The sequence below is a fragment of the Bifidobacterium aerophilum genome (assembly GCF_010667685.1).
Lineage (GTDB): Bacteria > Actinomycetota > Actinomycetes > Actinomycetales > Bifidobacteriaceae > Bifidobacterium > Bifidobacterium aerophilum.
The window spans coordinates 63,658-121,328 of record NZ_WHZW01000009.1 but is presented as its reverse complement, the minus strand read 5'-3'; the positions used below and the strand labels follow the sequence as shown (position 1 = coordinate 121,328).

The 57,671-nt window shown below is 63.5% G+C and carries 36 protein-coding genes, 4 tRNA genes and 2 pseudogenes (1 of these 42 running past the window's edge); 32 read left to right on the top strand and 10 right to left on the bottom strand.

Annotated elements, in window-relative coordinates; genetic code table 11:
- On the bottom strand, positions 1–26 hold the start of the coding sequence (gene nagE, locus GFD25_RS05665; protein WP_163230801.1) for an N-acetylglucosamine-specific PTS transporter subunit IIBC. It extends 1,534 nt beyond the left edge of the window; 26 of the gene's 1,560 nt are visible here — the first part of the coding sequence; it begins with the start codon at positions 24–26; its stop codon lies off the left edge, out of view.
- Positions 27–422: 396 nt separating this feature from the next.
- Between nagE and GFD25_RS05660 the strand changes: the two genes are divergently transcribed.
- The 8 genes and pseudogenes from GFD25_RS05660 to GFD25_RS05630 all read left to right on the top strand — a co-directional run bounded on the left by GFD25_RS05660 (position 423) and on the right by GFD25_RS05630 (position 9,346).
- Positions 423–1,736, top strand: coding sequence for a homoserine dehydrogenase (locus GFD25_RS05660; RefSeq protein ID WP_163230799.1), 1,314 nt, complete (start codon positions 423–425; stop codon positions 1,734–1,736).
- 147 nt (positions 1,737–1,883) lie between these two features.
- Positions 1,884–2,882 (top strand): homoserine kinase, encoded by a 999-nt coding sequence (gene thrB / locus GFD25_RS05655; protein WP_163230797.1) that lies wholly within the window; start codon positions 1,884–1,886, stop codon positions 2,880–2,882.
- Between the two features lie 170 nt (positions 2,883–3,052).
- Positions 3,053–3,344, top strand: a pseudogene (locus GFD25_RS12540) (Maf family protein); the annotation flags it as partial.
- A 104-nt stretch (positions 3,345–3,448) separates the two neighbouring features.
- Positions 3,449–4,522: pseudogene (locus tag GFD25_RS05650) on the top strand (Maf family protein); the annotation flags it as partial.
- 136 nt (positions 4,523–4,658) lie between these two features.
- On the top strand, positions 4,659–6,092 hold the full coding sequence (locus GFD25_RS05645) for an AAA family ATPase (RefSeq protein ID WP_163230793.1): 1,434 nt from the start codon (positions 4,659–4,661) through the stop codon (positions 6,090–6,092).
- Positions 6,085–6,873 (top strand): hypothetical protein, encoded by a 789-nt coding sequence (locus tag GFD25_RS05640; RefSeq protein WP_163230791.1) that lies wholly within the window; start codon positions 6,085–6,087, stop codon positions 6,871–6,873. Before GFD25_RS05645 ends, GFD25_RS05640 begins: the two co-directional genes overlap by 8 nt.
- Positions 6,874–6,998: 125 nt before the next feature.
- Entirely contained in the window at positions 6,999–7,928 is a 930-nt protein-coding gene (locus GFD25_RS05635) for an alpha/beta hydrolase (protein ID WP_163230789.1), read from the top strand.
- A 140-nt stretch (positions 7,929–8,068) separates the two neighbouring features.
- A complete protein-coding gene (locus GFD25_RS05630) occupies positions 8,069–9,346 on the top strand; it encodes an MFS transporter (protein ID WP_239512419.1) in 1,278 nt (425 codons plus the stop codon).
- A gap of 39 nt (positions 9,347–9,385) precedes the next feature.
- Here the strand turns inward: GFD25_RS05630 and GFD25_RS05625 are convergent, their stop codons facing one another.
- A complete protein-coding gene (locus GFD25_RS05625; RefSeq protein WP_163230787.1) occupies positions 9,386–10,390 on the bottom strand; it encodes a sugar-binding transcriptional regulator in 1,005 nt (334 codons plus the stop codon).
- A 237-nt stretch (positions 10,391–10,627) separates the two neighbouring features.
- On the opposite strand from GFD25_RS05625, the gene GFD25_RS05620 reads away from it, so the two are divergent.
- The 3 genes from GFD25_RS05620 (at position 10,628) to GFD25_RS05610 (ending at position 15,256) form a co-directional block, all read left to right on the top strand.
- On the top strand, positions 10,628–12,553 hold the full coding sequence (locus GFD25_RS05620) for an alpha/beta hydrolase family protein (RefSeq protein WP_204314787.1): 1,926 nt from the start codon (positions 10,628–10,630) through the stop codon (positions 12,551–12,553).
- A 328-nt stretch (positions 12,554–12,881) separates the two neighbouring features.
- The gene (locus GFD25_RS05615; RefSeq protein ID WP_163230783.1) at positions 12,882–13,787 is read left to right on the top strand and encodes an ABC transporter ATP-binding protein; all 906 of its coding nucleotides are present in this window, start codon (positions 12,882–12,884) and stop codon (positions 13,785–13,787) included.
- The gene (locus GFD25_RS05610; protein WP_163230781.1) at positions 13,784–15,256 is read left to right on the top strand and encodes an FtsX-like permease family protein; all 1,473 of its coding nucleotides are present in this window, start codon (positions 13,784–13,786) and stop codon (positions 15,254–15,256) included. Before GFD25_RS05615 ends, GFD25_RS05610 begins: the two co-directional genes overlap by 4 nt.
- Before the next feature lie 129 nt (positions 15,257–15,385).
- Here GFD25_RS05610 and GFD25_RS05605 read toward each other — a convergent pair whose 3' ends face one another.
- On the bottom strand, positions 15,386–16,327 hold the full coding sequence (locus GFD25_RS05605) for an AEC family transporter (protein ID WP_163230779.1): 942 nt from the start codon (positions 16,325–16,327) through the stop codon (positions 15,386–15,388).
- A 228-nt stretch (positions 16,328–16,555) separates the two neighbouring features.
- On the opposite strand from GFD25_RS05605, the gene GFD25_RS05600 reads away from it, so the two are divergent.
- The 7 genes from GFD25_RS05600 (at position 16,556) to GFD25_RS05570 (ending at position 27,115) form a co-directional block, all read left to right on the top strand.
- Positions 16,556–17,734, top strand: coding sequence for a phosphatase PAP2 family protein (locus GFD25_RS05600; protein WP_163230777.1), 1,179 nt, complete (start codon positions 16,556–16,558; stop codon positions 17,732–17,734).
- Positions 17,735–17,948: 214 nt separating this feature from the next.
- The gene (gene topA / locus GFD25_RS05595; RefSeq protein ID WP_163230775.1) at positions 17,949–20,939 is read left to right on the top strand and encodes a type I DNA topoisomerase; all 2,991 of its coding nucleotides are present in this window, start codon (positions 17,949–17,951) and stop codon (positions 20,937–20,939) included.
- Between the two features lie 347 nt (positions 20,940–21,286).
- Positions 21,287–21,949, top strand: a complete 663-nt coding sequence (gene tmk, locus GFD25_RS05590) for a dTMP kinase (protein ID WP_163230773.1) — start codon at positions 21,287–21,289, stop codon at positions 21,947–21,949.
- Entirely contained in the window at positions 21,946–23,121 is a 1,176-nt protein-coding gene (locus GFD25_RS05585) for a DNA polymerase III subunit delta' (RefSeq protein ID WP_163230771.1), read from the top strand. Before tmk ends, GFD25_RS05585 begins: the two co-directional genes overlap by 4 nt.
- Positions 23,122–23,190: 69 nt before the next feature.
- Positions 23,191–23,745 (top strand): YbhB/YbcL family Raf kinase inhibitor-like protein, encoded by a 555-nt coding sequence (locus GFD25_RS05580; RefSeq protein ID WP_163230769.1) that lies wholly within the window; start codon positions 23,191–23,193, stop codon positions 23,743–23,745.
- A 63-nt stretch (positions 23,746–23,808) separates the two neighbouring features.
- Positions 23,809–25,455: a C69 family dipeptidase gene (locus tag GFD25_RS05575; RefSeq protein WP_163230767.1), complete on the top strand. Its 1,647-nt coding sequence runs from the start codon at positions 23,809–23,811 to the stop codon at positions 25,453–25,455.
- Between the two features lie 142 nt (positions 25,456–25,597).
- Complete coding sequence (locus GFD25_RS05570) at positions 25,598–27,115, top strand: formate--tetrahydrofolate ligase (protein WP_163230765.1); 1,518 nt, start codon at positions 25,598–25,600, stop codon at positions 27,113–27,115.
- A gap of 164 nt (positions 27,116–27,279) precedes the next feature.
- Here GFD25_RS05570 and GFD25_RS05565 read toward each other — a convergent pair.
- A tRNA-Ala gene (locus GFD25_RS05565) sits at positions 27,280–27,352 on the bottom strand.
- A 143-nt stretch (positions 27,353–27,495) separates the two neighbouring features.
- On the bottom strand, positions 27,496–28,164 hold the full coding sequence (locus GFD25_RS05560) for a DedA family protein (RefSeq protein WP_163230763.1): 669 nt from the start codon (positions 28,162–28,164) through the stop codon (positions 27,496–27,498).
- Positions 28,165–28,390: 226 nt separating this feature from the next.
- On the opposite strand from GFD25_RS05560, the gene GFD25_RS05555 reads away from it, so the two are divergent.
- Positions 28,391–29,734, top strand: coding sequence for a metallophosphoesterase (locus GFD25_RS05555; protein ID WP_163230761.1), 1,344 nt, complete (start codon positions 28,391–28,393; stop codon positions 29,732–29,734).
- A gap of 48 nt (positions 29,735–29,782) precedes the next feature.
- On the opposite strand, the gene GFD25_RS05550 is transcribed toward GFD25_RS05555, so the two are convergent.
- On the bottom strand, positions 29,783–30,583 hold the full coding sequence (locus GFD25_RS05550) for an IclR family transcriptional regulator (RefSeq protein WP_420837546.1): 801 nt from the start codon (positions 30,581–30,583) through the stop codon (positions 29,783–29,785).
- A gap of 286 nt (positions 30,584–30,869) precedes the next feature.
- On the opposite strand from GFD25_RS05550, the gene leuC reads away from it, so the two are divergent.
- The 3 genes from leuC (at position 30,870) to GFD25_RS05535 (ending at position 37,516) form a co-directional block, all read left to right on the top strand.
- The gene (gene leuC / locus GFD25_RS05545) at positions 30,870–32,273 is read left to right on the top strand and encodes a 3-isopropylmalate dehydratase large subunit (protein ID WP_163230759.1); all 1,404 of its coding nucleotides are present in this window, start codon (positions 30,870–30,872) and stop codon (positions 32,271–32,273) included.
- A 116-nt stretch (positions 32,274–32,389) separates the two neighbouring features.
- A complete protein-coding gene (leuD, locus tag GFD25_RS05540) occupies positions 32,390–33,082 on the top strand; it encodes a 3-isopropylmalate dehydratase small subunit (RefSeq protein WP_163230757.1) in 693 nt (230 codons plus the stop codon).
- Positions 33,083–33,379: 297 nt separating this feature from the next.
- A complete protein-coding gene (locus GFD25_RS05535) occupies positions 33,380–37,516 on the top strand; it encodes a DEAD/DEAH box helicase (protein ID WP_163230755.1) in 4,137 nt (1,378 codons plus the stop codon).
- 133 nt (positions 37,517–37,649) lie between these two features.
- On the opposite strand, the gene GFD25_RS05530 is transcribed toward GFD25_RS05535, so the two are convergent.
- Together GFD25_RS05530 and GFD25_RS05525 are read right to left on the bottom strand one after the other, a co-directional pair.
- Positions 37,650–39,332 carry a PH domain-containing protein gene (locus tag GFD25_RS05530; protein WP_163230753.1) on the bottom strand — a complete coding sequence of 561 codons (1,683 nt, stop codon included), beginning with the start codon at positions 39,330–39,332 and terminating at the stop codon, positions 37,650–37,652.
- Positions 39,329–39,949 (bottom strand): PH domain-containing protein, encoded by a 621-nt coding sequence (locus GFD25_RS05525; protein WP_163230751.1) that lies wholly within the window; start codon positions 39,947–39,949, stop codon positions 39,329–39,331. The genes GFD25_RS05530 and GFD25_RS05525 overlap by 4 nt, the downstream gene beginning before the upstream one ends.
- 219 nt (positions 39,950–40,168) lie before the next feature.
- On the opposite strand from GFD25_RS05525, the gene GFD25_RS12535 reads away from it, so the two are divergent.
- From GFD25_RS12535 to GFD25_RS05510, 3 genes are all read left to right on the top strand, one after another.
- Positions 40,169–41,359 carry a DUF4190 domain-containing protein gene (locus tag GFD25_RS12535; protein ID WP_204314786.1) on the top strand — a complete coding sequence of 397 codons (1,191 nt, stop codon included), beginning with the start codon at positions 40,169–40,171 and terminating at the stop codon, positions 41,357–41,359.
- 187 nt (positions 41,360–41,546) lie between these two features.
- Positions 41,547–41,620, top strand: a tRNA-Asp gene (locus tag GFD25_RS05515).
- A 49-nt stretch (positions 41,621–41,669) separates the two neighbouring features.
- A tRNA-Phe gene (locus GFD25_RS05510) sits at positions 41,670–41,745 on the top strand.
- Positions 41,746–42,329: 584 nt separating this feature from the next.
- Here GFD25_RS05510 and GFD25_RS05505 read toward each other — a convergent pair.
- Positions 42,330–43,196, bottom strand: coding sequence for an MraY family glycosyltransferase (locus GFD25_RS05505; RefSeq protein WP_163230749.1), 867 nt, complete (start codon positions 43,194–43,196; stop codon positions 42,330–42,332).
- A 774-nt stretch (positions 43,197–43,970) separates the two neighbouring features.
- Between GFD25_RS05505 and GFD25_RS05500 the strand changes: the two genes are divergently transcribed.
- From GFD25_RS05500 to GFD25_RS05490, 3 genes are all read left to right on the top strand, one after another.
- Positions 43,971–44,044: transfer RNA gene (locus GFD25_RS05500), tRNA-Gly, on the top strand.
- A gap of 332 nt (positions 44,045–44,376) precedes the next feature.
- The gene (locus GFD25_RS05495; RefSeq protein WP_163230747.1) at positions 44,377–48,384 is read left to right on the top strand and encodes a SpaA isopeptide-forming pilin-related protein; all 4,008 of its coding nucleotides are present in this window, start codon (positions 44,377–44,379) and stop codon (positions 48,382–48,384) included.
- Between the two features lie 219 nt (positions 48,385–48,603).
- Positions 48,604–50,106 carry an isopeptide-forming domain-containing fimbrial protein gene (locus tag GFD25_RS05490; protein ID WP_163230745.1) on the top strand — a complete coding sequence of 501 codons (1,503 nt, stop codon included), beginning with the start codon at positions 48,604–48,606 and terminating at the stop codon, positions 50,104–50,106.
- Positions 50,107–50,339: 233 nt separating this feature from the next.
- Here GFD25_RS05490 and GFD25_RS05485 read toward each other — a convergent pair whose 3' ends face one another.
- A complete protein-coding gene (locus tag GFD25_RS05485) occupies positions 50,340–51,566 on the bottom strand; it encodes an FRG domain-containing protein (RefSeq protein WP_163230742.1) in 1,227 nt (408 codons plus the stop codon).
- Positions 51,567–52,749: 1,183 nt separating this feature from the next.
- On the opposite strand from GFD25_RS05485, the gene GFD25_RS12175 reads away from it, so the two are divergent.
- From GFD25_RS12175 to GFD25_RS05465, 4 genes are all read left to right on the top strand, one after another.
- Positions 52,750–53,418 (top strand): hypothetical protein, encoded by a 669-nt coding sequence (locus GFD25_RS12175; protein WP_239512417.1) that lies wholly within the window; start codon positions 52,750–52,752, stop codon positions 53,416–53,418.
- 138 nt (positions 53,419–53,556) lie between these two features.
- Entirely contained in the window at positions 53,557–54,267 is a 711-nt protein-coding gene (locus tag GFD25_RS05475; protein WP_163230740.1) for a hypothetical protein, read from the top strand.
- 238 nt (positions 54,268–54,505) lie between these two features.
- Positions 54,506–54,775 (top strand): 30S ribosomal protein S15, encoded by a 270-nt coding sequence (gene rpsO, locus GFD25_RS05470; protein ID WP_163230738.1) that lies wholly within the window; start codon positions 54,506–54,508, stop codon positions 54,773–54,775.
- Between the two features lie 383 nt (positions 54,776–55,158).
- On the top strand, positions 55,159–57,671 hold a 2,513-nt coding region (locus GFD25_RS05465; RefSeq protein ID WP_163230736.1), incomplete at its 3' end, for a polyribonucleotide nucleotidyltransferase.

Below are 57,671 nucleotides of genomic sequence, written 5' to 3'. Positions count from 1 at the left end.
CCCAGACGCTGAATATACGCTTTCATTATTCTTCCATCCTCCCTCTGCAACAATGCAGGGTCATGTGAGCGACTGTGTACTGCTTTCTGTGATCGCCGGCTTTCGTCATCGATCGCTCTCTGCCATCCTTGGCGGATCCCCGGTAATCCGGGCGGCTGTATCGCTCTGTTGACCATCATACGTGAGTTTCGACACTGTTGTCGAACATTTTGTTAAGTTTCTTTACTTCAGGTTGACGGCGCGTCGACATGGGGCAACTGCTGAGCTCTACTGGCGATTGGCTTGTCGGATGATCGTCGGCGCCGATGACTTTGTTAAGAACCTTGCGATACGGCGTGTCGGATTCGGACCGTAGGATAGTGGAGGAATTGTGATCGTCCTCTCGCCTGATCGGCGAGGCAGACAGCGTCGAAAGGATGCTTGTGGCACAGCTGAACGAAACGCCCATCCGCGTGGGGCTTCTGGGCGCGGGAACCGTCGGGTCGCAGACCGCGCGACTGCTCGTGGAACAGAAGGACGAGCTCGCCGCGCGCATCGGCCGGCCGATCGAACTGGTCGGCGTGGCCTGCCTCGATCCGAATGAAGTGAACTATCCGTGGATCGACAAGTCGCTGCTGACGACCGACACGATGAAGGTCGCCACGAACGCCGACATCGTCATCGAGCTGATCGGCGGCACCGGCGCGGCCCGTACGTTCGTGATGGCCGCGATCGAATCCGGCGCGTCCGTCGTGACCGCCAACAAGGCGCTGCTCGCCAAGTACGGCCCCGAGATCTACGCGGCGGCGGAGGCCAAGGGCGTCGACATCTACTTCGAGGCGGCCGTGGGCGGCGCGATCCCGTTCCTGCTGCCGCTGCGCGAGTCGCTGGCCGGCGACAAGGTGACGAGCATGCTCGGCATCGTCAACGGCACCACCAACTACATCCTCGACGAGATGACCACCAAGGGCCTGCAGTTCGACGACGTGCTCAAGGAAGCCCAGGCCAAGGGCTACGCCGAAGCCGACCCGACCGGCGACATCGAAGGCCACGACGCGGCGAACAAGGCCGCGATCATGGCCACGCTCGGCTTCCACACCAACGTGACGATCGACGACGTGTCGGTCGAAGGCATCACCAAGATCACCGCCGACGACATCGCCGCCGCCACCGCCGAGCATAAGGTCATCAAACTGCTCGCCGTGGTGGAGAACGGCGAGGCCGGCGTCTCGGCGCGCGTCTACCCGGCGTTGCTGCCGGAAACGCATCCGCTGGCCTCCGTGCACGGTTCGTTCAATGCGATCTTCGTCAAGGCCGAGGCCGCCGACGACCTCATGTTCTACGGCCGTGGCGCCGGCGGCGCTCCGACCGCCTCCGCCGTCGTGGGCGACGTGGTGGCCGAGGCGCGTCACATCGCGCGCGGCTGCACCGGCCCGACCATCCCGATGTACAACAAGCTGCCCAAGGCGCCGATCGAGGCGAGCCGCGCCGCGTTCGCCGTCCGCTTCCTCATCCACGACAAGCCGGGCGTGCTGGCCGCGATCGCCAAGGAGTTCGCCGACAACGGCGTGTCCATCAACGGTGTGAACCAGGATCTCAAGCCCACCATGAAGGAGCCGGGCTACGACGGCGAGCTGCAGCAGCTGCGTCTCGTGACGCACCTGACCGACGAGGTCACGCTGCGCAAGACCGTCGACGCCGTGTGCAAGCTCGACTGCGTCGCCGGCGAGCCGTCGATCCTGCGCGTGCTGGACTGATTATTGTCATCGCGGCTCCTCCGCTCGGAGGAGCCTTTACGTCGGGGTGTGACTGAGGGGTAGTCACACCCCATATGCTTTGGGCGTACGCTCCCTCGTCCGGCTTCGCCGCAGGCGTCCTGGAGTGGGGAGTCAAGGAGGAAAGACATGGAACCGATCTGCAAACAGGTCAAGGTCAGCGTGCCGGCCACGAGCGCCAATCTGGGCTCCGGCTTCGACTCGATCGGCCTGGCATTGGACTATCACGACGAGCTCACGTTCACGCTGTGCGCCGACCCGTCGAACCGCGCCGCCCAGGTGCTCATCTACGGCGAGGGCGAGAACACGCTGCCCCGCGACGAGACGCATCTGGTCGTTTCCACGTTCCGCCGGGCATGCCAGACGTTCGGCCTGGGGCGTATCGGATTCATCCTCGAGGCGCATAACAACATCCCGCAGGCGCGAGGCATGGGGTCGTCCGCCGAGGCGATCGTCGCCGGCATCACCGCGGCCGCCGCGTTCGCGCACGACGACGACATCAACCGCGATTCCATATTCGAGCTCGCCGCCGCGATCGAAGGACACCCGGACAACGTCGCGCCGGCCGTCTACGGCGGCATGACCGCCTCGTGGAACTTCGACACCGCCGAAGGCGTCGGCTCCGTGCCGATTCCGGGCGGCGAGCCCCTGCACGGCGGCTTCCACACGATCAAGTACAAGGTCGATCCGAACATCAAGACCTCGGTGTTCGTGCCGGACTACGAGCTGTCCACAGAAAAGGCGCGCGAGGCTCTGCCCGAACGGATCGCCCGCCGCGACGGCGTGTTCAACGTGTCGCGCGTGGCGCTGATGGCCGCGGCGATGAACCCGTCCGCGCTGGCCAAATCGTCCGATCCGAACGCGCTGCTGTTCTCGGCCACGCAGGACCGGCTGCACCAGCCGTACCGCAAGGATCTCATGGCGCCGTCGTGGCAGCTGATCCAGGACCTGCGTTCGCGCGGCTATGCGGCGATGGTGTCCGGCGCCGGCCCGTGCGTGCTCGTGCTGCACTACGGCGACGCGGCCGACGCGATCGACGAGGTCGCCGGCGACCGCCTGTCCGACGGGCACTGGCGCGTGCTGCACCCGGCCGTCAACACCAAGGGCGTCGAAATCATTCGCAAGTAAGTTTCGTTTCGGATCCCTCGGCGGTCTGTTGTGATGCGCGGTCGCTTTCCTCTGCTCCCCCTGAAGGGGGAGCTGTCAGCAAAGCTGACTGAGGAGGTGAAACACCCGACGCGTCTGATTTGATCAGGTACGCAGAAGCAGCCGAGGCGAGACAAGGTAAGGAGATCGTCATGTCCATTCCGGTGATTCTCGCATCGAAGTCGAAGCCGCGTCGCGACGTGCTGTATTCGGCCGGTATCTGCCCGACGATCCGCGTCTCGCACGTCGACGAGCCGGCCGCGCTCGAACGCGCTGCCGCTGCCGCTGGATGCGACGTCGACGATCTGACCGTCGACAAGCGCGTCACGATCCTGTCCGAAGCCAAGGCGCAGGCTGTGTATCAGGCGTACCGCGACGTGTCCGACACGGCCTCGCACGCGACCGGCGAACGGGTCATCGCGTACCCGTTGCAGGCGGACGAGCCGTCCGCCGCGGCCGACGATAGCGTTGCCGACGGCGAATCCCCGCGAGACATCCTCATCGCCAAACTCACCAACGACCGGCCGAACGCGCACGACGCCGACATCAACGCGACGACCCGCGACTTCTCCGGCGTCGACGTGCCGATCACCATCGAACCGATCTCCAACATCGTCGCCATGCAGCCGGGGCTCACGCATGCGGGCGTCGGCCCGCTCATCATCGGCTGCGATTCGATGTTCCTGTTCGACGGCGAATGCTACGGCAAGCCGCACAGCGTCGAGGTCGCGCGCGAACGGCTGCGCGCGATGCGCGGCAACACCGGCGAACTGTGGACCGGCCACTGCATGATCGACTTCGCGACCGGCCGTGTCGTGCGGGGCGTGAGCTACGCGAAGATCCGTTTCTGCAACTACTCGGACCATGATCTCGAACGGTACCTGGCCACCGGCGAACCGCTCGAAGTGGCCGGATCGTTCACGCTTGAGGGCTTCGGCGGCGCGTTCATCGACAGCATCGAGGGCGATCCGCACGGCGTGATCGGCATCAGCCTGCCGTTGCTGCGCGATCTGGCCAGCCAGCTCGGCATCGAATGGACCGACCTGTGGAACGTGGAGCGCGGCGAGCTGTTCCCGAGCGGCAAGTCCGACCCGTCGAGCCTGGTGCCGCCGGCGGAGAACGTGCACCAGCCGGGCGACGGGTGGGTCGACTGCATGTGCGGGCGGCGACATTGGGGACTGAACGGCGCGTCCGGCGTGCTGCTGGCGCGGCGTGACACGACGACCGGGGCTGTGACCGATGTCGTGATGCAGCATCGCGCCGTGTGGAGCGCGGAAGGCGGCACCTGGGGCATTCCGGGCGGCGCGACGGCCGACGGCGAGTCGCCGATCGAGGGTGCGTTGCGAGAATCGTACGAGGAGGCGAACATCACGCCCGCCGACATCGAGGTGGTCGGGTCATGGCGCGAGGACCACGGCAACTGGGCGTACACCACCGTGTTCGCGTTCGAGAAGCCCGGGCATCGCGTCGAGCCGCGCGCGAACGACGACGAAAGCATGGAGATCGAGTGGATCCCGATCGACGAGGTGCCGGACCGCAAGCTGCTCACCGCGATGAAGACCGACTGGCCGCGCTTCCGCGCCCGCCTCGACGCCATCGCCGCGGACCACCGCGGCGAGTGAGCGACGGCTGACGGCGTCGTGCCGTCGTTGTGCACAATCGTGCCGTCGGGAAGGATTCCGCACGTAAGGACTCTCTTAAAATGCTATTCTTGGTATAAGAAATACCATATTGGATAGTTTTGAGAAGAGAGTGCTGATGGTGAGACTGGTCGAACTGACATTGGACGGGGTGCGGAACGTATCCCACGGAACCATCGGCTTCGATGATCTGGAATCCGGCGGTTCCGTGACCGGAATCTACGGCCAGAACGGTTCCGGCAAGACATCCGTCATCGACGTGATCGACATCCTCCGCCACCTTATCGCCGGACGGGCGCTGCCCGAAGGCAGCGCGGATGCGGTCAGCGCCGATACGAACGAGGCGACGATCACCGCGATATACCGCATGGCCGGACATGAGGGTGCGATCTCATATCTCGAATATGCCGTAACCCTTACCGGACGGCATGAGAGCCGTGTGGCCCGTGTGTCCGGCGAGTCGTTGCGCATCGGTTCCGATCCGAAGCGGATGGGCAGGCCCATCATGGAGCGTCGGCGGGAAGCCGATGACGTTACGCGGCTTCCCGCCTATGTTTGGAGATCGCTGCTGTCCATCGGCGATATCAGGAGCGATGCCGACTTCTTCGATCGTGCGGATCAGTTCGAGGGCATGTCGTTCTTGTTCGCCCCGTACCGCACCGTGTCGCGCCGGCCGGATGATGCCGACGATCTGATGATGGGACATTTTATCGACCGTGCGCTGGCGGAAAAAGGGCTGTCCGCCCGTACCGTCGAGTATCTGACGAGCAAGATGATCCCCACGGTCGCCTTGATGAGGCAGTTGGCCGATTACGCCAGAAACGACGTATACGTGTCGACCACCAGACGAAGCAGCATGGCCAGCTACCAGTATGTTCCCATTGCCGACGTGACGACCGGGAAGACCATGCTCCTCGACCTGCTCGGGCCGAACCTCATGACGGACGATCAGTTGGAGCGGCTTCGCGGCATCATCGGAACGTACGATCTTTTGCTGCCGACGTTGGTGCCGAACCTGAAACTGTCATTGGCCGAAAGCCCGGCACCCTCGGACGAACAGGGCAACCATCGCACGCAGGTCGAGATCATGTCGTCCCGAGGCGGGACCGCCTTCCCGTTCCGCAACGAATCCGAGGGCATCATCCGCATCACCATGCTGCTGTCTTTCTATATCCGGGCCTACAACGATCCGAACGTGCTCGTCGCCATCGACGAGTTGGATTCCGGGGTGTTCGAGAACCTGCTCGGCGATATGCTCAGGCAGATCGTATCCGGCATACGCGGCCAGCTGATCTTCACCGCGCATAACCAGCATCCCCTGGCGGTATTGCCCGGGAAATGCATGAGAACCACGGTCGTGGACCCTGACGATCGGTTCAGCCGCGGGCCGCGGATCAAAACGACGAACAACGGACACAGCGTGTATCACAACAGCGTCGATCTCGGGTGGGACGGGCCCGACCTGTACGATGCGCCACCCGCTCGCATGTTCGCCAACGCGCTGTTCCGTGCCGGACATCCGAAAACCAAGCCGGGAGCGGACCATGCCTAGACGACGGACGCTGCTGCTGGTCACGGAAGGAACGAGCGACGCGAACGCGTTGGCGGCGCCGTTGCAGAATCTATTGAACGGAGTGCGCATAGGCGATTTTCAGGTCAGGTGCGACGTGACGACGGCACGTCTGTTCCCGGATGGTTTCAAGCGAGAACACGGCTTCACGCCTGACTGGAACGTCGGGCGGACCGTCGACGGACTTATCGACGAGTATCTGATCCGTGAAGGCAAATCGGCAACGTCATTGGGATGGATCGCTCATCTGACCGATTTGGACGGGGCCTTCATACCCGATTCCGCAGTCGGACAGGACGTCTCATTGACTCACCGCGCCTACCGCGCCACCGGCATAATCTCCGCGAACAGGGAAGCCACGCTGACGCAACTGGCGGAGAAACGCAGGTGCATCGATCTTCTTGTGGACGAGAAAACCGATTTTCGGCGAAAGACCAAGAAAAACGAGGCATGGTCTGTGCCCTACCGGCTGTTCTACATGAGCCGGAATCTCGAACATGCGTTGCACGGCATCGTGGACGATCTCAGCCAGGACGAGAAAGACGATTTTGCGTCGGACTTCGCCAGCGCCAACCTGGATCCTGCCATGTTCCGTCGTAGCCTCGAACAAGCTGCGCAGCGGCATGGCGATATGCCTGACTGGAAGGCTTCGTGGGAATACGCGAGGGATCGTTCGACCTGTCATTCGCTGGAATCCGGCAGCAATCTGAAGTGGATCTCGGACTTCGTTGCATCATGTTCGGCAATGTCGGTGCGGGCATGATGGGAGATGGGTCACGGACGGTCGTCTAACGGAAAGCAGAAAGTGGTTGCTGTGCACAATCGTGCACGGTGGCGGTGGTTTTTCCGGTATCAGGCCTTACAGTATGCGGTATCGGAGGAAATGCCATGATCAGCGACGAAGTGCGACAATTGTTCAACGCGAACACGAAATTCCGTCATGACGGCGACGCGGAGCGTCTGGCCGCCGAGCGCAAGCCGGATCACGTCACGGCGGTCATGGATCTGCCGTATGTCGATGACGGCCACGAACTGCATCGTCTCGACGTCTATCGTCCATGCGCTGACGGCGATCGTCCATTGCGGTTGCCCGTGATCCTCGACTTCCATGGCGGCGGCCTGTATCACGGCCACAAACACAACACGGCGTGCCGTGACATGCATCTGGCCGCACGCGGGTTCGCGGTCGTCAATGCGAACTACCGGCTGGTGCCCGAAGTCGCCTTTCGCGATCAGCTTGCCGACGCGCTCATGGTCGTCGACTGGCTGGCCGCACACGCCGACGAGTATGGATTCGATACGGAACACGTGTTCATCACCGGCGATTCCGCCGCCACGCTGATTGACCTGTACCTGTGCGCGATCATGCATGCTCCCGTCGTGGCCGACCAATTGCGCGTCCGTCCGCCGGCCAGCGGCATCCGTATTCGCGCGATCGCCGGCGTTTCGGGCATGTACCGGTTCACGGGCGGCGTGCATGGTAAGGCGATGGGCTATTACTACGAGGGCTATTTCCCTACGCTCAAGGAGCGCATCGCGTTCGAGCCGTACCTCGACATGGATCGACTCGTGGTGGACGGCGACCTGCCGCCGATCTACATGGCTACGAGCGCCGAGGACTATCTTGCGGACAATACGCTCGAATTCGCCCGCATCTTGCAATACCGCCATCACGATTACGCGCTGCGTCTGTTCGCCAAGGGGCTCGATCATCCGCTTGACCACGACTTCAGCGTGAAAGAGACCGGATTGCCGCACAACGATGAGGCAATGGCCGTGGTCGACGACATCGTACGTTTTTTCGAACGATACCGCTGAGATCTTCGCGGTGACGTCGAACGACGGTTCCGACGATCCGCTGCGGCCATGCGTCATGATGGTATATTCGTGCCATCAACCTTCCCGGTCCGTCGCCGTATCCGAGCGCGCGCCGGCGCCGAACCGAAAGCGAGGATCGCATGGCTACGGAACAGCGTCGTTCCACCGCGGATGCCGGTCATGCCGCATCGGCTGGTCCGGTCATGCCATGGCTGGTCTTCGCAGGTTGCTGCGTTATGTCGTTCGTCGGTTCCGGCTTGCTCATCAACACGGCCGGACTGTATTTTGATGCGATCAGCACCGAACTGGGCGTCAGCCGAGCCGCGTCCGCATTGCCGGTGTCGATTCGGCTGGTCACGAGCTCACTGGCGATGCTTGTGGTCGGTCGCCTGTTCGACCGACTGAACCTGCGTGTGGCATTGAGCCTGTGCATGGCGGTGTGCTCTGCCGCGTTCGTGGCATGCGCCTTCTGCGATGCCATGTGGCAGTTCGATCTGGCGTTCGCCGTGATGGGGGTGACCTACGTGTTGCCCGTCACGATCGCACCTCCCGTGCTGCTGTCCAGTTGGTTTCCGCGACGGTTCGGCACGGTGATGGGCGTTTCCGGATGCCTGTCGGGTTTTGGCGGCGTGTTGTTCAATCCGCTGGTATCGGCAGTGATCACGCAGTATGGCTGGCGTGCCGCGTATGCGATGACCGGCGTGACGTTGGCCGTGTTGTTGCTGCCGTTTACGCTGACGGTGTTTCGTCTGGCGCCTGTCGATGGCATGCGGTCGGAGGATGGTGCGGCGGACGCGTCATCCACGCTTGGTGCGGCGAACGATTTCGGTGATCGGTCCGTGCCGGGTCGGTTCTCGGTCTGGCGCAGTCCGGCGTTCCTTCTGCTCGTCGCGTCGATGGTGATGCTGCAGGTCGTCGCCGGCATCAATCAGCATGTTCCCGCGTATGAGATTTCGATCGGCCTGACCCTTACGCAGGGCGCGCTTGTGGTGACGAGCCGCATGTTCGGTGCGGCCGCCGGCAAGTTCGCGATCGGTCCGATGCTTGATCGGCTGCCCCCGCCGCGCGTGATTGCCGGATTCGCGGTGATCGGACTGGTCGGCTGGACCGGATTGTGGGTGGCGAACCGACCGGCGGCCGCGATATCGGTGAGTTTCCTGGTCGGTATCGGGCAGGGGTTGCTGATGGTGGCGGTGCCGTGGACGATTCGTCGTGCGTTCGGTGCGGCCGACTATGCGCGCACGTTGTCGGTGATCGATGCGGCCGGGCAGGCCACGGTGGCGGTCGCTACCACGGCGCATGGGTTGGTGTTCGACCTGACCGGAACGTACGCGCCGTCGCTGATGCTCAACATCGTGCTGTACGGGTGCGCCGCCGTCTGCATCGTTGCCGCCTATCGGCGTCGGCTCGTCGGGTAGTCCGACGGCATCGCATGACCATGCCGTCATTCGGGCGGTCTACATGTCCAGCAACCGTTCGGCCATGCCCTGATTGGTGGCGAGTCCGCTCATCAGCCCGCCGATCAGGCATGCGTGCAGCGCGTTCGCACGCCACTGTTCCCACGCCACGCCGATCACCAGCGGGATGCGGCGGAAATGGTCGAAATCGATGCTGATCGTGCGTTCGCACAGCGGCGTGGGCACGTGCCGGCCCATCGCGTCGATGTGATGTCCGCAGATGTGGCCGACCACGCCGGCCTCCTGCATCTGCCGGGCGATCGCCGCGTCCTCGAACGAGTTGAAGATGCGTCCCGAATGGCCGTTGCGGATCGCGCCGACGCCCACGATCGCGATGTCCGCGCGGTTGCCGAGCGCGATCGCCGTGGCGATGAGTTTCTCGCTGCGCACCGCGCGCGCCACGTCCGCCGATCCCATGATGAGCGGCGCCGGCAGCAGCGAATACGAACAGCCCAGCCGTTCGGCCATCATGCGGCAGATTTCCGGCGAATCGGTCAGCGGATTGTTCGACGCGAGCGAGCCGAGCATCTGCGTGACGTGCGCCCGCGGATAGTCGAGCACCGGCAGCGCGCGGATCGTCGCCGCCATCGGCGTGCCGGTCGACGTGACGATCAGCGAATCCGGCTTGAGATGTTCCATGAGCAGCTGCGCCGCGCACTGCGGCACCAGCGTGGACGCGATGTCGTCGTCGTACGACTGTGCGACGCGCACGCACTTGAGTCCGTACTTCTTCTTGAGATCGTTCTCCAGCGAGACGAGACGCTGCAGCGGATGACCTACGGTGATCTGCACGACGCCACGCTCGCGGGCCTCGGTGAGCATGCGCGAGACGGACGACCGGGAGAAGCCGACGCGCTTGGCGATCTGCTCCTGGTTGAGACCGTCGATGTAGTACAGCTGCGCGACGTCGATGAGCTGTTCGATATGCCGTCGCGTCTCCAGCGACGCGAGCGACGATGCCGCGATTGGCGAGCCGGAAGCTGTCGTGGTGTTTTGTGTGGACATATGTGCATGTTATCGCGTTCCGAAAGAGGACTTGCGCTTGTTGTGGTGCGTCAATCGTTGGAATATGCACAGATTGAGGTTGGTGATGGTGCTGCTTGTGGTGCTTTGTCGTGCACAAATGTGCAGCAGCGAATTATCTAACCGGTTCGATATCGCGTACGATCTCTTTGTCGGCTCACGGAAGAGCCACCCGCAGAGAGAGGCGCCATGAAGGCGTCGTGTAAGGAGAAAACAACCATGGCCAAGACATGGCAATACATCAAGGAGCACATCTACGGCGCAGGGACGATCCTCGCCGTCGTGCTGTGCGTGCTCGGCAGCCTGCTGGGCAACGCGATCCAGACCGACTTCGGCAACGTCACCAAGGAAAACCTCGTCATCGAATCCTCGTCCGGCCACCGGCTGGCCATGAACATGCTCAAGCCGAACTCCGTGACCAACGACAACCCCGCGCCGGCCATCGTATTCGCGCACGGCGGCAACGGTCTGAAGGACAAGTTCGACAACTACCAGATCGAATGGGCCCGCCGCGGCTTCGTCGTGTTCTCGTTCGACCTGTACGGCCACGGCGACTCCGAAGTCATGAACACGACCGACTGGCTCGTCAACGGCCGCGGCCTGTACGACACCGTCAAGTACGCCGCGACGCTGCCGTTCGTCGACGCCGACAAGATCGCCGTGTCCGGACAGTCTCGCGGCGGCAACACGATCCACGAGACGATCCTGCTCGACAACGAGGCCAAGACCCCGCTCATCAAGGCCGTGCTGTACGTCAGCCGTGACGCGATCTACAAGGACGCCGAAACGCAGGGATTCGGCTACGTGCCGGGCAAGACGACCTCCGCGCAGGCCGCGTCCAAGGACAACGGCGAATACTTCAACTACTACGGCAACCGCACGGTGGGCATCATCGCCGGCATGTGGGACCAGTTCTCGTTCAAGGAGACCGACACCAAGACCGGCAAGATGCTGCCGAACCCGGATTACCTCAAGCACAACAACGCCAAGTCGTTCCTCAACTTCGGCATCACGCCCGACGCCTCCACCCCCGACGGCGTGAGCGGCAAGTGGTACACCCAGACCATCGACGGCAAGGAAGCGTCCCGTGTGATCTACCTGCACCCCGGCTTCCACACCTCGCAGCTCTTCCAGGCCGATTCCACCACCGACGCGGTCGCGTTCATGGTCAAGGCGTTCAACATGAACACCACGCTCGCGAACAACAACCTCATCTACCCGTGGAAGATCACCGGCAGCGCCGTCGCCTTCGCCGCGATGTTCATGTTCTCCGTGTTCTTCGCGCTGTGGCTCTCCACGATGCCGGTGTTCCGCGGCACTTCCCGCGGCGACGCGGTCATGCGCATCGCCGCCTCGATCCCGGGCAGCGCGAAGTGGACGTGGGGCTGCCTCATCGTCAACACGCTGTTCGCGACCGGCAGCACCCTCGCGCTGTACTTCATGAACGCCGACACCCACATCGGCACGTTCTTCAAGCAGGGACAGCCGCTGTTCTCCGGTCTGATGTGCGCGATCTCGACCGTGTTCACGCTGATCGTGACCGTGGTCTGGTACCACTGCTTCGCCAAGAAGAACGGCATGGACCTCGACGAGATCGACGTCAAGACCTCCCTGTTCTCCTTCCTCAAGACCCTGGTCCTCGCACTGACCGTGACCGGCGGCACGCTGATCCTCGTGTGGGGCGCGCAGTACTTCTTCAAGACCAACTTCGAGTTCCTGTACTGGGGCATCTTCCCGTTCGCCTCGTACAAGATCGTCGAAATGCTCAAGGTGCTGCCGATCTTCCTGATCGCCTACGTGGTGTCGTCCGTGTTCATCAACTGCCTGAACTACAACACCTCCTACGGCCGCAACAAGGTCGTGAACATCCTCATCCTGGCGGCGTTCAGCGCCGCGGTGCCGGCCGTCATCTCCGGCATCGGCTGGGGCCGCTTCATGATCACGGGTGTCAACGACCTGTTCGGCGCGGGCTACACGCGCATCATCGACGGTCTGTTCCAGACGGTGTTCCTGCTGTTCATCACGCCGATCACGACCCGCGCGATCTACTCGAAGACCCGCAACCCGTACCTGGGTGGTCTGATCAACGCCCTGCTGGTGATGGTGATCACCTGCGTGAACTCGCAGATCGCCTTCCCGGCCTGATGATCCCGGGCCGCGCGTGATGAGCGGCCCCAAGCCCCGGCCTCCCCTCCTCCTTGAACCGGGGCATACCGCAGTGGCGGTTTTCTCTCACTGATGGAACTCGCAGTGAGAGAAAACCGCCACTTTGTATGTTGTGACGTGACGCCGGCTCACGGGAGAACGATCACCGTCGGGATTTTTCCTTTCGACTGGTGCAACGACGGTCCCTCACCTCCTTCGCCGGGCGAAACCCCTAATCCCTGTGGATGATGGGGCAGGCCCCGGCATGCCGGCGATTCATCCTGTTGCCCGATGGCCGTCCCGGCGGCGGATCCGTACTGTCGGGAGCATGAACAACACCGCATCGCACCATCCGCAGTACCCGACGTCGGACGGCATCCGTCCGGCATCATCGGCCGGCCCTGCCTCATCGACCGGTCCGGCCGGAACAGGCCTGTCGTATGACCGCCCGCCCGTCCTCATCGCGCAGGACCTGGTCATGGATTACGCCGCCGATCATGCTCGCACGTCCGCCGGCCACGGCATCACGGGATCGGCCGCGGTCGCGATGCAGACCAATCCGTCCATGCATGCGCTCGCATTGAACCATGTCGGCTTCACGCTCGGCGAAGGCGAGACGGTCGCGGTCATGGGACCGTCCGGTTCCGGCAAATCCACGCTGCTGCACGCGCTCGCGGGCATCATCACGCCGACCTCGGGCACCGTCATGTTTCGCGGCGCGAATCTTGCCTCCATGGGCGACGCCGGGCGCACGCGACTGCGCCGCGGCGCGTTCGGATTCGTATTCCAGTCCGGACAGCTCCTGCCCGAACTGCCCGCCGTCGAAAACATCGCACTGCCGATGATGCTGGGCGGCGCCGGTTACCGCGAAGCCACCGACAGGGCGGTGCTATGGCTCGAACGGCTCGGTTTGCGCGCCCTCGCCGCGCAACGTCCGGGCGAGATGAGCGGCGGACAGATGCAAAGGATCGCGATCGCCCGCGCGCTCGCCGTGAATCCGGCCGTCGTGTTCGCCGACGAACCGACCGGCGCGCTCGACCAGACCACGGGCCGAGAGATCATGGGCATCCTCATGGACACGGCCCGTGCGAACGGTTCCGCCGTGGTCGTCGTCACGCATGACCCGAACGTCGCCGCGTTCTGCTCGCGTACCGTGAGGATGCGCGACGGCCGGCTGGAAACCGCCGCCGATCCGGCCGAATCCGGTCGCGGCCGAAACGGAGGCGCACGATGAGCACGTTCGCGTTATGGCGGCTGTTCCACCGCCCCGGCACGCGCGGCACCGCCGGCCGCACCTCCGTGCTCGCGATCATCGCGTTCGCGGCGGCCACCGCGATCTTCCTGACCGTGCTCGGCGGCGTGCACGGCTTTGTCTGGCGTGCGTCCGCCGACCATACGCTCGGCTGCATGATCGACGAAACCGTATGCAGGCCCGGAACGGTCGCGGTCTGGCATCGGCGTCTCGGCGACATGCACGATCCGGCCATGTACGCAAGCGTCTACGTGATGCTCGCCGCATTCGCCTGCATGCTCCTCGTCGTGCCGTTCGTCGCGCTCGCCGGTTCCGCGGCGCGTCTTGCCGCGTCCCGTCGCGACGCGCGTCTCGCGGCGCTCCGCCTCGCCGGCGCGACCACCGGGCAGGTCGTCGGCCTCACCGCGCTCGACGCGGCAGGACAGGCGTTCGTCGGCTCGCTGATCGGCGTGATCGGATACGTCATCCTGATGCCGGTGATCATGCTGCTGCGATTCCAGAATCAGCGGTTCGATTTCGAACAGCTGTGGGTCGGGTCGCTTGCGTTGGTCGCGACGATCGCGGGCGTGACCGTACTTGCGCTGGTCTCCGCATTGCTGACGTTGCGGCGCGTCGCGATCACGCCGCTCGGCGTCACCGCGCGCACGGCCTCGCCGTTGCCGGGCGCGTGGCGCGCGGCGGTTTTCGCGGTCTGCGTGGCGGCCGCGATCGTGGTGTTCAAGAATCCGTTCCTGTTCCGTGGGGCGGGCGACGCGGTGATCTACTCGGTCGTGTTCGGCTTCATCGCCCTGTGCTTTGCGCTCGTGAACCTCGTGGGCACATGGGTGATCGCGGTTCGTGCGCGCGCCCGTGCCCGTCGCCCGAAGGATGCGGCCACGATGATCGCGATGCGGCGGATCCTCGACGATCCGAAACGCGCGTGGCGCAACGTGTCGGGCATTGCGCTGGCGGTGTTCGTGGCCGGCATCACGTCGATCTGCGGGTTTTTGGGGTCCGGCGGCGCCGGCGGCATGGGCGTTGCGGCCGATCCGGCCTCCGCCAACGATCCGTCCGTGCTGTTCCTGCGCGACATCGGCACCGGCGGTCTGCTCACGCTGGCGTTCGCGGCCGTGCTCGCGGCGGTCAGCTCCGGCGTGATGCAGGCCGGCAGCGTCTACGATCAGGCCGACGAATACAGGATGCTCATGCTTGAGGGCACGGATGCGGCGACGCTCGGCCGTGCGCGGTTCGCCGAAGTGTTCACGCCGCTCAACGTGGTGGTCGTGGTCGCCGGCGGCTGTTCGATGTTGCTTATGCTGCCGCTGTTTGCGGCCTCGATGACCGATCCCGCCACGCTGCTGAGTTTCGTCGGAGGCATTGTGCTGTGCTATGCGCTGGTCGCGGTCGGCGCGTTCGCGTCGAACCGTGTCGCCGCTCGCCTGAATCTCAACGACTATCGTGCCGATGACTGATGGGCGTCCGCCGGCCGTCAGCTCAGCAGAGCGGCGATGATCGCGATGCCGAGCCGTTGAGCGGACAGTCCGGTGGACTGTCCGTAGGCGAGGGGAGCGGCTGTGCCGCGACGGTTCATCGCGATGCCATCAGCTCAGCAGAGCGGCGATGATCGCGATGAACACCGGGCTGGTCAGCGTGGAAATCAGGATGCCGTCGCGCGCGAACGTAAGGCCCACGTTGTAGCGCGCCGCGTAGTTGTACACGTTCTGGCCGGTCGGCAGCGCGGCGAGCACGACGCACGCGTACAGCACGCTGCCGCGGAAGCCCATCACGAAGTACGCGAGCAGGAACGCGATGATCGGCATCACGATGTTCTTGAGCACGGCCACGGTGAAGATCGCCGGGATGTCGCCCTTCTGCTGCAATGGCTTCGTGCCGTGCAGGGACATGCCGAACGCCATCAGGATCATCGGCACCGCGGATTCGCCGATCATGTTGATCGGGTCGTACAGGTAGTTCGGAATGAACCAGCCGGTCTTCGCGTTGATGGCCGACAGGGCGATGCCCAGCAGCGAGCCGATGAGCAGCGGCTGGTGCAGCGGCTGCGTGAGGATCGCCTTGGCCGACACCTTGCCCTTGGTGGTCACGTCGAGCGCGGTCAGGCCGATCGGCGTGAACAGGGCCTGTTGCATGACCAGGATCGGCGCCACGAGCGCGCCGTTGCCGAGGATGTACGTGGCGATCGGCAGGCCGATGTTGTTCGAGTTCAGGTACAGCGAGTTGAGCGAGCCGATGATCGCGTCCGGCGCGCTCATGTGGAAGAACAGGCGGTTGAGGGTCAGGAACACCACGCCGACCAGCATCGCGGAGAAGAACGCCACGATGATCGACGAATGGAAGATGTCGAAGATCGGCTCCTTCGACAGGATCGCGAACATCAGGCACGGGCTCGACACGAAAAAGCTGAACCGATTGAGCACCATCTGGGCGGTCGAGCCGCCGATCTGCATGCGGGCCGCTATATAGCCGGCCAGAATCACGATGCCGATGACGCAGAAGCCTTCCATCGCGCTCAACAAACCCGGCATGCCGTTTCCCTCTTTCCTGTTGCGATGTCCCCATACCTCATGCGGTGCTTCCCATAGTGCCACACGCCACCCGACTTCGCGGGTTCGTCTCACGGACGCCGTCGCATGACCGCGGAAGGAGCGCACGGCAACGCATGCCGACGCCCCGCAACCCGCCGACGTGACGAATCTGCAAGCATCGCACCGCATCCGCGGGGTCGGGCTACCCGCCACCGTAGAGTCATGCGTATGACCGATGAGCAGCAGCCGACCATACGAGACCCCCAGTCAACCGTGAACATGCTGGACTCGCAGCCGAAGCCTGCCCCCGCGACCCCGTTCGTGCCGCTGGACATCGACGACGACGCTCCCGTGGGCCAGCCGGTTGCGTCCCGTCCGCAAATGCCGCGTTCGCCGCGAACGCAACCGTCCTTGCAGTCGCAATCCGATCCGACCACCGACGCCGACGTGGAACGCGGCCTCGCCCAGCTTGATCCGCTTACCGTACGCCCGCGCACGTCCAGCCGCGTGCTGTGCGTCGTGCTCGGACTGCTGCTTCTCGCCGCCGCATTCGGCGTGTGGTGGCTCGGCGTGCGCACCCAGACCGGCCAGTCGTACGACGAGATCGTCGTCACCGGGTTCTCCGACGCGCTGCCCGGCTGGCTTGCCGCAACGCTGAGTCCGTTCATCGACTGGAACGTCGGTTCCGTACTGCTCAATCTCACGGTGCTGCTGTCGCTATTGCTCGGCGCGATCGCGGTCGTGACGATGATCGTGCGCAAACGTTGGTGGCTGATCGGCCAATCCGTCGCGATCGCCGCGCTCTGCTACGCGTCCACGTTCCTCAAGGGACTCCTGCCACGGCCGTACCTGATCGACACCGACACTCCGCACGCGAACTCCGCACCGTCCGGGCACACGATCCTCGCCGCCACCGCCGCGACGCTGCTGCTGATCGCGGTGCCGCGCGCCGCCCGTGCGATCTGCGCGCTGATCGAAGCATCGTTCGCCACGCTGATCGGCCTGTCGGTGATCGCCGGCGGATGGCACCGTCCGACCGACGTGGCGATGTCGCTGCTGCTCGTCGGCGGGATCACGCTGATCGCGCTCGCGTTCACGCGCACGAGCGGCATGGATGCGCCCGGCACGCGCGTCTCGTCGGCCAGCGTGCAGATCGTCGGCACGGTGATGATCACGGCCGGACTGCTGGGATGTGCGTACGCGGCGTACGTCATCTGGCAGGTGTTGCCCGGACTGTCTCTGAGCGCGGCGTGGTCCGCTTCGGGCGCGCATCTGTCGGCGGGCGTGGGCGTGGCCGGCGTGGCGCTGCTTACGGGCGGGCTCGTGCTGGCGATGCGCCATCTGACAGCCGCGCCGCTGAGCCGCATCGGACTGATCGGCGCGCCGCCGGCGCCACCACGCCGTTAAGGCGGCAGTCCGGTGGACTGCCGACAGGCGTGGTTGAGCGGCGACAGACGCGAAGTTCGGCAGCCGGTCTCCGCGCATGCGGAGTCCTACCACGCCGTTAAAACGGCAGCCCGGTGGACTGCCGACAGGCGTGCCGCGTCGCCGCCGGTTTGGCCTTTGACCGCACGTCATGGGTAAGATGACGTTCCGTAAGGCAAGTATTTAAGGAGAAAGCATGGCAACCGGCAGCAAGCTCGTCATCGTGGAGTCTCCCACCAAGGCCAAGAAGATCAGCGGGTATCTCGGCGACGGGTACACCGTGCTGGCATCGGTGGGCCATATTCGCGATCTCGCCCAGCCCAGCCAGGTGCCCGCGGCCGACAAGGAGAAGTTCGGCAAGTTCGGCGTGGACGTCCAGGACGGGTTCAAGCCGTATTACATCGTCGACGGCGACAAAAAGAAAACTGTGGCGGAGCTCAAATCCGCGCTGAAGAACGCCGACGAACTCTACCTCGCCACCGATGAGGATCGCGAGGGAGAGGCGATCGCATGGCATCTCGTGCAGACGCTCAAGCCGAAGGTTCCGGTCAAGCGCATGGTCTTCCACGAGATCACGCCCGAGGCGATCAAGGCGTCGCTGACCAAGACGCGCGACGTCGACGGCGACATGGTCGACGCGCAGGAGACGCGCCGCATCCTCGACCGTCTCTACGGCTACGAGCTGTCCCCGGTGCTGTGGCGCAAGGTCGGTCCCGGCCTGTCCGCCGGCCGCGTGCAGTCCGTCGCCACGCGTCTGATCGTCGAGCGCGAGCGCGAGCGCATGGCATTCGTCCGCGCGCCGTACTGGGACGTGACCGCGGAACTGACCGCGCCGGACGCGGAAGGCAACCCGTCCGTCTTCGATGCGCGCATGATCTCGCTCGGCGGCAAGCGTCTCGCCGTGTCCAAGGATTTCGGCGAGGACGGCAAGCTCACGCCGGCCGGATTCGCGGACAACGTCCGTCAGTTGGACGAGCCGACCGCCAACGCCGTCGCCGACGCTCTGCGTCAGGCCGCGTTCACGGTCATGTCGATGGAATCCAAGCCGTACCGTCGCCGTGCGCAGCCGCCGTTCACCACGTCGACGCTGCAGCAGACCGCCGGCAACCGTCTCGGCATGAGCTCGCGCCAGACGATGCGCGCCGCGCAGGGACTGTACGAAAACGGCTACATCACGTACATGCGTACCGATTCGGTCACGCTGTCGCAGGAGGCGATCGCGGCCGCCCGCAGCGCCGTCGAATACCACTTCGGCAAGGCGTTCCTGTCGGACGCGCCCAAGCAGTACGCGACCAAGACCGCCGGCGCGCAGGAAGCGCACGAATGCATCCGCCCGGCCGGCGCGCGGTTCCGTGACCCGGCCGAACTGGCGAGCCTCGTGCCGCCGGACCAGCTCAAGCTGTACACGCTGATCTGGCAGCGCACGCTGGCCTCGCAGATGGCCGACGCGACCGGTTCGACCGCGACCGTGCGGCTTTCGGCGCCGGCCGGAGCGTCGTTCGGCGAGGCCGTGTTCCAGGCGTCCGGCACGGTGATCGAATTCCCGGGCTTCATGAAGGCGACCGGCGAGGGCCGTCGCGCGTCCGGCGTCGACAAGGCGTCGGGTTCGGCCGATGGCAAGACCGCGGCCGCCGATAAGGCGAAGGACGGTGGCAAGGCTGCGAAGAACAGCGAGGAGAACGCCTCGCTGCCGCCGATGACCACCGGCCAGCAGGTCGCCGCGCAGTCCGTCTCCGCGGACGGCCACGAGACGCAGCCGCCGGCGCGCTACACCGAGGCGTCGCTGGTCAAGACGTTGGAGGCCAAGGAGATCGGCCGTCCGTCGACCTACGCGAGCATCATCTCGACGATCATCGACCGCGGATACGTGTACGAACGCGGCCGCGCGCTCATTCCGTCGTGGCTGGCGTTCTCCGTGATCAAGCTGCTCGAGACGAAGTTCCCGAAGTACGTGGATTACGAGTTCACGGCCGATATGGAAAACGGGCTCGACCAGATCGCGCACGGCCGCGAGACCGGACGCGACTGGCTCACCCGCTTCTATTTCGGATCGGGCGACGGCGCCGCCGCGAACGCCGACGAGGCGCACGCCGGCCTGCAGCAGCAGGTCGCGCAGCTCGGCGAGATCGACGCGCGCGCGATCAACACGATCGACATCGGAGACGGGCTGCATGTGCGCGTCGGCCGCTACGGCCCGTATCTCGAAGACATGGAGCATCTGGACGCGGAAGGCAATCCCAAGCGCGCCTCCCTGCCGGAGACGCTCGCGCCGGACGAGCTGACCGTCGAGGTCGGCCATGACCTGATCGAGCATAATTCGGGCGGGCCGCGCGAACTGGGCGTGGACCCGGTGACGGGAGGCACGGTCGAGGTGCGCAACGGACGGTTCGGCCCGTACGTGGCGCTCGTGCCGGCGGAGTCTTCGTCTGGCGCCGACGGCGCTGCCGGTGCGGGGGAGACCGGTTCCGGCACGACCGCGACCGGGCGGAAGTCGTCCGCGAAGAAGGCCGCCGCGCCGAAACCGAAGATGGCGTCGCTGTTCAAGACGATGAGCCCCGAATCGCTCACCCTTGAGGACGCGCTGCGTCTGCTCAGCCTGCCGCGGCTCGTGGGCACCTACGAGGAGACGAACGCCGAAACCGGCGAGATCTCCGAAGTCAAGGTCGAAGCGAACAACGGCCGCTACGGCCCGTACCTGACCAAGACCGGCGCGGACGGCAAGAGCGAGACGCGTTCGCTCGGCTCCGAGGATGAGATCTTCACCGTCGACATCGACAAGGCGAAGGAACTGTTCGCCCAGCCGAAATACGGCCGCGGCCGTGGGCGCGGCGCGGCCAAGCCGCCGCTGCGCGAGCTCGGCCCGGACCCGGAGACCGGCAAGCCGGTGACCATCAAGGACGGCTTCTACGGCGCGTACATCACCGACGGCGAAACCAACCGCACGGTGCCCAAGCAGTACACGCCCGAGTCGATCGAACCGGCCGAGGCGTTCCGTCTGCTCGCCGAGAAGCGCGCGGCCGGTCCGGCCAAGAAGCGCACGCGCAAGACGACGGCGAAGTCCGGCACGACCGCGAAGAAGACCGCGTCCAAGTCGACGACCAAGAAGGCCTCGACCGCCAAGACCAAGTCGTCCTCTTCCACGAAGAAGACGACCACGCGAAAAACCGCCGCGAAGAAGGCTGAATAACCGCGGTGTGGGGCTTCTTCATTGAGAGGAAGCCCCATTTTTGTTATGCGGGTGGCGGCTGACGCCGGGAATCACGACATTTCAACAGCTGTGTCTGGAACGTTGCGCTCGCCAGTCTTTCCTCAAACCTTGAGGCAGTTTCTTCTCTGCGCAGGGGTCTTCCTGCAAACTTTGAGGCAGCGGTCTCGCAGAGCAACGGCCTTGCGAGCCGCATTCGGGGGTGTTCTCCATGCTTTCAGGCAGGAGTGCTGCCTCAAAGTTTGTGGAAAGACCCTTGCCGAAGAGGGAAACTGCCTCAGACTTTGAGGAAAGCCGGTCAATACGGCGCGTGCGTTAAGGTGAAGGGCATGACCGGAGTGTTTGTTTCGTTTGAGGGCGTCGACGGCGTGGGCAAGACCACGCAGGTCGAGCGGTTGCGTGCATACCTTGAGGCACAGGGGCGTGAAGTGGTGGTCACCCGCGAACCGGGCGGCACCCCGCTCGGCCAGGCGATCCGCCGCATGCTGCTGCATGGCGTCGAGGGTTCCGATGTCGACGGCTCCGCCGACATCGCTGCGCGCGCCGAGGCTCTGCTGTTCGCCGCCGACCGCGCCCAGCACGTCGCCGAAGTCATCCGCCCGGCGCTCGAACGCGGGGCGGTCGTCATCACCGACCGATACCTCGACTCGTCGCTCGCCTATCAGGCGGGCGGTCGCGAACTGACCGCCGCCGAGATCCGGTCCTTGAGCATGTGGGCCACGAACGACCTGCTGCCGGCCCGCACGTACCTGCTCGATATGGATCCGGAGCTTTCGCACTCCCGGCTCCAACATGAGGCCGATCGCATGGAGTCCGCGGGTGATGGGTTCCAGTCCCGCACCCGTCAGGCGTTCCTCGACCTGGCGACCGCCGAGCCGGACCGGTTCCGCGTGATCGACGCGAGCGAGTCGATCGGCGAGGTGTGGAACGCGATTCGCGAGGACATCGACGAGGTGCTGGCCGCCGCCGGACCGACGGGCGGTGCGCGATGAGCGTGTGGGACGCTATCGTCGGCCAGAAACCGGTCGTCGAACAACTCAAGGCCATCGCCGGCGGCGACCCGAAGGCGATTGCGCAGTCATGGCTGATCTGCGGCCCTCCCGGCTCCGGCCGCTCCAACGTGGCCAAGGCGTTCGCCGCCGCGCTCGAAAGCCCTGACCACGGCCTGAACGACGAGCCGACCAAGGCCACGCGCGACATCCTTGCCGGCACGCATCCCGACGTGACGGTCCTGTCCACGAACAAGGTCACCATCGGCATCGATGAGGTGCGCGACCTCATCGGCATCAGCGAACAGATGCCCGGCACCGCGCCGTGGCGGATCATCATAATCGAAGACGTCGACCGCATGCTCGAACGCACCACGAACGTGCTGCTCAAGGAGATCGAAGAACCGGCTGAGCATACGATCTGGATGCTGTGCGCACCGAGCGCGCAGGACGTGCTGCCCACGATCCGATCGCGAACCCGCATCGTGAACCTCGCCGTGCCGTCGAACAAGGCCGTCGCCGAATTCCTCATGCGCAACGTGAACCCGACCCTGCCGGACAAGGAGCGTTTCACCGAGCACGTCGCCGCCCGCGCGGCGCGGCTTGCCGAAGGCCATATCGGCGTGGCCCGGCTGTATGCCACGAACGAACGCGTCATGACCGACCGCGACGAGCTCGTCGTCGGCGTGCTGAACCTCACGCGCGCGTCCGACGCGGTGCTGCTCGCCGGCAACCTCATCGACAACGCGAAAGGCCAGGCCGAAGCCGACGTGGAACGCCAGGCGGCGCGCGCCGAAGCCGATTTCCGCCGTCTCAACGGGCTGGGGGAGAAGGACCGCATCCCGCCGAACCTGCGCGGCGCCTACAACCAGATCGCCAAGAAGGACGAGCTCAAACGGCAGGCGACCCGCCGCAGCCGCGACGTGCTCGACCGCGCGCTCAACTCGGTCGCATCCGTCTATCGCGACGTGGCCGTCGTGCAGAACAACGCGGAGGACGCGGTCGGACTGATCAACCTCGAAAACCGCGCCGCGATCGCCGAACTGTCCATCCGCCTGACGCGCGACGGAGCGGTGCGCCGCCTCGACGAAATCGCCACGGCCCGCCGTCGCCTCGCCGGCAACGGCAACCCCACCCTCCTGTTCGAGGCCCTCTTCTGCGCCCTGATCCCGTGATCCGCAGGGCCGATGCCGCGTCTCGGCCCGTCCACGCACCGTTACACACGCCCGCGATACACTGAAGCCATGAAGATTTCCGCTGATTTCACGGTGGTGCCCGACGACTTCGCGAAGGCCGCCGCGCCCGAATACCGCAATGGCGGCGTGCCCGTCATCTCCTTCCCCTTCTACATCGACCAGATCGACCCGTCCGTGCGCTACCTGCACTGGACCCTCACCGATCCGGACTCGATCCCGGTGTGCGGATTCGAATGGATCCACTGGACGGTCGCGAACCTGCCGATCGACGCGCTCATGTACGACTTCAACGATTCGCACGCATTGCAGATCCCGCCGGACTTCTCCCGCCAGATGCCCGCGATGATCCCGGAGGCCGTGCAGGGCCGCAACTCCTCCGCGTCCAAGTTCGTGGGCCGCGACAGCGATCCGGCCGTCATCATGCGCTACAACGGCCCGCAGCCGCCGGACAAGGACCACGACTACTACCTGCACGTGTGGGGCACCAAGGAACCGCTGCCCGGCCTCAATCAGGGATTCTGGATGAACGAGCTGCTTCACGCACTGAGAAACTGCGGCGAAACCCCCGACCAGGGCGGTATCTTCGTTACCGGCAAAGCGTGATTCACCGGATACGGAAAGTCAAGACGAAAGTCGATACGGAAGTCACAGAAAGGACAACAATATATGGCCTGCACCACGATCCTGGTCGGCAAGGACGCCAGCTATGACGGTTCCACGATCATCGCCCGCAACGAGGACAGCTCCAACGGCGAGTTCAACCCGAAGCGTTTCGTCGTCGTCAAGCCCGAGGAACAGCCGAAGATCTACCACAGCGTGATCTCCCACCTGACCATCGACCTGAGTGACGAAACCCCGCTGCGGTACACGGCCGCGCCGAACGCCGACCTCAAGGACGGCATCTGGGGCGAAGCCGGCATCAACGAGGCGAACGTGGCGATGAGCGCCACCGAAACCCTCACCACCAACGAGCGCGTGCGCGGCGCCGATCCGTTCGTCGAGTATCAGCCGGCGCGCGGCAAGGAAGGCGACCCGGATTACGAGCCGGAAGTCCCCGGCGGCATCGGCGAAGAGGACTTCGTCACGCTCGTCCTGCCGTACGTCAAGACCGCGCGTGAGGGCGTCGAGCGTCTCGGTGCACTGCTCGAACAGTACGGCACCTACGAGATGAACGGCACCGCGTTCTCCGACGCGAACGAGATCTGGTGGATGGAAACGGTCGGCGGCCATCACTGGATCGCCAAGCGCGTGCCGGACGAAGCGTACGTGACCATGCCGAACCAGCTCGGCATCGACGAGTTCGACCTCGACGACGCGCTCGGCGACCAGGCCGACCACATGTGCTCGGCCGATCTCGCCGAGTTCATCGAGGACAACCATCTCGACCTGTCCGTCGAATCGACCTCCCCGTTCAACCCGCGCGACGCGTTCGGCTCGCACTCCGACTCCGACCACGTGTACAACACGCCGCGCGCATGGGCGATGCAGCGTTTCCTCAACCCGTATGACGAGGTCTGGGACGGCCCCGACGCTGACCACAAGCCGGAATCCAACGACATCCCGTGGGCCCGTCAGCCCGAACGCAAGGTGACGATCGAGGACATCAAGTGGGTCCTGTCGAACCACTATCAGGGCACCCCGTACGATCCGTACGGCAAGCTCGGCGACGAACGCACCAAGCACATGTACCGTCCGATCGGCATCAACCGCCAGAGCCAGCTGTCGGTCATGCAGATCCGCCCGTACCGCCCGCAGGTCAACCGCGCGATCCAGTGGATCGCCTACGGATCCAACCCGTTCAACACGCTCATGCCGTTCTACACGAACGTCGACGCGACGCCGGCGTATCTGGAGGACACGACCACGCGCGTGACCACCGAGAACTTCTACTGGGCCAACCGCGTGATCGCCGCGCTGGCCGACGCGCAGTTCGCCGACAACGAGCCGGCCATCGACCGTTACCAGGAGAAGACCGGCGCGATCGGACACCGCTCCGTGGCCGATACGGACGCCGCAATCAACGCGATCGCCGGCGTGTGGCCGCAGTCCGATGACGCGGACGATGCGGACGAGACCGAGGACGGCGCGTTCGACGAGTTCGACGTGGACGACGCCGATCTCGACGTGCAGCCGATGGAGCCCGACGAGATCATCGCCGAGCTGCGGTCGAACGAAGCCGTGCGTCAGACGCTGACCGCCGCGAACCAGAAGCTCGCCGATCGGCTCAAGGCCGAGACCGACAAGCTGCTCGACACCGTGCTGTACAACACCAGCATGAAGATGAAGAACGGTTTCCACCTGTCCGATTTCTAAGGCGCTTCGCACGCCCGGCTGAGGGGTAGTCAGAAGGTACGGCCTATAATCTGGCCTATAATCTTCTGACTACCCCTCATCTCGTTGCACGGCCCGAAAAGCCGCCAACGGAATCACGATGGGAAAGAAAGGATTGCTGCCAATGACCTCCATCGAGGATTTCACCAGCCAGTACGGTCTGGTCAAGAAGATCGACGCGTTCGGCTACATGGACTACCTCAAGTCCAACCCGGATGCGCCGCGCAAGCACGGCAAGGTCGTGCTCGTCACCGCCGACACCCCGCTCAAGGCGTCCCGCGGCGAAGGCAAGACCACCACCACGATCGCGCTCATCGACGCGCTGCGCGCGCGTGGCATCGACGCGACCGCCGTGCTGCGCCAGCCGAGCATGGGCATCACCGCGGCCGGCTCGAAGGGCGGCGCGTCCGGCGGCGGCAAGGCGTCGCTGACCCACCCGGAGCTCATCGACTGGGGTCTGTGCGGCGAGATGGCCGCCATCGCGGCCGCTCAGAACCTGCTCGTCTCCTTCGCCGAGAAGGCGATCGACGAGGGCAAGCTCGACGACGTGCTCGTGCCGCGCGTCTCCGAGGTCCCGTCGCGCTCCCTGCGTTCGATCACCGTGGACGCGGGCAAGAACAACGTGGCCGAGAAGGTCGTGCTCACTCCGACCTCCGAGCTCATGCAGATCGTCGTGCTGTCCCGTTCGATGGACGAGATCGGCGAGCGCGTGTCGAAGATGATCGCCGGCACGAAGGATGGCAAGGCCGTGACCTTCGGCGAGTTCATCGATCTGTGGCGCATCACGAACATGCTGTCTGACGCGGTCAAGCCGGCCCTGACCGAGACCGTGAACGGCTCTCCGGTGTACGTGCACGGCGGCCCGTTCGCGAACGTGTCGATCGGCATTCCGACGCTGATCTCCGTGGAGATGGCGTGCGCGCTGCATGACGTGGTCATCGTCGAGGCCGGTTACGGCACCGACGCGGGCGCGCAGAAGTGGCTGGACATCGCCTGCCGCGAGTTCGGCGCGCAGTGGCCGTCCGCCGCGGTCGTCGTGACCCGCGCTTCGACGTGGCGCGACGATCCGGAGCTGGCGTGGCGTTACCCGTTCCACGTGAACCGTCTCGAAGGCCTTGACATTCCGGCGTTCCCGCTGATCAACCTGTGGGAGGGCGAGGACGATCAGATTCCGGCGCTGCGCGAGACCGCCAAGAAGCTGGAGTTCCGTGATCCGATCATCGGCAACCTGTACCGCGACGGCGGCGAAGGCCTGTCCGATCAGCTTGACGCGTTCGTCGACGTGCTGGTCAACGGTTCGATGCCGGCCCGCCCGCACAGCCATAAGGGCATGTCCGTGATCGAGAACGTGAAGTGGGTCGCCGAGCATGCGTATGGCGTGCCTGCCGAGCGCGTGCTGCTCAAGGACGGTTTCATCCCGTCGCGCGACGCCGCCGTGAAGCTGTGCGAGTCCGCCGGCATTTCGCTGGCCGATCTGGCGCTGGTCGCGGTCAAGTCCCCGGCGACGATGACCGACAACGACCGCGCCCCGGAGGAGGAGCGCACGGTGACGCTGAAGAAGGTCGAGGTGCATGCGGGCGCCGGTCTGGTGCACGTGAACCTGACCACGTCGCTGACCACCCCGATGCCGAAGATCGTCTGATCCGTTTTTCGGTTAATTTCCGATTGACTTGGCCTGTTGCCGATGCTCGTGCGTACGACGTCGGCAACAGGCCAAGTGCGTTTTCGAGACGTGTTCCGGTCCGGTGCCGGATCCATGTGAGAAAAAGAAAAAGGCCGATCCCGGTGGAATGGAATCGGCCTTCGTGGAGCTGATGGTAATCGAAACCACGACCTCTTCGATGCGAACGAAGCGCTCTACCAACTGAGCTACAGCCCCGTGGATGTTGTCTTGCTCCGCAGGACAACTCGCAACACTATAATAGGGTTCTCCAAGAAATGCAACTCTATTTGTGAAGATTTTGTGTGCGTCCGCCCGTGGCACTCAGCAGGCCGCATAGCCGGGCGGACGCACGACCGGAATCAGGCCGTCTTCTTCTTGCCGAACTTGGCCTTGAGTAGACCGACGATCGTCGGGATCAGCGACACGGCGAGGATCAGCACGATCACCAGCTCGAAGTGCTGCTGCACGGCCGGGATGTTGCCGAAGAAGTAGCCGAGCAGCGTGAACAGCGACGACCAGACGAAGCCGCCGAGCATCGAGAACGGCGTGAACCGGCGCCAGCGCATGCCCGAGATGCCGGAGATGAACGGCATGAACGTGCGGATGAAGGGGAAGAAGCGGCCCAGGAACACCGCGAGCGGGCCCCACTTCTCGATCATCGCCTCGGTCTTGGCGATGCGCTCCGGGGTCATCGCCTTGACCTTGCCGGATTCGATGATGCGGCGGCCGAAGAAATGGCCGATGAAGTAGTTGCACTGGTCGCCGATGATCGGTGCGCACCACACGACCGGCAGCAGGTAGTGCAGCGGCAGCGCGACCTGGCCGGTGGCCGCGTCGGGCGCCGCGAACACGCCGGCCGCGAACAGCAGCGAGTCGCCGGGCAGGAACGGGAAGAACACCACGCCCGTCTCGATGAAGATGATGAGGAAGATGAAGCCGAGCGTGGGGGCCACGCCCATCGCGATCCAGCTGGCGATCGCCGCGCGCGGATCCTTGAGCAGTTCGATGATGAAATTGATGAAACCCATGAATATCCTGTCAGTATCAGTATCTGTCGGTCAGTATGTTGTCGGTATCCGGTATCTGTCAGTATCGACGCAATCGTCAACAGATCAGTCCCTCAGCACGATACCAGCCGCCATGTAAGAGCGGACGTCCCGTCACGGCGGGCGTTGCGCGGACGTCGCAGGGAACGTCCCCGCCGTCGCCAAACGCTTGCAGCGTCCTTTATGGATTTGGGTTACGCTTGTGGTCATGACGGAACTCAATCAGGCTGACAATCAGACCCGCGGCGACGAGCGGCCGCTGTCCGTTTCTGCTCGGCTCGGCCGGCTGCAGTTCCATAACTCCGGCAAGTTCCGCGTCCTGCAGCTCGCGGACCTGCAGGACGGTCCGAAAGTCTCCAAGGACACGATACGGCTGATCGCGGCCGCGCTCGACGCCGCCCGGCCGGATCTCGTGATCTTCACCGGCAATCAGATCGCCGGATACGACACCGCCTACGCCGCCACGTTCCGCAAGCGTCATTGGACGCCGGCGAAATCGACCCGTCCGGAACGGCTTGATGAAACCCGCGAACTGGTGCGCGGCGAGATCGCGGCGTTCACCAAGCCGCTCGTCGAACGCGGCGTGCCGTTCGCCGTCACCTACGGCAACCACGACTTCCAGTGCGGCCTGAGCAACGCCGAACTCGACGAACTGTACCGGCAGGTGCCGGGATGCCTGAACGTCGTACCGGATACGAACGGCGACGCGAGCGATGGCGCAAATGCCGGCGCGGACGAAAGCCCGACCAACGCCGCACCGCTACCGCACGGCACGTACGACATGCCGACGCCGCAGTCCGCGCCGATGTCAGGATTGGCCGACCAGCGTGTGCTCCCCTTCGGGCCGGGCACGTTCGCGCTGCCGGTGATGGACGCCGAACGCACGCGCGACGTGCTGGTGCTGGCCGTCGCCGACTCGGGCGACTATTCCCCCGAAGGCGGGTACGGCAAGCCCGACGAGCGCACGCTGGACTTCCTGTATTCGGTGCCCGAGGCGCTGGGCGCGAAGGCGATCGCGTTCCAGCACATGCCGGTGCCGCAGTACTACGACCTACTCAAGGTCGTCGAACCGAACGCGCCCGGCGCGATCCAGGGCTACCGCGCGTACGAATCGCGCTATTACGCGCTTGACGAGACGAAGACCCAGCCCGGCAGTTACCTGGGCGAGGGAATCAGCTGCCCGGATTTCGACGGCGGCGAGTTCGCGATGCTGCGCGACGGGGGATATTTCGGCCTGGTCGCCGGTCACGACCATCGCAACGGATTCGTCGGCGAATCCGAAGGGGTGATGATGGTGGCGACGCCGACCTGCGGGTTCGGCTCGTACGGTCCGGCCCCGGAGAAGCGGGCGGCGCGTCTGTTCGAGTTCGACATCCGCCATCCGTACAATCCGCGCACGCAGCTGCTCGAATTCGGCGATCTGGTCGGCAAGCCCAGCTCCCGCAAGGCGTACTCCTATGACATCGCCTCGGTGAAGCCGGAGGCCGAAGGCATGAATCTGCTCCACAAGAAGACCCTGTGGAGCAGATTGCGTGCGCTGTTGCGCAAATAAACGTTTGGCCCGGTACGACCGAGCGGTCGTACCGGGCCAAACGGAAGGTCAGCGGCCGGCGGACGCCTTGATGAGCGCGTCGGTCAGATACTTGCCGGCGGCCATCACCAGCGGCGCGTAACGGCGGCCCGGGGCGTTGCCCATGCGGCCGGACGGGCCGGAGATCGAGATCGCGGCGATCACCTGGCCGGACGCGTTGCGGATCGGCGCGGAGATCGAGCACACGCCCTCCTCGCGTTCGTTCACCGATTCGCTCCAGCCGCGCTTGCGCACGGTCGCCAGCTTCGCGGCGCTGAACTTGGCGTGGCGCAGGCCCTGATGCATGCGTTCGGAATCCTCCCATGCGAGCAGGATCTGCGCGGCCGAGCCGGCCTCCATCGACAGCATCGCGCCCACCGGGATCGAATCGCGCAGGCCGGAGGCGCGCTCCACGGCCGCGATGCACACGCGCTGGTCGCCCTGACGGCGGTAGATCTGCGCGGACTCGCCGGTGCGGTCGAGCAGCGTCTGCAGGATCGGGCCGGCCGCGGTCAGCAGTCGGTCCTCGCCGGCGGCTGCCGCAAGCTCCGCGAAGCGCGAGCCGAGCGCGAAACGGCTGTGCTGGTCGCGCAGCACGAAACGGTGCCGTTCGAGCGCGATCGCGAGTCGGTGCGCGGTCGGGCGCGCCAGGCCGGTCGCCGCGACGAGCTGGCCGAGCGTCGCCGGGCCGGACTCGAGCGCGTCGAGGATCTTCACGGTCTTGTCGAGCACGCCGACGCCGGAATGGATCTCGCCGTCGTTCGCACGGCCTTCGGTCTCCTCGTTCTCCTCGTTCTCGTTCTGATCGGTATCGTCTGTCTGATCGGTCATCTGGGTATCCGCCGTTTCGGTGTCGTCAAGCCGCTCTTCGGGCGCGCTTGGTTCGTCTGCACTGCTGGAAGTCATAGTCGTTGATTATGCCATCTCACATAGTGAAACGCAAAATGCGTCCGGGCGGGTTGCGAGGTAAACGCGAGCGAACCCGTTTGATATGGTCCACGCCATATCTCATATACCGGCCGCGCCAAGTTGCGACCGTCCCGCGAACCATAGGCTGTATACCACGAGAAACGCGCGAGGACAAGACCCCGCGGGAAAAAATTAGGAGGAATTCCGAATGGGAACGACACTGGCCGAAAAGGTCTGGGCCGATCATTTGGTGCGCAAGGGCAGCGATGGGGCACCCGACCTGCTGTACATCGACCTGATGCTCATGCACGAGGTCACCAGCCCGCAGGCGTTCGAGGGTCTGCGACTCGCAGGACGCAAGCCGCGCCATGTCGATCAGCTCATCGCCACCGAGGATCACAACACGCCGACCGTCGACATCGACCGTCCGAACCCCGACAAGACGAGCGCGCTGCAGCTGAGCACGCTGGAGAAGAACTGCAAGGAGTTCGGCGTGCGCCTGCACCCGCTGGGCGATGCCGACCAGGGCATCGTCCACGCGTTCGCGCCGATCCTGGGCCTGACCCAGCCGGGCATGACGATCGTGTGCGGAGACTCGCACACCTCTACGCACGGCGCGTTCGGCGCGCTCGCGTTCGGCATCGGCACGTCCGAGGTCGAGCACGTGATGGCGACGCAGACGCTGTCGCTCAAGCCGTTCAAGACCATGGCGATCAACGTCAACGGCGAACTGCCGGCCGACGCGACCGCCAAGGACGTCATCCTCGCGATCATCGCGAAGATCGGCACCGGCGGCGGCCAGGGCCACGTCATCGAATACCGCGGCGAGGCGATCCGCAAGATGAGCATGGACGAGCGCATGACCGTGTGCAACATGTCCATCGAGGCCGGCGCGCGAGCCGGCATGATCGCGCCCGACGAGACGACGTTCGAGTACCTGAAGGGCCGTCCGCACGCGCCGGAAGGCGAGATGTGGGATCGCGCGGTCGAGTACTGGAAGACGCTGAAGACCGACGACGACGCGGTGTTCGACAAGGTCGTGGACATCGACGCGACCAAGCTCGGACCCTACGTGACGTGGGGCACCAACCCCGGCCAGGGCCTGCCGATCACGGCGAACGTGCCGGTGCCGAGCGAGATCGCGGACGCGACCAAGCGCGCCGCCGCCGAACGCGCGCTCAAGTACATGGACTTGGAGCCGGGCACACCGATCAAGAGCATCCCGGTCGACACCGTGTTCATCGGCTCGTGCACGAACGGCCGCATCGACGACCTGCGCGCCGCCGCGGCGATCATGAAGGGCCATCACAAGGCCAAGTCGATCCACCGCGTGCTCGTCGTGCCGGCCTCGTCCCGCGTGCGACTGCAGGCCGAAAAGGAAGGACTCGACAAGATCTTCAAGGACTTCGGCGCGGAATGGCGCAACGCCGGTTGCTCGATGTGCCTCGGCATGAACCCCGACAAGCTCGTGCCCGACGAGCGTTCGATCTCGACGTCGAACCGCAACTTCGAAGGCCGACAGGGCAAGGGCTCGCGCACGCACCTCGCCTCGCCGCAGGTCGCCGCCGCCACCGCTATCCGCGGCACGATCTCCTCGCCGGCCGACCTGTAACGCATTCCATTCCGCCTTGGCCCCTCTGATGAGGGGGCGTCACCGTCAGGTGACCGGGGAAGAGAACAAGCTTGCCTGTTAGACCCTCTCAGGAGGGCACCAGAAAGAGAAAACGTATGGAAAAACTCACCACTTTGACCGGCGTGGGCGTGCCGCTTCGCCGCTCCAACGTCGACACCGACCAGATCATCCCGGCCGTGTTTCTGAAGCGCGTCACCAAGACCGGTTTCGACGACGCGCTGTTCTACGCGTGGCGCCGCAACCCGGACTTCGTGCTCAACAAGCCCGAGTATGCGAAGGGCCAGATCCTCGTCGCCGGCCCCGACTTCGGCATCGGCTCCTCGCGTGAGCACGCCGTGTGGGCGCTGCACGACTACGGCTTCCGCGTGGTCATCGCGCCGCGCTTCGCCGACATCTTCTACGGCAACACCGCGAAGAACGGCGTGCTCGCGGCGATCATGCCGCAGGAGTCCGTCGAGCTGCTGTGGAAGCTGCTCGAAGAGGAACCGGGCCGTACGATGACCGTTTCGCTTGAGGACCGCACCGTGACCTGCGGCGACGTGACCCTGCCGTTCGAGGTCAACGACTACGTGCGCTGGCGTCTGATGAACGGCTACGACGACATCGACCTCACGCTCCAGCACGAGGACGACATCGCCGCCTACGAGAAGATGCGCGCCGAGAAGTTCCCGTTCAAGCCCAAGACCATCCCGGCCAAGCACCTGCCGGAAGAGCCGATCGCCTCCGCCCGCGAACCCGAAGCGGTTCCCGGTGAGGAATGGGCCGGCCCGATCGCTGACCGCGACTAGCGCCTTCCCACTCCGCCATGATGATGTTCCTAGGGTTGTATCGCAAAAACCGGTTTTTGCGATACAACCCTAGGAACATCAGAAGCGGACTCCGCCCTATGTCTCTCTAAAACAGTATTCCGCGACACATTCCTAGGAAAGTCTCGCGCGGGCATGCATGTAATGGACCGAGACCAACGCAAAGCAGACATCTTGCGTTGGTTTGCGCACGGTAGAAGACTGCCAGCCGCCCATGGTGATATCAGGTCGTGCACTACGATGGAACGAATGATGATCCATCGGAAGGGGCACTGATATATGGGCTGGCATGCGTCGGTTTACGGCTCCCGCTCGGGCTCGGACAGCTATCGCAGCTACGACTCCGGCGATGACGACTACGGCCCCGCATACGGCGCATACGACGGATCCGACGACGACTATGACGTCTACGGCGAACCGGTCCGCCGCCGCTTCGGATCCGTCGGAACAGCCGCCGCAGCCCGCGCCATGCCGCTCGTCAGCGACGCCGTCCTGCGTCGCCGCGGCGGCAAATCCTACTTCCGCGCCCACGAGGTCCTCACCTCGAACCGCATGCACGGATTCTCCTGCGCGCAAACCGACGACGGCCTCCACCTGACCGCGCTCGTCACCGCCGCCGACCGCTACGCCGACGACTACCAGGTCTCCGCTGACATCAACGCCGGCGACATCGTCGCATCGCACTGCACCTGCCCTGCATACGGACGGTTCTACAACATCTGCAAACACGTCGTCGCGCTCGTCATGGCCTATGACGAGCATCGCGACCGGTTCCAGCGCATCGACGGCGCGCCGGGAACCGGCATCGCCCAACCGTCCCGCCCCTCCCGCCGCACCTCGCGCGAACTGGCCACCTTCATGCGCCAGCGCGACGCGGCCATGCAGGCCACGGCGAAAAACCGCCAGCTCGACCTGCTCAAGGAAATCGGCAGCATCGCCGACGCGGGCGGCACCAGTGCGGGCGGCCGGACCGGCGCCGTCCGCCACATGCCCATCGGCAGCGTATCCCTCCGACTCACCCTGGAAACGCACGATGCGACCGGCTGCGTCATCAAACTGCGCATCCAGGTGCCGTCGCGCAACATCTCGTACGTCGTCAAGGACATTCCCGGCCTGCTCGACGCGGTCGCCAACCAGGAATTCGTCTCATACGGCAAGAAACTCGCGTTCATCCACACCCGCGACGCGTTCGACCGGCGCTCGCAGGACATTCTCGGCATCATCGGGCGCGCGCAGACCATCCGCGGCTCGATCGGCAGCGATCCATACGAAAGCTTCCGCAAGACCGACGCGTCCGGCATGCGGCTGTCGGACGGCGAGATCGCCGATCTGCTCGACGTGATCGTCGGCACGGATGAGACGATCGACTATGCGCCGTCCGCGCGGTACTACATGCCATCCATGCCGGCGCGCGTCGTGGACGGCACGCCCGATCTTGGCCTGTCGATGGAACGCGCGGACGGTAGTGGAACGTCGGAGGATGGCGGCGGGACCGTGGAGGACGCGCGGTCCGGCGAAGGCGACGTCAGTCAAAGCGGTTATTTTCTGCGGCACACGCAGTGCGTGGAACGGTTCATCGTCGGTCAGCGGGCGACGTATCTGATCGTGCGGCCGCTGTCGCAGGCGGTGCTCGACGCGGACACGACGGTCGCCGGCGGTCATGGCACGGCCGGCAACGATGCCACGGCCGGAACCGAGGCCGGATCGAAGCACGGTGGAAGTACGCCGTCCGGCATCGGCGGACCGTTCGTGAACGGATTTCCCGACGGCATTGCCAGCGGTGGCGACGTGGTGGACTGGCTGCGGGCCAACGCCGTACGCGCGCAATCGTCCGCGAAACCGGCCACGATCTACCGCTGCGATGCCGGACTCGCCGGCAACCGCGAGCTGCTGGAACTGCTGTGCGGCGACGACGAACGTGCGTCGCTGTATCTCGGCGCGGCCGACGTGGCGATGTTTGCGCGCACGATGTTGCCGCTGTTGACCGGAGCCGGCAGCCAGAGTGACGCCAGTCGGTCCGGTGCCGATTCGAAGTCCGGATCCTCCGACGATCCCGCAGTGCCGACGTCGACGATCGACGACGACACCAACCGTGCGCCCGGCGGCCTGCGCATCGACCTGCCGCCCGAACTGCTGCGGCTCGTGCGCGTGCCATGCCGCATCGCGATCTACCTCGACCGCGACCTCGCCGGCATCACCTGCGACGTGCAGGCGCGCTACGGCGCCAAGCGATACCACGTCTTCGACGGCATCGGCAACACGCCCGACGACCGTCTGCGCGACAAGGACGCGGAACGGCTCGCCGTGGAGGCCGTGCTCCATTATTTCCCGCGACCGTCCGGAGCGGTCGCATTCCTGTCCGACAAGGACGACGAGGCCGTCTACCGGCTGCTCACCGAAGGACTGCCGGTCCTGCGCGGCCTCGGTGACGTGTACGCCACGCCCGCGTTCGACGGTCTGACCGCCATGCCGCGGCCCACCATCAAGGTCGGCCTGTCCGTCAAATCCGGACTGGTGGAAATCTCGCCGATCGCCGACGAAATCGACCCCGACGACGTGGCCGCGCTGCTCGCCGGCTACCGCAAACGCAAGCGGTTCCACCGGCTGCGCAATGGCGCGTTCGTCGACATGCGCACGGTCGACACGTCCGCCGTGGACGAGATCGCCGCGGATCTGGGACTGCGCGCCGCCGACCTCGAATCCGGCGCGCTCGCCGTCCCCGCGTTCGAGGCGTACTATCTCGACCGTCAGGTCGACGACGCCGGCAAGGACGCGAGTTTCCGCGCGTATCTGGACGATCTGCGCGTGATTGATCCGGCCCGTTATCACGTGCCCGACTCGCTGGCCGACGTGCTGCGCCCGTATCAGGCCGAAGGATTCCGCTGGCTCAACGCGGTGTGCGACAAGGGATTCGGCGGCATCCTCGCCGACGAGATGGGCCTGGGCAAAACCGTGCAGCTGCTGGCGTTCCTGCTGTCTCGGCGCGACGAGGCGCGCGCCGCCGGACGGTCGAGCCTGATCGTGTGCCCGGCGTCGCTGGTGTACAACTGGGCGGCCGAAGCGGCCAAATTCGCGCCCGGACTGCGCGTCGAAACGGTCGCCGGTACCAAGGCGGCCCGCCGCGCGATCCTCGACGGGCTGCGCGTGCGGGCGGGTGAGGCTGGGGTCGGCAACGTGCCCGACCTCATCATCACCTCGTACGATCTGCTGCGCCGCGACATCGACGACTATGCGGGGATCGGGTTCTTCTGCATGGCGCTCGACGAGGCGCAATACATCAAGAACGCGGCCACCAAGGCGTCGAAGGCCGTGCGCGCGATCGCGGCCGACCATCGGTTCGCGCTCACCGGCACGCCGATCGAAAACCGACTGAGCGAACTGTGGAGCATCTTCGACTTCCTCATGCCCGGCATCCTCGGCAGCTACGCGCACTTCCGCGACCGGTTCGAAATGCCGATCCTCAGCGGCGACGACGCGGTGCAGGCCAAGCTGCAGGCGTTCGTCGGCCCGTTCATCCTGCGCCGGCTCAAGTCGCAGGTGCTCAAGGACCTGCCCGACAAGATCGAGAACGTCATCACCGTGCAGCTCGCCGGCGAACAGCGCAAACTGTACGCCGCGCTCGAACAGCAGCTGCGGTCCGCGATCCTCAAGCAGAAGCCGGCCGATTTCAACACCGGCAAGATCCAGATCCTCGCGCAGCTGACCCGGTTGCGGCAGGTGTGCTGCGATCCGCGACTGCTGTACGACAATGCGGGAAGCGGTACGGGCGGGACAGGCGCTCCCGGCGGCGTGCCGGATGTCGGTTCGGGCGTCGGATCGGCGGCCAAACCGGGTACGGGCAAAACGGCGGGCAAGTCGGCCGCCAAACCGTCCGCCAAACCGGGCAAGATCAGCTCCGCCAAGCTCGACGCGATCGCCGAACTCGTCGACTCGTGCCGCGACGCCGGCCGCAAGATGCTGATCTTCTCGCAGTTCACCAGCTATCTCGATCTGATCGCCGAACGGCTGCGCGCGAACGGCGTCGCTTACGACACGATCACCGGTGCGACGCCGAAAAAGCGGCGTCTCGAGCTGGTCGACCAGTTCAACAACGACGAGACGCCCGTGTTCCTCATCTCGCTCAAGGCCGGAAACACCGGACTGAACCTGACCGGCGCGTGCGTGGTCGTGCACGCCGACCCGTGGTGGAACGCGGCCGCGCAGAACCAGGCCACCGATCGCGCGCACCGCATCGGGCAGACGCAGGACGTGAACGTGTACCAGATCGTCGCCAAGGACACGATCGAGGAGCGCATTCTCAACCTGCAGCGGTCGAAAACCGATCTGGCGGAACGGTTCGTGGACGCCGCGTCGTCGTCCACCGGCCGCTCCGTCGCGGCCCTGACCAAGGACGACCTGCTCGCGCTGCTCGGGTAGCGGACGTAACCCTCGTAACCCCGTAACGGGCATGCGGCCGAAAAGGACGGGCTCGTCGGCCGCATGCCCGGGATGGGGATGAGGTCGGCGGTCACCGTCCCCCTTCGGCGACCGTGTCCGGGAGTCTGGGATGTCAGGCGGATTCGAGCCAGGCGGCGAGATGGTCGCCGTCGGACCGACGGATGAACCGGAACCGCAGCTCGTCGGCGTCATTGGTGACGAACAGGGGCATCACCAGGGTTTCGATGCCGCGTGAGGCTCGCCATAACGCCGTTTCGCGGATCACCGCCTGCACGCGCGAACGACGGGTGACCAGCGTGAACCGCGTCAGCCCACGAGCGCCGGTCACCGTGATGCGATGGGGAAGCGTCCCGCCATCCGCTGTGTCGTCCATCAGCGCATAACCCTCGGTCCGCGAACGCAGCCATCGACTGGCCGTCCACCATGCGCAGAGCGCGAACGGCACCGCCGGAATCATCCACGGCAGACAATCATCCGTCCAACCCTGCACCGTCACGACCATGACCGCCGCGACCGTCGCGACCGCGCCAAGCACGGACGGCAGCGTCACGTAATACCGCGTCAGCCCGCGTCCCGTGCGTCGTATCGGCAGATCGTCACGCACATCCCACTCCGGCAGTATCGCGCGCAGCAGCGCGACCACCCGCCGCGCACTGACGACCGGCAGAATGTTCGCCGAATCGCTGCCGTCGTTCGCGTCGTCGTCGCCGACCGCCGAGCTCAATCCGAGACTCACCGAACACAGATGGAACGGCCGACGCAGCAGCGATTGCCGGATCGTGATCGTCTGGATACGGCTGACCGGCAGCGTCATCGTGCGGCGCGTGAACAGGCCGCGCACGACCACGAGATCGTCGTTGCGCCGCCATACTTCGAAACCGTAGAACCGCAGCAGCGCCGAGACGATGCTCACGATCATGAGCGCGATCATGCAGCCCAACGCGAGCAGCATGATCGACAGCACGCCGTGCGCGACGATCGCGCTGACCGATTGCGTGGCCGTGCGCATCCATGCGCGCGGAATGAGATCGCCGACCTTGTCGAAGGCCGCGTAGACCGCGAGCGCCGCGGCGAGGAAGCCGAGGTCGGTGACCGCGAACAGGAGGATGTCGCGCATGGAGGCGCGGAACACCGGATGATCGGCGTCGGAAGACGTTGGTGCTGGTGCTGGTGCTGGTGTTGGTGTTGGTTCTGGTGCCGGTGCTGTGGTGCGCGTGGCGGCCGCATCGGTTGCGGGTGTTGCGGATGACGCGGACGACGCGGACGACGCGGCGCGTGAGACGGAAGCGTCGGCGCTGTCGTGCACTCCGCAACGGTCGTCGTCGGCGTGCACGGCGTGACTGGCCGACCGCAGCGATTCGAGTTCGAGCCGCAACGCGACCGGCACCGCGTCGAGCGTGATATCGGCGTCCGATCCGGCGGCCGTGATCGTCAGCCGTACCACGCCGAACGGCTGGAAATACACCGGGGACGCGATGTCGATCGCGTGGATCGTCGCATAGCCGATCGTGCGGCGCTTGCGGGAGAACAGTCCGGTGCGGAACTCCAGCGAATCCGCGCCCAGCCGGTAGCCCGTCGTCGTCCATTCCGTGACCGCCGGCACGACGGTGAGCGCGAGGATGAGCGCAACCGCGCCGATGAGGATCCACGACGACCATCCGTTGCGGATGATGCGGTAGCCGACGATGGCAAGGAGGATGCCGATCGTCGATTTGAGCGAGTCGATCACACCGACGATCAGCGCGGCCGGATGCAGCCTGCGCCAGCTGGCGTGGCCATGGGCGTCGTCCGTCACAGGTCCTCCTTCGCTGCGGCGACGCGGTCGGCGATCAGCGCCGTCATGCGTTCCGCCTCGGCCGAATCCAACGAGGCGATCTCGTGTTCGCCGGCAGCCGTGTGGATCATGATCGTCGTCAGACCGAACCTGCGCAGCAACGGCCCCTGCTTCGTGTCCACGTGCTGCACGCGGTTGTACGGGACCGTGACGGTCGAGCGGAACAGCCATCCCGTGCGTATGCGCAGGAACCGGTCGCCGATCATGAACCGGTGGAACGCGTACTTGTATCGCGTCTGCAACGGCTGCGACGCGAAATCCAGCACATTGACCGCGGCGAGCAGGCCGATGACGATCGGCTGCCAGCGCCACCAGCCGTTCAACCGGCAGATCACGGCTGCGGCGACGCACACCGCGAGCCAGAAGACGAACCGCAGCGCCTCGTCTGTCAGCCACATGCGCCGGATACGTTCGGGATACGGCTGCCATGCGACGTGGTGGTGGATTGTCGCATTGGTCGGGGCGGTTGGGTTGTTCGAGTCTGCGGCGATGGTTGATTCGGCCGTAGTGGTTGATTCGGCCGGATCGACCGTCTCGACCGGCTCGGCGTGAGACGTATCGGTCTGCGGATCGTTCATTGATTTCCCCTTCGTCGGTGTACGTATCACTGTACGCGACAGGACGCGTTGCCGCGCTGGCCGTTCCTGGTCGGCGTCTGCGGGTGCAGTCGCGAATCGTTCGGCGTTCGGCCGGGCGTGGGCGATGGGCGCGCGTCGGCCGGGCGTGGGCTGGCGGGGAGATGCGGTTTGTCGGACGTCGGTCTACCGGTTCGCGGGCGACGGGTCTAGACTGGGGTCATGAGCGATAACAACGCAACGCCGCAGGTCCCGTTCGGCAACGATCCGCAACCCGGCAGCAATCCGTCCTCCGATCCCCAATTCGATTCCTCCTCTTCCGGTTATGGCCAGCCGGACTATGGCCAGTCCTCTCTCGGCCACGACGCGGGTTATGGTCAGCCGGCGTATGCGCAGGGGGCGCAGTCTCCGGCCGGTCCGTCGGCGCCTGAAACGAATCAGTCCGCCAATCCGTTCCAGCCGCAGCAGTCGTATGGTGACGCGCCGCAGTCATACGGCGAACAGTCCTACGGCCAGCAGTACGGCCAGCCGGCAGGTGTCCCGTATGCGCAGCAGCCGGCGTACGGCGAGGCTCAGCAGTCGCAGTCCTACGGCGCGCAGTACGCGCAGCAGCCGTCGGATCCCGGCACGGCGGGCGCCGGTGAGGCGACGGGCGCGGGATATGCGTCCTCCCAGCCGGTGCCGGGCGGTGCGCAGTACGGTCAGCAGTATGGTCAGCCAGCGGGCAGTCCTTATACGCAGGAGGGGTACGGGTACGGCCAGCCGCAGCCCGGCGCGGGACAGCCCGGACAGCCGTATCCGCCGCAGGGCGCGTCGTACTATTACAACATCCCGTACGTGACGTCGGTGAACGAGCGTTGGAACACGCTGTGCATCGTCGGATTCGTGCTGTCGTTCCTGTTCCCGCTGGTCGGCCTGGTGCTGTCGATCATCGCGCTGATGCAGATCAACAAGAACGGCGGCAAGAGCCGGAACATGGCGGTCGCGGGCATCGTGATCGGCGCGGTGTTCACGCTGATCGGCATCCTGTTCGCCGTGTTCCTGGCGTGGGCGTGGAACACGACGCTCAAGTCATACGACTACAGCTACACCGATTACGGGGCTGACAGCGCGGCATCGTGCGACGTGACCATCAACGGCGAATGCATGAGCTTCGGAGATCTCGGTCAGTGGGGGATCGATCCGGATGATCTGGGTGGCTCTGACGGGTCGGACGGTCTTGACGATCTTGACGACGGTCTTGGTGACGATCTTGATGGTCTTGACGGGTCGCAGGATCAGCTTGACGGCATTGATGGAGCGGATGATCAGAACGAAGTAACCATTGATGCCGGCGGCAACGTTGTTCGGCCAGTCGGCGACACGCCGATGAAGGGCGTTTTCGGCGGTTATGAGGTCGAATTCGTGGCCTGAACGAGGTTTGAACGGGAAAATCGCGGCGATTGGGCTCAGAGGATGGTGATATCCTCTGAGCCCAATGTTTTCAACGGTTTTGGGCTGTTTTTCGATGTGATTCCAAAGCGCGACACGCCGAGAGTTGCACTCCTGCCGGATATCTGTAATATATCTACTCGTTGCTTCGAAACAACGAAAACAACACGGCCCCGTAGCTCAGTTGGTTAGAGCGCCGCCCTGTCACGGCGGAGGTCACCGGTTCAAGTCCGGCCGGGGTCGCTTGAATAGCTAAGAAACCCGGTTCGCCGGGTTTTTTCAACTGTTCACTGGCTCTGTAGCTCAGTTGGTAGAGCGAACGACTGAAAATCGTTAGGTCAGCGGATCGATGCCGCTCGGAGCCACCACCAAAACCCCGCAAGCTTCGGTTTGCGGGGTTTCTTCGTTTTCGGACTGGATTGACACGGCGCCTTGGGGCGGTTCGGTGTTCGGGTTAAGTAAAGAAAAGTGTGTCTTATTCTGGGGGTTCCGTCGCATTTGCGGGTCGGGGCAGGATTCTCTGGTATGTGCCTCTATTCGGCGCCATGCCTATCGCGTGGTGGGTGTGCTGGTGTGCGTTGATGTGCCACGGTAGCGGATTTTGGGTGTTTTTGGGCTACCGTGGCAAGTGCCGCGATGGTGGGGAAATGCCGTCATTTTGAGGAATGGCGGAATTCCGCGGTTTTGCGAAGATATGCATTGTCCCGGTTCGCGCGTTAATCGATTGCCGTCGTTGCCGTGGCAAACGAGCGTGCCACGGCAACGATTTTCCGCTGATTTTTCCCTACCGTGGCACAAAAGAAGTGCGGCAACTCCGTGAAACCCGGCGGGGATGCTCCGGCCGGAACTCTGTCTTGGCTAGGACGCACGGAACGGGGCCACCGCCACGCACGGCCTCTCGGCGGCGGCCTTGGAATGGGCGTCATGCGCGCGGAGGAATGAGAGAAAAGGACTACCGACGGTCGGGCGCGAAAGTGTCCTTGAGCATGGCGACGCCGTCGATGGCCGCGCTGATGTGCGGGTCCTGCCCGCCGGTCTCCAGCTCCGGCGCGTTCGGCGGCAGGATGATTCGCGCGCGGATGCCGTTCACCTCAAGCATGCACGGCCGCATGCGCAGATCGACGTGGGATTTGGCGGCTGTCCGTCTCATGAACCGCTGCGATATCCGTAATGCGCGCGGCGTGGGTTTCGCGTATGAGGCCATCCGGTATTTGCCGAACCAGCCGGTATTTAGCCCGTCATACCCGCGTTCGCTCCAATACAGCAGGTACGAGTGCGTGCGTGTGGTCGGATTGAACCAGAGCAGATAGACTTCGTTGGGACAGATCTGATAGTGGGTGAAATAGCTCAGGTCGTCGGTGTTGAACGGGTCGTGCATGATGATCGGCGTGGACAGGGAGAGCCGTTGGATGGGGATCGTGTTCTCGTACGCCTGTTGGATCATGCGCCCGGTGATCACGAAGCCTTCGGAGGTCGGCAGCTTGCGCTGTCGCAGGTCCTCATATATATCCTCCAGCAGCATGACGAACGAGAAGATCAGCGCGGTGCCGATCAGCACGTATGCCGTACTGGCCTCATCGAGTGTCCATATGGTCGACATGATCAGAAGCGATGCGGCCAATGCGGCCGTGATGCATACCCAGCGGATCACCGCGCGGTCATGGCGGCGCAGTTCTGGCGTCGGATCATACGTTTGCGCGACGATCGGCCATTGCGTATCCGGCGTTGGATAGGGCTGTTCGGGCCACACCGATTGCGGTCGTGCCTGATATTGCCCGTATTGCGTGCGCGTCGGCTGCGGATATGTTGGCATGCTCATGATTTCCCCATTTGCGAGTTCCCCGGCAACGGTTCCATCCTAGACCGCGCGGGGTGGTGAATCATGAAACGGTTCACAAGGTGTGCGGGGCGTTGTGAACCGGTCGGGTTCGAGCTTGGTGGGGCCGGGATGAGCTGGGTGGGAGTGTAGTTTCTCCGTGTGCTGCCGGTGCTGGATTGTGGATGAGTGTGATGGGTGAAGCGGGGACGGCGGGTGCGATACTCCGCCTTTGGGGCCTGTGCGTGCCACGGTAGAGGTTTTCGGACGATTTCGGGGTACTGTGGCGAGCGATGTGATGATGGGGAAATACGATCGATACGAGAACGGCGGAATTCCGGGCTTTTGTGAGGACGTGTGTTGTCTTGGTTCATGCGTTAAGCGCTTGCCGTCGTTACCGTGGCGAGCGCGTGTGCCACGGTAACGATTTTTCGCCGATTATCTTCTACCGTGGCACGAAAACTCGCCACGGTAGCGACGGCAAACGATCAACGCGTCTACCGTGGCACGATGGCGCGTCAGCAAATGACGGAACCTCGTCAAAACCCGAATGACCTCATCGGCACGGGAATAACGGAGTCGCCCCAAGCACCTTGACCGCTGTTCCGGAGAACGACGGCCGATGAATCGAGCGGTGAATGCGGATGGCTGACGCGTCTGGCGTGGCCGCGAACATCGAAACCCACTAGGCGGGGAGGCAGATGGTCAGTTGGTGGAGCCACTTGCCATTTGCGGGCGAATGTGTATAATTGCACAAGTCGCATCAAGCGGCACAGCGCGGATGTAGCTCAATGGTAGAGCCTCAGTCTTCCAAACTGATTACGCGGGTTCGATTCCCGTCATCCGCTCCACTTCGGAACCGGCGCGCTGACGCCGGTTTTTTGTTATCCGCGCGAAGATGCGGGGATTCTCGGAGCGTGGATGGTGCGGGATCGGATCGCTGCGCGCCACACCCGTGACCAAACTGTGGATAGACACGCCGGACGTGGATGTCCGTATTGCCGACGAATTCGTGGGGATATGTTCGGCTTGATTCCGCCATGTCGAGGATGATAGGGGATTGTCATGCACCCTACGGGGGTGTATGCACTGTGAGTACGGGGGCATTAGCCTCGCCAATTAGTGGGCGTGTACTGGCTCGTCAAGCAGCGCGCGCTGAAACGAATAGGCGATGGATGAGGCTATGAAGAAGATTTCGAACCTATGGAATGAGGCGACGGCCAAGGCGCACCGCAAGAACGCGACGCGCCTGGTCGCATCGGTGTCGGCCGTGGCGATGCTGGCCACGCTGGCGATCTCCGGTACGGCGTTCGCTTTGGGGAGCGACGACGGCGACGACACCACGACCGATACGAACACCACGACCGTCCAGCAAACCACCCCGCAGACCGACGGCGACACCAACGGTGACGCCGCGACCGGCACCACGGATGGCACGACCGACACGGACAAGACCGGTAATGACGATCAGTCCGATACGGCGACCGGTACCGCGGACGCCGAATCGACCGATCAATCCGCTTCGGACGATCAAAAGTTCGACACGACGGCCAGCGAGAAGCAGTCCGACCAGTCGCAGACCAACGTGTCCGATGACGCGCAGAAAGCGGATGATGCGCAGAAAGACGCAGAGGATTCTGGTACTGACTCCGGTGTATCCACTGCCGCTGATTTCACCGCCGATCCGTCGTATGCCAAGCATACGGTGCAGGGCATTACCCCGTCGAACGTGAAAATGGACCTGTTCGATTACTGGATCAGCGGGCAGAATGATGTCGACGATACTAACGGCATAGATTCCTACGACAGAATGTTCAGCGGCATCAACGAGAACCATTCGTTGAAATTCTCCCGTAATGGTTTCGGTACCGAAGGCGGCAACTCGGGAACCAACGCGCCTAATAACGGCAGTATGAACAATTGGACCGGTAAGACAACCGATAGCGACCAGCGGTATACCAATCGTGGTGGCCCGTTCTCCGGAATCGTAACAGATACCCTTAAGGGCGGCTATCCGGTATTGGCTCGGGGTAATCACTACCTAGGTAGTCGAGGTTCTCTTACGACATCTACGAATGCGACGACCGGCGATGATGAATCCTTGAATTATCTGTTCGATCCGAGCATTGCGGCTAATGGCAAACAAACGTTTTCCAATGTCAGTGGCCTGCTGCAATTGAACGACAATAACGGCCTGTACGAGTACGACAGCCAGAAGAATTTTGCCAGTTACGATAGTGCGTCGAACTCGTTCGTGCTGTATGACGGCAAGGCCGTCTCAGCAGATCGGCAGCTCGTCGCTGATAAGCAGGACGGCCAGTTCTTCCCGTTCAATTCGGCAAGTCAAGTGTTCCAAAGCCCGAACAGGACCAACGCCGACGGAACGCTTGCCATGAACGAGAACGTTACCTCGTATAACGCGAATCTGCGTCATTATTTCGGCCTGCATATGAATTCTGAGTTTTCGCAGCCGACCGGCGGCCAGGTCAATGGCACCAACATGCAGTTCAATTTCTCTGGTGATGATGACGTGTGGGTGTACATCGATGGCATTCTCGTCGGCGACTTGGGCGGTCTGCATGATCGTCTGACGCTCAACATCGACTTCAAGACCGGTGACGTGATCATCAGGAACGGCGCTTCATACGATTCCAGCACGGTATTCAAGGAAACGACGTTGAGATCTTTGATGCTCGGCAAGACGGACAGCAACGGGAATGTGCTTACCGCCGACGATTTCAACGGCAACACGTTCATCGACGAAAGCGAACATACGCTTGACTTCTTCTACCTTGAGCGTGGCAACGGCAATTCCAACCTGCAGCTGAGCACCAACCTTGCCTCCCGCCCGGCGAACGACATGATCAAGGTCGACCAGAACGGCAACCCCATCTCGGGCGCGTCATTCGATCTGTACAAGGCCGATGCCGACTACAAGTACACGGATGCCGATCTGGTGGCCAACGGAACCACCAACGATGAGGGCATTCTCACGTTCATCGACAACTCCACGCACAAGCGCATCAATTTCGATATGTATGCCAAGGATCCCAACAACAAGATCACGCATTACGTGTTGAAGGAGACGACAACGCCATCCGGGTACCGTACCGCGGCCGATACGAAGCTGATGTACTACACAGGCGGAGAGGACGTCGGACAGACCGGTCTGTTGCTTGCCGACCCGGCATATCTGTGGGAGACGGGCGCTTATGCCACAGCCAAGGAAACGGTGACGATCACCAACATCAATGACGTCACCGATGTTGACGGAAACAAGCATTCCGAGACCGAGATCGAAGATGCTTTGGACAATGGCGGCGAGCTGTTCGCGGTTATTCTCAAGCGTGACTCGAAGCATTACGGTACTGTTCCCTCGGATGCGGATACGTGGCGCATCGTCACCGGTGATCCGATCAATGGATGGGATCTGTCGGATCCGATCGGCGACATCGATACCGTGGACCCCAGCAAGGTGACGCACTTCGATTTCAAGAAGCAGGATGGCTTCTACACGGTTTCCTTGGAGAACCTGCCCGGCGATATCCGGTATTACTACAACATGCTGAATGCCGCGAACAAGAAGGACACGCAGTTCACGGTCGGCTACTATCTGCGCAATGCGCAGGGCACGACCGTGCGCCTGACCGGCAATCAGTTCTCGCGTGTGTTCGCATCCCGCTTGCAGATCACGAACATAAAGAACTACCTGTTCGTGCAGAAGACCGATGAGGACGGCAACCCGATCAGCGTTAACACGAATGGCCAGACCGATGCCGACAAGCAGGCGACGTTCGTGTTGTATACCGCGGATCAGGTGACGGTCGACGCCGAAGGCAAGGTCACGCCGAAGGACGGCATAACACCGTTCGATACCGCCAAGACACAGGACATGGTGCGCAAGGTTGCTTCCGACGGCAACGCCACCGGCATGGACCTGACCGGTGGAGCGGTGTTCCCGAGCCAGACTGACGGTGACGGTACGGACAAGGAACTGCCTGAAGGCACGTATTACCTCAAGGAGACTGCTGCTCCGAAGGGATATCAGGTCAACGACAACTACGTGAAGGTGATCGTCGACGTGAACGGCGTGCATGCCGACGCGGGTAAGGACAATGACCTTGTCGCAACCCGCGTGGGCGTCGGATCGTTGGTCGCCTCCATGGCGCAGACCGGTAATGCCGATCAGGTTGATCAGACCATGCACGACATCACGGTCAACAAGCGGACCGGTACTTTGACCGCCGACGGTAAGCTGACGTGGACGGACGAAGTCGGCAGCAAGGTCGATTTGTCGTACGGTGGCAACGGCGTGATTCTCGAATACGGTTTGAGCGGTAATCAGGACGGCAAGAGTCAGGTCGGTTACTACAGCAGCACTGGTTGGTCGTGGTTCGGCGCCAAGCAGAACTATGATTGCGCGACCGATTATCCGGGTGAAAAATGCGGTAACACGGCGTTGAAACTCGATCTGTCGCAGGCTCCGTACAACAATCCCGATACGACCAAGCTGTTCTCCGGCACGACCACGGTCATCATCGGAGACAAGTCGAACAAGCCCACCAAGCAGATTTCGGTGATCAAACGCGTCGAAGGCAAGGCTTGGGATGGCAAGTCGAACTTCGAGTTCGATCTCACCCGAGTCGATGGTTCCGGTGACGATACGGTCACGTATGCGGGCAACAACGGCGAGACCGCACTGAACAAGGATCAGACGATCAAGGCTACCACTAACGGCCCGATCGATACCGGTTCAAAGGGCCAAAAACAGCTGGATTTCGCTCGTCTGACGTTCCCTGCCGAGGACAAGACGTACGAATTCCGTATCAAGGAGATCGTGCCGACGGATAAGCCTGCCGGTTGGAGCTATGACACCGGCGGTCTGAACAAGCTCAACGGCGACACCGGTTTCAAGGTGACGGTTGTGGTGACTTGCTCCGAAGCCGATGGTGCCTGCACGGCGGTGACCCGATACGGAGATTCGACCGATCAGCCGAATCCGGATACGGGAACCGCGGGCTCCATTCCCACCTTCGTGAACGCGTACGTCGCGGTGTCGTCGCTGCCGTTGACGGGTGGTGACGCGTCGGCGCGTGACTGGCTGATCGGCGGTGGCGTGTTCGCCGCGCTGGCGGCTGCCGCGTTGGCGTTGACCTACGAGTACCGGCGTCGCAAGGCGTTGGGCGTGTGACGCGTCCGTCCGGTCGGCGGTGCCGTTGGTCCCAGGTTCGTCGGAACGGGGATTGACGGGCATCGCTCGGTCGGGCGAATGACCGGAGGGCGGGAGTCCTTCGGGACAATCAAAGATTTGCGGATCGCGAAGGCCTCGGTTGGGGCCGGAGCCTCCGCGGTTGCAGAAATAGCAATAACCAAATAATCACAAAGGAAATCAAGGAAGAGAGGGTTTCTCATGAAGTTGAGGAAGCTTTTCGCGGGCGTCGCCGCTGCGGCGACCCTGTTCGGTGGTCTCGCCCTCGGCGCCACCACCGCCAACGCGGCCGATGCCGATGCCTCTGCAACGCTTACGTTGCGTGCGTCGAATACCACGGCTTTGCAGGCTGCGGATCTGACCGCATATCGTATCGGTTCATACTCGAACCTGCAGTATGACGCCGATGGCAAGGTTTCGTATGTTGACGTGACCGCTGCCAACGATGCGGTGAAGAATGCTGCCGCCACTGCGGCTACGGCGTTGAACAAGACCGATCTGGGTGGCTACCCGGATTGGGTGTCTTTTTATGCGGCGCAGTCGTCGTATGCGGCCGATCTTACTCAGTTTGCTGCTGAACTGGTGAAGAATCCTGGGGCTGACGCTATCAAGAATCCCACGATTTCCGAGGATGGCTTGACTGCAACGTTCAACAATTTGGAATCCGGTTGGTATCTGATCAAGGACGCCAATGGTAACGCTGTGTTCGTCGGCACCCAGGCTTTCAATGGCAATAATTACGTTGATTTTGCTGCGACGACTGCAGCCAATGGCGTTGCCTATTTGAAGCCGACCGGAACTCCGGCTCCGGGCAAGACGGCTACCCAGAAGACCATCACCGTTGGCGATGTAATCGATTATGAACTGACCGGTAAGATCCCGAATTGGAATGGCAAGGATTCGTACAACTACAATTTCGTCGATACCCCGTCCGACAGTCTCAAGATCAACGACAAGTCTGTCAAGGTCGAGATCGGCGGCGTGACTGTCTATGACGATACGGCGACTACTCCGATTACCCATGAGGGTGTGACCGTTACGTATCCGACTGCTGATGTGAAGACGCTGACAATTGCGATCGATGCGATGAAATTCACTGTCGGCGATGCCGTTGAGATTGACTACAAGGCTACCGCCCAGGCTGAGCCTGGAAATGGACAGTATGTGAACGATGCGAAGATCACTGGCACGGTTACATCTGGAAATACCGAGGTGACCGTGAAGACGACTCCGTTCCAGTTCACCAAGATTAATGCTCAGAATGACGGTATTGATGGTGTTGGCTTCACTATCGCCCCGAAGGCGGGTACTGATACTCCGGCCCTGCCTGCTAACTACAACGCTACCGTGAAGTCTTCGACTGTCGATGGCGAGAAGGGTGTCGTTCGTTTTGCCGGTCTTGCCGACGGAACGTATACCGTGACTGAGGACACGCCGCTTGCTGGTTACATGAATGTCACGGCTACCTTCGATGTCAAGATTGCAGATGGCGTTGCTACGTTCACAACTACGGCAACGAGCGATCCGTACAATCTGGTCGATGAGGACAATAAGACGGTGCTGAATGTCAAGTCGGCCACTGAGCTGCCGCTCACCGGTGCCGCCGGCACCGCGCTGTTCACGATGGTTGGCCTGCTGCTCGCCGCGGCTGCCGGCACCGTGTTCGTCAAGTCCCGTTCCGCCAAGCGCGCCCTGCGCGCCTGACGCCAACGTCGACTGACTGACATCGCATAGCACAAGCGTGATGGCCACAGTTTCCCGCTGTGGCCATCACGTTTTTTGTATGTACAGTGCTGTGACTGCCCCCTCAGTCATGCTTCGCATGACGGCTCGTCCTGCGATTGCGGACGACCCGTGATCGCAGGACAGCTAGGCTCCATCGCTCCACATTCGAACGATCCTAGGAAAGTATTGCCCGTAGTCGCCCGTGCCGTCACCTACCGCATCAGCTCGCGGAAATACGTTTCGCTGGTGATGTAGTTCTGCAAATGCGAGAAACGTTTCATGGCCTGTTCTGGTTTGTGCAGACTAGCCTCATAAACGAATGTCGGATCGTATGTTACCTGATATAAATTCCGCTCCCACTGCTGGAATCCGTAATCAACATCCTTCTCTTGGGTGCTTTTCCCATCGGGGGTGGTGATGGCATGGCGTAGCGGCGGATATATTCCGTCGATTGCGAACATGTCACCGTTGCCCAGCCATCTCAATACCGTCTCGGTGGGAATGCGGAAGATACGGAATCGCACGTTCCTGTGTCCTTGCCAAAAAGTATCGCGCAGCAAATACGGGAGTGGTTTCCACAGCAGCCCATGCTGCATATGCGGACGAAGATAGTAGGACGGGACCGCCTGTCGCATGTCGATGACATAACCGCCTTCGCACAGAGACAACCCGGGCAATGGGGTCATGCCGTCTCTCGTGCTATTGACTCGTGCGGCGACGGTATTTCCGGGTGTAATCGCATACAGGTAGATGTATGGATAATACTTGGGCATCTTGCGTCTTGTGGGGATCATGGTGATGACATTCTTCACCACTCGCGAAAAACAGCTTTCCCTACGGTAAGTCAGGTCTCCTGAGGCCGCACCGTCCTGTACGGCCCCCTCGTCGTATTTCCATTGTGGAATGAATGGCTTGCTGCTGTATCTGACCAGTCCGAAGAACAGGGCATACGGCAGGGAATCGGTGAGGTCGAGCCAACGCGTGTTGAGCCCATAGTGCTGCAGCAAAGGTTCCATGGCATAAAGCGGCACATCGCCGTTCAGAAGGTTATTGGTGCCCGATGGCTTGTCCGCATACAGCAGGGTTTCGGATGACCAATTGATGTCATCGGGCCATTTGGCTGCGAGCTTGATCGTGTCGTAAATGAATGTCGTGGCTTCTGTGTCATTCGGGGCGCGGCCTGAGATGCCGCACGTATTGGGCCGTCGTGAGCTTGGCGAAGGGATCAGCGGGTTGTAGATCGAGTGTTGCCCGCGGAAGAACACGGGGCCTTGGGTCTGGTATTTCAGGTATCCGACGGCTTGCGTCAGTGAATCGATGTCATTGATATCGATGACGCAGATGGGCAAATGATTCGTGGTGATCACGGTTGAAATCTTCAATCCCCTTGTATCGCAGATATTGTGATAGCTCCAGCTGGATGCCACGGATGATGTCATGAGCGCCTCGCAATCCTTGGAAGAAGATGGTTCCCAGTGTATGGCGGGCGGGCGGTTTCCTCGGGATGGTTTCCACGCGTGCCGCGGTAGGGGCGCATGCTTGGCATCATGCATTCCCGGGTGGCGGTTAGCGCGCTCGCCACGGTAGCCGAATTGCGCCGATTCGGGGTTCTGTGGCAATTCTCTCGCCACGGTAGGCGATTTCGGTATGGGAACCGTTACCGTGGCACATTTTCTTGCCACGGTGGGCGATTTTGGCGCCGAATTCGGTACCGTGGCACAGGACTCTGCGTGCCGAGAATCAGCGATTTTTGAAAATGGCGGATTTCCAAGGATTTGCGGATTCGCGATTTGTCCCGGTAATGCCGTGCATCGATTAACGCGCCTACCGTGGCAAGCCGGCGTGCCACGGTAGCGGATTTCCCTTGATTTTGCGTTACCGTGGCGCGATTTCCTGTCCCGGTAGCCGATTTCGGTGTCAAATCCTGTACCGTGGCACGATTCTTGTCCCTGTAGCCAATTCCGTCATCAAATCCCTTACCGTGGCAAAAAACGGCGGAACGCCCATGTCGCTCGCCGGCCGTCATGTGCAAAGGCCGCTCCCGATGCGGCGCAAGCGCGGCTCGCGCGCCGTCCCGCATGCAAGTCCGCTCGCATTCCCCGGCCCCGCGCCCCGCGTATGCAACCCGTTCCTGAACGGGAAGATAATCCAGCATGCAAATCCGTGTACGCAAGGTTTCCTGGCATTCGAGCGCATGGGACCGACCGCCGCCGCATCGTCTGCAAACCCACGCGTACGCACGCTCGTTCATGGCGGCTCCCGCATGCGTACCCGCGTACAAAGCCCGTCGCGCGACCCGGCTGCGCATGAATGCATGGATCGTCTTGACGCCATCGACGCGATCCTGCGGCGCGACCCGACTGCGCGCATAAATGAATGCCCCCTTAGAAAGGGTCATGTTCAAAGGGGTAAACACGCCGCTTAATAGGGGGTATTTGTTGGCGTTAACGGGGGATTAATGTATCCATTAACCAAGCGGACAAGCGATTCTCGGGTGAAGTGGTATCGGGGGCTGCCGGGCAGACTTGGTGAGCATTGTGGAGGAATATCGGGGCACCTCATGCCGCTGGCTTCCCGCGATGCAATGACGAGAACTGAATTTCGCTGTGTGAGGGAGAAGACATGACCAGCGGAGGAGGCGTGTTCAGCGCGGAAGAGGTGGAATACCTCAGGTCGTTGCCGGCCGTGGTGGAGGCATCGGCCAAACGCATCACCTACTCGGATTCCTTTAAACGGTACTGCATTCGACGCTATCTGGAAGGCGCTTCGCCGGTCCAGTTGTTCCGCGAGGCCGGGCTTGACCTGTCCTTGATCGGCCACAAGCGCATCGAACGGTGCTTCGAACGCTGGCGCCGGTCCGAGGCGATGCAGTTCGGCGTGCAGCAGGTGACCAGTTCCATGCATGGCGCGCGCACCGCCGACGAATCCGACGAATCGGATGAGCCGTCGATCGACGACATCGACGATGAATCGTTCGCATCCGTCATTAACGTCATCGACGACGAGTCCGGTGCCAAGCGCCGCCATGCGCGGTCCGGTGCCCATCGTGACCTGCGCGACGTGATCATCGCGCAGCAGGTCCGCCGCATCGACGAACTCGAACGCGAGGTGAAGAAACTGCGTGCCGCATTGCGACGCAAAGCCGACGACACGTCATCCTCGGCGAGGATGGGGAAAGACGAGGCCGGCGGCAACGATGACGGCCTCGGAGGTCGGGACGGGCGAACGCCTGTCGTGACGCCGGCGGATGTCGGCGCGGCGCCATCCGTATCCACTCGTAGCCGTTCGTGACCATCTCCGACCGTTCGCGTCAGTAGTGCGGCAACGTCCCCGACCATGCGGGACAATGCCGCCTCGGCGCGCTACTATGGTCTTCGCGTAACACAGCCCGCACAGCGCGGGCGATCGGCTCGACAGCAAGGCGGACGCATGACGGAATCGGCTCAATCAACGCGATCGGCGAGCGTGGCGGAACCCGAATCGAACGAGGCGACCGAAATCGTCGGCGGCAAGATCGAGGAGGTCGACGTGTCGAAGCATCCCACGCCGTCCATCCCCGAATCGGATCTGTCCCTCGCCGATATCGAACGTCGTCGTTCCCACCCGGCGCAGTGGGGCGCGTACATCGCCGCGGTGATGGTCGCGATCATCGCCCCCTACTGGTTCGGGCGTACGCTCGCCGTGCAGCGTACCGAATGGCTGGTCTCCCACATGAGCGCGTTCGATCCGCGCGGACTGGCGTTCCTGTCGTGGATGGTCACGTTGGTCGCGCTCACCGGTCTCGGCATGGCGATCGTCGAATCGCAGACCTGGCTGTGGCGCATCGTGTTCGTGGTCGGCCTGGCCGCCGAACAGTTCGTGGCGGGACTGAGCCTGCTCAAGATCAACTTCTGGTATTCGACGTACGTGGTGTATGGCGACGCGGCGTCGCTTGCGAACGCGACGAACCTCGGCATCATCGCGGCCGGATTCGGCGTGGCCGCGTACGCGGTCGTGTGGGTGGGCCTGCTGGTGCTCATCAAGAAGGATTCGCCGCTCAACGTGCTCACGCGCAGCTGGGCGTCGTTCATCCTGTTCTTCCTGATCGAAACGGTCGCGCTGCTCGTCGTGATGTTCGGCGGTCTGCTGACTGCGGTGTGACGCGGGCCGGTCGCATGCGTGGCGGTTTTCGCTCGCTGACGATTCCGCAGGCGAGCGGAAACCGCCACGAGGGGAGAGTGGTGCAAGCCCGTTCTGCCAAGAGGGGGAGTGGCGCGCAAGTCCGCCCGCGTAAGTCCGCCCCGCAACGTACACTATCCCCTTGGCGTGTTTCGCCCGCGGATTGAGAGCGCACCGGCACAGTGCCGGGTGCACCGCGCAGCAACATAAGGAGGATTCCGTGGCACTTACGACGGAAGAAAAGCAGGAAATCATCGCCAAGTACGCTACCCACGAAGGTGACACGGGTTCGCCGGAGGTCCAGGTCGCGCTGCTGAGCAAGCGTATCGCCGACCTGACCGAGCACCTCAAGGAGCACAAGCACGATCACCACTCCCGTCGTGGTCTGCTGCTGATGGTCGGTGACCGTCGCCGTCTGCTTGACTACCTCAAGCGCGTCGACATCAACCGTTACCGCGCCCTGATCGAGAAGCTGGGTCTGCGCCGATAACAACTTTGCGCCCGGGCAATTATTGCTCGGGCGCTTTTGCGTGGTGTTGCGCGTGGTTCGCGGGACTCCACGCATGGCATCGCAGGGTGCCGCACGGCCGATCACGGCCGGTGTTTCTGTCTGAGGGTGAAACGCAAAATAGCAAGTAAGTCTGGAATCTGACAGAGGTTCAGCGCGGGGAGTCCCGCGCAACGATGAGGAATGGCCGTCGCGCCGGGAGGAAGAGGCGCGGCCGGACATCCGCGTTCGGGAAGATACGTACGCAAGTACGGACGCATGGCAGAGGAATGGCTTGGCCGAACGGATCGCGGGACAGCGGTTCGCCGGTTCGGCAAAAGCAGTAGGTAACTGTAGGAAATAACAGAAAACAAAGGAGGAACCCTATGGAGGGTCCCGAAATCAAGGCCGTTGAGGCCGTTATCGACAATGGATCGTTCGGCAAGCGCACGCTGCGCTTCGAGACCGGTCGTCTCGCGCAGCAGGCGGACGGCGCGGTGGCCGCCTACCTCGACGACGATTCGATGATCCTGTCCACCACCACCGCCGGTTCCAGCCCGAAGGAGAACTACGACTTCTTCCCGCTGACCGTCGACGTGGAAGAGAAGATGTACGCCGCGGGCAAGATCCCGGGCTCGTTCTTCCGCCGCGAAGGCCGTCCGTCCAGCGAGGCCATCCTCGCCTGCCGCATCATCGACCGTCCGCTGCGCCCGCTGTTCCCGCACACGCTGCGCAACGAGGTGCAGGTCGTCGAGACCGTCCTCGCCATCAACCCGGATGACGCGTACGATGTCATCGCGCTGAACGCGGCCTCCGCGTCCACCATGATCTCCGGCCTGCCGTTTAGCGGTCCGGTATCCGGCGTGAGGCTTGCCCTGATCGACGGCCAGTGGGTCGCGTTCCCGCGTTGGAGCGAGCGCGAGCGCGCCGTGTTCGAGATCGTCGTCGCCGGCCGCGTGGTCGAGAACGGCGACGTCGCGATCGCCATGATCGAGGCCGGCGCCGGCAAGAACGCCTGGAACCTCATCTACGACGAGGGCCAGACCAAGCCGGACGAGGCCGTCGTGGCCCAGGGCCTCGAAGCGGCCAAGCCGTTCATCAAGGTCATCTGCGAGGCGCAGAACGAACTCAAGGCCAAGGCCGCGAAGGCCACCAAGGAGTTCCCGCTGTTCCCGGAGTACACCGACGAGCTGTACAAGCGCATCGACGAGATCGCGCACGAGGACCTCAACGAGGCCCTGTCCATCGCGGAGAAGCTGCCGCGTCAGGACCGCATCCACGAGATCAAGGAGCACGTGCGCGAGATCCTCGCCAACGAGTTCACCGACATGGACGACGCCGAGAAGGAGAAGGAACTCGGCAACGCGTTCAAGGAGCTGCAGCGCCAGATCGTGCGCCGTCGCATCCTCACCGAGGACTACCGCATCGACGGCCGTGGCCTCAAGGACATCCGCACCCTGTCGGCCGAGGTCGACATCGTGCCGCGCGTCCACGGCTCCGCCCTCTTCCAGCGCGGCGAAACCCAGATCCTGGGCGTCACCACGCTGAACATGCTCAAGATGGAGCAGCAGATCGACGCGCTGTCCGGTCCGCAGACCAAGCGCTACATGCACAACTACGAGATGCCGCCGTACTCCACCGGCGAAACCGGCCGCGTCGGCTCCCCGAAGCGCCGCGAGATCGGCCACGGCGCCCTCGCCGAGAAGGCCATCGTGCCGGTGCTGCCGAGCCGCGAGGAGTTCCCGTACGCGATCCGTCAGGTCTCCGAGGCCATCGGCTCCAACGGTTCCACCTCGATGGGCTCCGTGTGCGCCTCCACCCTGTCCCTGCTCGCCGCGGGCGTCCCGCTGAAGGCCCCGGTCGCGGGCATCGCCATGGGCCTCGTGTCCGGCGACGTGGACGGCCAGCACATCTACAAGACCCTGACCGACATCCTGGGCGCCGAGGACGCGTTCGGCGACATGGACTTCAAGGTCGCCGGCACCGCCGAGTTCATCACCGCCCTGCAGCTCGACACCAAGCTCGACGGCATCCCGGCCGATATCCTCGCCGGTGCCCTCCAGCAGGCGCACGAGGCCCGCACCACGATCCTCGACCTCATCAACGAGTGCATCGACGGCCCGGCCGAGATGAGCGAGTTCGCCCCGCGCATCATCACCACCACCGTCCCGGTCGACAAGATCGGCGAGATCATCGGACCGAAGGGCAAGAACATCAACCAGATCCAGGAGGACACCGGCGCCGAGATCGCCATCGAGGATGACGGCACCGTGTTCATCTCCTCCGAAGGCGGCGAGGCGGCCGAGAAGGCCAAGGCCATCATCGACCAGATCGCCAACCCGCACGTGCCGCAGGCCGGCGAGACGTACAACGGCAAGGTCGTCAAGACCACGTCGTTCGGCGCGTTCGTCAACCTGACCCCGGGCACCGACGGCCTGCTGCACATCTCGCAGATCCGCAACCTCGCCAACGGCGAGCGCATCGACGCGGTCGAGGACGTGCTCAAGGAAGGCGACACCGTCGAGGTCGTCGTGCAGGGCGTGGACGATCGCGGCAAGATCAGCCTCGCGATCCCGGGCTTCGAGGACCAGGAATCCGGCGCTGGCCGTCGCGGCGGCGACCGTGGCGATCGCGGTGATCGTGACGACCGTCGTGGCGGCCGTGGCCGTCGTTCCGATCGTGACGATCGTCGTTCCGATCGCGATTATGATGACCGTCCGCGCCGCTCGCGTCGCGACGATGACGACGATTACGATGATCGTCCGCGTCGTCGTCGTTCGGATCGTGACTATGACGATCGTGACGATCGTCGTTCCGATCGCGATTACGATGATCGTCCGCGTCGTCGTCGTTCGGATCGTGACTATGACGATCGTGACGATCGTCGTTCCGATCGCGA

Coding starts and splice junctions, on each gene's coding strand:
- GFD25_RS12535 (WP_204314786.1), top strand. CDS start 40,169: ATGAGCGATAACAACGCAACGCCGCAGGTCCCGTTCGGCAACGATCCG.
- leuD (WP_163230757.1), top strand. CDS start 32,390: ATGGAAAAACTCACCACTTTGACCGGCGTGGGCGTGCCGCTTCGCCGC.
- GFD25_RS05580 (WP_163230769.1), top strand. CDS start 23,191: ATGAAGATTTCCGCTGATTTCACGGTGGTGCCCGACGACTTCGCGAAG.
- GFD25_RS05525 (WP_163230751.1), bottom strand. CDS start 39,949: ATGAACGATCCGCAGACCGATACGTCTCACGCCGAGCCGGTCGAGACG.
- GFD25_RS05505 (WP_163230749.1), bottom strand. CDS start 43,196: ATGAGCATGCCAACATATCCGCAGCCGACGCGCACGCAATACGGGCAA.
- GFD25_RS05555 (WP_163230761.1), top strand. CDS start 28,391: ATGACGGAACTCAATCAGGCTGACAATCAGACCCGCGGCGACGAGCGG.
- tmk (WP_163230773.1), top strand. CDS start 21,287: ATGACCGGAGTGTTTGTTTCGTTTGAGGGCGTCGACGGCGTGGGCAAG.
- GFD25_RS05570 (WP_163230765.1), top strand. CDS start 25,598: ATGACCTCCATCGAGGATTTCACCAGCCAGTACGGTCTGGTCAAGAAG.
- GFD25_RS05640 (WP_163230791.1), top strand. CDS start 6,085: ATGCCTAGACGACGGACGCTGCTGCTGGTCACGGAAGGAACGAGCGAC.
- GFD25_RS05635 (WP_163230789.1), top strand. CDS start 6,999: ATGATCAGCGACGAAGTGCGACAATTGTTCAACGCGAACACGAAATTC.
- GFD25_RS05620 (WP_204314787.1), top strand. CDS start 10,628: ATGGCCAAGACATGGCAATACATCAAGGAGCACATCTACGGCGCAGGG.
- GFD25_RS05535 (WP_163230755.1), top strand. CDS start 33,380: ATGGGCTGGCATGCGTCGGTTTACGGCTCCCGCTCGGGCTCGGACAGC.
- GFD25_RS05600 (WP_163230777.1), top strand. CDS start 16,556: ATGACCGATGAGCAGCAGCCGACCATACGAGACCCCCAGTCAACCGTG.
- GFD25_RS12175 (WP_239512417.1), top strand. CDS start 52,750: ATGACCAGCGGAGGAGGCGTGTTCAGCGCGGAAGAGGTGGAATACCTC.
- leuC (WP_163230759.1), top strand. CDS start 30,870: ATGGGAACGACACTGGCCGAAAAGGTCTGGGCCGATCATTTGGTGCGC.
- GFD25_RS05495 (WP_163230747.1), top strand. CDS start 44,377: ATGAAGAAGATTTCGAACCTATGGAATGAGGCGACGGCCAAGGCGCAC.
- GFD25_RS05615 (WP_163230783.1), top strand. CDS start 12,882: ATGAACAACACCGCATCGCACCATCCGCAGTACCCGACGTCGGACGGC.
- GFD25_RS05560 (WP_163230763.1), bottom strand. CDS start 28,164: ATGGGTTTCATCAATTTCATCATCGAACTGCTCAAGGATCCGCGCGCG.
- topA (WP_163230775.1), top strand. CDS start 17,949: ATGGCAACCGGCAGCAAGCTCGTCATCGTGGAGTCTCCCACCAAGGCC.
- GFD25_RS05490 (WP_163230745.1), top strand. CDS start 48,604: ATGAAGTTGAGGAAGCTTTTCGCGGGCGTCGCCGCTGCGGCGACCCTG.
- GFD25_RS05485 (WP_163230742.1), bottom strand. CDS start 51,566: ATGACATCATCCGTGGCATCCAGCTGGAGCTATCACAATATCTGCGAT.
- GFD25_RS05475 (WP_163230740.1), top strand. CDS start 53,557: ATGACGGAATCGGCTCAATCAACGCGATCGGCGAGCGTGGCGGAACCC.
- GFD25_RS05610 (WP_163230781.1), top strand. CDS start 13,784: ATGAGCACGTTCGCGTTATGGCGGCTGTTCCACCGCCCCGGCACGCGC.
- GFD25_RS05645 (WP_163230793.1), top strand. CDS start 4,659: ATGGTGAGACTGGTCGAACTGACATTGGACGGGGTGCGGAACGTATCC.
- GFD25_RS05550 (WP_420837546.1), bottom strand. CDS start 30,583: ATGACCGATCAGACAGACGATACCGATCAGAACGAGAACGAGGAGAAC.
- GFD25_RS05575 (WP_163230767.1), top strand. CDS start 23,809: ATGGCCTGCACCACGATCCTGGTCGGCAAGGACGCCAGCTATGACGGT.
- thrB (WP_163230797.1), top strand. CDS start 1,884: ATGGAACCGATCTGCAAACAGGTCAAGGTCAGCGTGCCGGCCACGAGC.
- GFD25_RS05585 (WP_163230771.1), top strand. CDS start 21,946: ATGAGCGTGTGGGACGCTATCGTCGGCCAGAAACCGGTCGTCGAACAA.
- GFD25_RS05630 (WP_239512419.1), top strand. CDS start 8,069: ATGGCTACGGAACAGCGTCGTTCCACCGCGGATGCCGGTCATGCCGCA.
- GFD25_RS05625 (WP_163230787.1), bottom strand. CDS start 10,390: ATGTCCACACAAAACACCACGACAGCTTCCGGCTCGCCAATCGCGGCA.
- GFD25_RS05605 (WP_163230779.1), bottom strand. CDS start 16,327: ATGCCGGGTTTGTTGAGCGCGATGGAAGGCTTCTGCGTCATCGGCATC.